Genomic DNA, 57,671 nt, shown 5'->3' with positions numbered 1-57,671 from the left:
AAACGATGCCGACATCATAATAGACGGCGGTATAGGAGGTATTGATCCTTCAACAGTAGTAAACTGTATTGAAGACGAAGCGGAAATAATACGTCAGGGAAAAGGAATATTAGACGAATAACTTTTAAACAATTATAAAAATTATGCTACTTACATTACTAAACGTTGCGTCAAGCGTTACATCAAGAGTAAACATCGAAGCTGTACTTGACAAACTGGTCAGCTGGGGTATCGAAACCGGTAAAAACATAATCGGAGCTATTCTGATATATGTAATCGGACGTTTCCTTATCAAACAAATAGGCAAACTTCTTACAAAATTCCTAGAAAGACGCAAACTTGAAGTCAGTGTCAAGACATTCCTGAAAAGTCTTTTAAGCATTACACTTAACCTGATACTTGCATTTGCAGTAATAGCCCGTCTTGGTGTTGAAACCACAAGTTTCGCTGCAATACTTGCTTCTGCCGGTGTTGCTATCGGTATGGCACTTTCAGGCAATCTCTCAAATTTTGCAGGCGGACTCATCATCCTTGTATTCAAACCATTCAAGGTAGGTGACTTCATAGACGGTCCAGGTGCAAGCGGTACAGTAAAGGAAATACAGATTTTCCACACAATTCTTGCAACCGTTGACAACAAGATAATTTATGTTCCAAACGGCTCTATGAGCAGTAATGTTGTTGTAAATTACAGCAAACAGGACACAAGACGTGCCGAATGGGTAATCGGAGTTGAATACGGTGAAGATTTCGAAAAGGTAAAAGCAGTAATTGAACGTCTTATAAACGAAGACGAAAGAATACTTAAAGACCCTGCACCATTTATAGGCCTTGGATCACTGTCTGCAAGCAGTGTTGACATAAAAGTACGCGCATGGGCATCTACAGCCAACTATTGGGATGTTTATTTCGACTTCAACAAAAAGGTTTATGAAACATTCAATAAAGAAGGTATCGGATTCCCATTCCCACAACTTACGGTTCATCAGGCCAAAGATTAAAAAAACATATTATTCTTCTATCAGCCCAGGTCTATGTATTTATTACATATTCTTGGGCTGTTTTTTCAACTCATAGAAAAGCATTTAAAATATACAAGACTCAAAACAGCATTTAAAAACATTTTATCGCTAAATATTCAAGACTTCTTATTATATTTGTCCTATTAACAACATAAACCCATAAAACCATGTTTACAATTCAAGCTAATCCTTCAGGTACAAGAAGCCTGAACATTTCGGAAGAAAATCTCAAAACAATCGAAAAATATTCTCTGTTCCAGCAACTTATTGACAGCAACGGTATAGTTGACGAAAGCGTGTTGGAAAAACTTAAACTAAACATCCGTTCACTTATAGGCTCGTCTGAGAACGACTGTAAGGACTTGCTGGACCTCTGCCTGAATGTTATTTATCATGACAATATGAAAGCTTTCGGCCTGCATCAGCTCATCATGCTATACATAAACTGGGAGAGAGAAAAAGGTAATATCGAAGAAACAGAAGAATAAATCTTGAAAGAACATAATCTAACGGACTGGTTGCCTACAACCAAGAAAGAAGTAGAGCTTAGAGGATGGGATGAACTCGATGTCATTCTGTTCAGTGGTGACGCATATGTTGACCATCCGTCATTCGGAGCTGCCGTGATAGGAAGAATGCTTGAAGCTCAAGGACTTAAAGTTGCCATCGTACCACAGCCAAACTGGCGTGACGACCTTCGCGACTTCAAGAAACTGGGAAAGCCAAGACTCTTCTTCGGAATATCTGCCGGATGTATGGACAGTATGGTGAACAAATATACTGCCAACAAGCGTTTGCGAAGCGAAGACGCATATACTCCTGACGGACGACATGACATGCGCCCGGAATATCCTACTATAGTATATTCACAAATATTGAAGAAACTCTATCCCGATGTACCAGTCATCATAGGCGGAATAGAGGCCTCACTGCGCCGTCTTACCCACTACGATTACTGGCAGGACAAGGTCAGACAGTCCATTCTGATTGACTCCGGAGCAGACCTTCTGATTTACGGTATGGGAGAAAAGCCAATCACTGACTTGTGCAAACACATGTCTGAAAATCCAACCATACCGACAGATATTCTTCAGACTGCGTATGTATGCAAAAAGGAAGAATTCAAGCCTGAAGAAAATGACTTAAGGCTTTACTCTCATGAGGAATGCCTGAAAGACAAGAAGAAACAAGCTGAAAACTTCAGACATATAGAAGAGGAATCGAACAAATATGCAGCGCAGAGGATTATCCAGGAGTCGGGCAAGAAAGTAGTAGTGGTAAATCCGCCTTATCCGCCAATGACTCAGGGCGAGCTTGATATGTCGTTCGACCTTCCATATACACGCCTTCCGCATCCGAAATACAAGAACAAGCGTATTCCGGCATACGATATGATAAAATTCTCCGTCAATCTCCACAGAGGATGTTTCGGAGGATGCGCATTCTGCACCATATCAGCCCACCAGGGAAAATTCATCGTAAGCCGAAGCAAGGAAAGTATCTTGAAGGAGGTGAAAGCTATAACAGAAATGCCTGATTTCAAGGGTTATCTGAGCGACCTTGGAGGCCCGTCTGCCAACATGTATGCCATGAGGGGAAAAGACGAAAGTATGTGCCGCCGGTGCAAACGTCCTTCGTGCATCCATCCCAAAGTATGTCCTAATCTGAATACAGACCACAGACCACTATTGGACATATATCATGCCGTTGATGCACTTCCAGGAATCAAAAAGAGCTTTATTGGCAGCGGTGTGCGATATGACCTGCTTCTGCACGAAAGCAAAGACCAGGCTGTAAACAAATGCACTCAGGAATACACCCGCGAACTGATAATGAAACACGTGAGCGGACGACTGAAGGTAGCACCAGAGCATACAAGCGACAAAGTGCTTTACGTCATGCGGAAACCTCCGTTTGAGCAGTTTGAAAGGTTCAAGAAGATATTCGACCGCATAAATACGGAACATAACCTGCGCCAACAGATTATACCATACTTCATAAGCAGTCACCCAGGATGTACAGCCGAGGATATGGCAGAACTGGCAGTTATAACCAAAAGGCTTGACTTCCATCTGGAACAGGTTCAGGACTTCACTCCTACTCCTATGACTGTCGCTACAGAAGCCTGGTACACAGGTTATCATCCTTATACCCTTGAACCAATTTTCTCTGCAAAAACTCAGAAAGAGAAACTTGCGCAACGCATGTTCTTCTTCTGGTACAAGCCTGAGGAAAGAAAAAATATTATCAATGAACTGAGGCGTATGGGAAGGAATGACCTTATAGACAAACTTTACAAGAAGAGATAAAAAAAGACGAGTGAAACAAACGATACTTATTTTTGTTTCACTCGTTTTATATTATTCAGCTTTCAAATCCACAACTTCACGTACAAGGTACGTTCCATCATATTCAGCGGCAAAGCCATCGTCCCACTTTCCGTTATATTCAAGTCTTAATGTAACTTTTACGGGCTTGCCGTTTTTCTGACCTTTAGTTATCTTATCATACTTTTCAAGCAACTGGCCGGTCTTGTCAACAATCCAGAACTCTCTGTCGCTGCCGGAAGGAATAAATGCTCTCACTTCATGCCCTATTCTCAATTCGCCTTCCATGGTATAAAGCAAGTCCATAGAGGTTGAGTCCGTTTCAGTTTCACACAACTCGATACTGTTTTCATCAAACAGCGGTGCATCCTGACCTATTTCCATAAAGACAGCCTTGTCCGGAGCATTATCGAATATTTCAAAATATCTCATTCCGCTATTACCCGTTCCCCAACCATTGCATGTACTCGGAACAGGTTCCTGCTTCTTCAAACTGTCTATCATCTCAGCATAATCACCGTCAGGGAGCATTACATACCTGTGTACTCCACTTCTGCCGGACGCAGTTTCTTCAAATCTGCATGTCTGACTTTTATCCCAGTCAGCGGAACTTGAGAGTATATCTTTAACGTCATCTATACTTTTATTCTTCAACTGGAATATCCTGATTAAAGCGTGAGGAGCAACATCACCGTTTCTCACCATTACCACACCTGGAAGCAACGGATCGATCAACAGCCTTATATCGTCATTTCTTTGAGCCATCAGTTTCAAACCGGCTCCGGAAATTTCTTTCCATTCAAATCCTTCATATGCTTGTCTTGAAGGATTTTTCTTCATTACATCTCCATTGCAGCGTGCGTAAGTAGTAATTCTGCCTTTATCTTTCAATACCAAAGTATCATTTTTCAAACTTATAATATCGAATGTATCGGCAAATAATATTGTCTGCCCGTTACCAATACTTTCACCATTCAGAATAAGTTTGTTACCATGCTCCTCCCATCCATGATATTTCAAGGTTTCCATTCCTATAGACTCTGCTATACCATTATCTTTAATACAAACGCCTTGCACATAAGGCATATCCGGAGGTAAAACTTCAATCCAGTTTCCTTTTAAATCACGTTCGCCTGTTGTACAGGAACAAATTACCAATGGTAATAACAAAACAAACTGTTTCATATTTAAATTTATCTGGTTAATACAATAGCAAATATAGACAAAGATATCATGAAACCAATATTATAACTCATATTTTGAAATAATGACTTTCAGAAAAAATATATAGAAATTACAATATCACATACGCTAATACAAAAATCAAAATAGCATTTTGACATTTTGATTTCTACAATGCCCATAATTCTAATTCTACACAAGCATATACATTCTATTTCTAAAAATTTAAAGCACAGAGGCTGCCAACATATCACAAAGTCAACATATACAACCACAACATTTACAAATGTAAAGATAAAAATACATTACCACACACAGATGTGCATATATTGCCATTTCATTTACATATTATCATTTATAAGAATTGCATTCAGAAGTCATTTCCAGAAGAAAAAACACTTTATTTGATGACAAAAACAAAACGTCTCCATGTTTTGACTGAAGTTTCAAGGCATTTTCAGTAAAACATGGAGACGTTTTTATATTTATTGGAGAAGAAAAAAAATTTTATGACGATGATAATATGTTAACAAACTGAGTAAAATTCACAATATAACCATTATTAATTTACATTTTAGACACTAGCATATTATGTATAAGAAAACATATTTAACTAATCATTTCTATTTCAACAAATTTCATAATTTTATTTTTCATAACAATTCTCCAAAAAGTTTCTTTTTAATAGCAAAATCCCCTTTTTACTATCAAAAAGAAAATACTATTTCTTCTTCTCAAGTTCCTGAAGACTTTCCATCTTCTTTGTCTCAAGGAACTCGTATATACCGCACAGATGTTCTTTAACCTTCTTATTACCGAACTCATAAACTTTGGTAACAAGTCCATCAAGGAAATCACGGTCATGGGATACCACAATCAGAGTTCCGTCAAAATCCATGAGAGCCTGTTTCAATATATCCTTGGTCTTCATATCAAGATGGTTGGTAGGCTCGTCGAGGATAAGCAAATTCACAGGTTCAAGCAGAAGTTTAATCATAGCCAGACGGGTACGTTCACCACCTGACAAGACCTTGACTTTCTTCATTGATTCTTCCGGACCACCGAACATAAATGCTCCAAGCAGGTCTCTTATTTTGTTCCTGATTTCTCCTTTAGCCACATCGTCTATAGTCTGGAACACTGTAAGATTCTCGTCAAGAAGCGAAGCCTGGTTCTGCGCGAAATAACCTATCTGTACGTTATGTCCGAGTGTAAGTGTACCTTCATGGTCTATCTCATTCATGATACATTTCACGAGAGTTGACTTACCCTCACCATTCTTACCTACAAAAGCCACTTTATCGCCACGTTCTATCGTCAGAGTAGCATTACGGAACACCACATGATCGCCATATGTCTTTCCTACTCCATCCATTATTACAGGATAGCTTCCACTGCGTGGTGAAGGCGGGAATTTAAGCCTCAACGCCGAAGTATCTTCTTCGTCAACCTCAATCAGCTCTAGTTTCTCAAGCATCTTCACACGGCTCTGCACCTGAAGAGTCTTGCTGTATGTACCTTTGAAACGTTCTATAAAGTCTTTCGTCTCCTGAATCATCTTCTGCTGTTCCTCGTACTGCTTCATCTGCTGTTCGCGACGTTCTTTACGAAGGACGAGATATTGAGAATAATTCACCTTATAGTCGTATATGCGTCCCATTGTGACTTCTATGGTACGTGTAGTGATATTGTCAACAAACTTACGGTCGTGGCTTATAACGATTACAGCCTTTGCACTGTTGATCAGGAACTCTTCAAGCCACTGTATAGACTCGATGTCAAGATGGTTTGTAGGCTCGTCGAGCAACAATACATCCGGATTCTGAAGAAGAAGCTTTGCCAACTCTATACGCATACGCCATCCGCCGCTGAAATCACTCGTAGGACGGTTGAAATCTTCTCTCATAAACCCAAGACCAAGGAGAGCCTTCTCTACATCTTCTTCGAAGTGAGTCATGTCTATGGCATAGAACTTTTCGCTCATGGCAGCCACTTTCTCTATAAGAGCCATATATGAATCGCTTTCATAGTCTGTTCTTGTGGCCAGCTCATTGTTCATTGCCTCTATCTCCTTTTCCATCTCCTGAAGATGTGCAAAAGCCTGCGACGCTTCTTCGAAAACGGTTCTGCCATCTTCGGTCATCAGATGCTGTGGTAAATATGCAATGACACAGTCCTTAGGTGCTGTAACTTTTCCACGGGTAGGTTGCCTTACCCCAGCCAAAATCTTTAACAAGGTTGACTTTCCGGCTCCGTTCTTTCCCATAAGGGCTATACGGTCTTTCTCATTGATCTGAAAACTAATGTCACTAAACAAGGTGGTACCGCCAAATTCAACGGTCAATCCATCTACTGAAATCATATAATTAAAAGTTTTTAGTTTGTGAGTTTATAAGTTTTTGAGTTGAACTGCAATTACAAAATAAATTGGCAAGCAGACGGGGATATTGTCCTTATCCACTTGCCAACCACAGGTCATTTCATATAAAATCATGCCATCAGCAGTATCAATAACTGCGCCGTAAGAATACGCAAGAACATGCTCAACGGATAAACCGTGGAATAACCTACGGCAGGAGCATCATTGCTTGATACCTGATTTGCATATGCCAATGCAGGCGGGTCAGTATTACTACCTGCAATAAGTCCAATCAATGTGTAATAATTCAACTTGTGTCTCCATCTGGCTACAATTCCCATAATAATCAAAGGAATTATTGTGATAAGGAAGCCTATACCGACATATAATAAACCGTCGCCTTCTACTACCGTATGAACAAAATTCTCACCGGCCTTGATACCAACACTCGCCAGGAACAAAGCCAAACCCACCTCACGCAACATAAGGTTCGCACTCATCGTTGTATATGTAACAAGTTTAACCTTATATCCGAAACGGCCTATAAGTATGGAAATGATAAGCGGACCACCCGCAAGACCTAGTTTTATAGGAGTAGGAATACCCGGAATGGCAAACGGAAGACTTCCAAACAATATACCACAGAGAATACCAATAAATATGGTTACTATATTAGGATGGTCAAGGCGTTTCAACTGATTACCCAACAAACCGGCTACACGCTCAACCGCATCTTGCGGACCTACGACCATTACACGGTCACCCACTTGAAGAGTAAGCTGGCGAGAAGCGAACAAGTCCATACCGGAACGGTTCACACGGGTTACGTTTACGCCATACATACTGTTGAAATGAAGCTCTCCCAACGTCTTGCCATTAATATTAGACTGCGTGACGAGAATACGGCGCGAAACCATCGGTTTCTCAGTTTTACCGGCAGTTTCCCAATTTATATCTTTCACTTCCGGACCGATAAATGTTATAATCGCCTCAGAATCATCCTCCGCACACACAATGAACATTTTGTCGTTAAGTTCCAAAACAGTGTTTGCAGTAGGAATATATACGCAACCGTCGCTTTTCATTATTCGGGAACAAACGAAATCACGTGCCAAAAAGTTACGTACCTGCAAAACTGTTTTACCCTGCAACGCTTCGTTATGAACCTCCAGATTAAGAAAGAAAGGCTTCAGATGAGGATTCGCCTCTTCACCACGTTTGATTTCCTCTTCTTCTTTATTTAAATCTATCCTGCAGATTATACGTATGAGAATCATGGAAAGAATTATACCCATAACGCCCAACGGATAAGCACAAGCATATCCCATGGCAATCTGGGGACCGTTATAGTTTATCTGAGTCAAAGCTTCATTTGCGGCACCGAGGCCGGGAGTGTTGGTTACGGCACCACACAAGATACCGACCATCATCGGGATGTCCACCCTGCCTTGAAGCGCGAAATACAGAATCAAAGCCACAGCAATGTTCAGCGCCACTATGCCTACAGCAACCATATTCATGGCTACACCGCCTTTCTTGAATGAAGAGAAGAAAGAAGGGCCGACCTGAAGACCAATACAGAACACAAATAAAATTAACCCAAAGTCTTGAACGAAATTCAGAATCGATGTATTACCGGTAAATCCGAAATGACCAACCAGAATACCCACGAACAAGACAAAAGTAACCCCCAGCGATATGCCGAAGATTTTAATTTTTCCCAATAACACACCCGCTGCTATAACAAAGGCATAAAGAGCAACTATGTGGGCAATGGAATTAGGATTGAATAACAAATCACTTAACCAATTCATAATTTATTAAATAACACATAAATAATTTCCGACAAAAGTAGTTAAAAAATAATAAGGTATCAAATTAAACAGATTAAAAGTAACAAATCCTAAACTTTTTTTGCCACATAGAGTTTACAATAGTCTAAAAATATCTTCTGCATTATAAAATAAATGTTTATACATAGTGCATTTCCCGACAGAAAATGGTTGAGATTGGAAGAAATTTGTATCTTTGCCTAAGATGGTACTAAAATAATCAAGTACAAATTTAAAATATAACCTATTTATATAAACCTAATCAACTATGGCAGATAGTAAAGAAAAACTCTTTTCCGATTTCCCTTCCGTAAGCACACAGGAATGGTTGGATAAGATTACAGTTGACCTTAAAGGCGCTGATTTTGAAAAGAAGTTGGTATGGAAAACCAACGAAGGATTTAAAGTTAAACCTTTTTACCGCAAAGAAGATCTTGAAGGACTGAAAACAACAGAAGGACTTCCCGGAGAATTCCCATACGTAAGAGGAATAAAAAAAGACGACAATACTTGGTTCATACGTCAGGATATAAAAGTCATTGATCCGACTGAAGCAAATGCCAAGGCTCTGGACTTGCTAAACAAAGGCGTTGATTCACTTGGATTTAAAGTAAAGGCATCTGATTTAAGTTCCGAATATATAGCTACACTGCTGAAAGACATCTGCTGTGACTGCGTAGAACTGAACTTCTCTACATGTCAGGGACATACAGTAGAACTGGCAGAATTACTTGTAGCTTATTTCAAGGAAAAAGGATACGATCCTAAGAGTTTGCAGGGTTCTGTCAACTTCGACCCTATCAGCAAGATGTTAGGCAAAGGCAAAGACAGAAGCGGACTTATTGCCAACGCAAAGAAACTTGTTGAGGTTTTGGCAGAATATCCAAAATTCCGTTGTATTACCGTAAACTGTGTTGACCTTAATAATGCCGGAGCATACATCTATCAGGAGTTGGGATATGCACTCTCTTGGGGTAATGAATATCTCAATCAGATGGTAGAAGCAGGCGTTCCAGCAGCTCTAGCCGCAAAGAAAATAAAATTCAACTTCGGTATCAGCTCAAACTATTTCATGGAAATCGCCAAATTCCGTGCCGCACGCATGCTTTGGGCTAACATCGTAAAAGAATATAATCCTCAATGTCCTCGTAAAGACTGTTCTAACACTGGTGCAGACGGTACTTGCTACTGCGCTTGCAAGATGGTTGCACATGCTGAAACATCCAAATTCAACCTTACACTTTTCGATGCTCATGTAAATCTGCTCCGTACTCAGACTGAAGCCATGAGTGCTGCTCTGGCAGGTGTAAACTCTATCACAGTGACTCCTTTCGACAGTGTTTACGAAACTCCTAACGAATTCTCAGAACGTCTGGCACGCAACCAGCAGTTATTGCTCAAGGAAGAATCTCACCTCAACCGTATAGTTGACCCTGCTGCCGGTTCATATTATATCGAGAACCTGACTGCTTCTATTGCTCAGCAGGCATGGAACCTGTTCCTGGCTACAGAAGACGAAGGCGGTTTCCTTGCAGCTGTAAAGGCTAACAAAGTACAGGAAGCTGTAAACGGAAGCAACAAGGCTCGTCATGAGGCTGTTTCAAAACGCAAGGAGATACTCCTCGGTACAAACCAGTATCCTAACTTCTCTGAAATGGCAGGCGAAAAGACTCCTGAAGAATGCAAATGCAACTGCGGATGCAGCCACGGAACAGAAGAAGCTGCTCCTTACTTGGCTCTTGACAAGTCACGCGCTGCAAGCGAATTCGAAGCTCTCCGTCTGCAGACAGAACACTCAGGCAAACGTCCTAAAGCATTCATGCTCACTATCGGTAATCTTGCTATGCGTCAGGCACGCGCACAGTTCTCTTGCAACTTCCTTGCATGTGCCGGATATGAGGTTATTGACAACCTCGGCTTTGCTACAGTAGAAGAAGGCGTGGAAGCTGCAATGAAGGCCAACGCTGACATCGTAGTGATGTGTTCAAGCGATGACGAATATGCAGAATACGCAATCCCTGCATTCAAGGCACTCGACGGACGCGCTATGTATATCGTGGCAGGTGCTCCGGCATGCATGGACGACCTTAAGGCAGCAGGTATCGAGAACTTCATCCACGTTCGCTGCAACGTATTGGAAACTTTAAAAGAGTATAACAAAAAGTTAGGAATTAAATAACTATGAAACCGAATTTCAAAAATATCGATATATATGCCGGATTCCAGCCTAAAGACGGTATGGAATGGCAGAAAGCCAATGGCATAGAAGCCAATTGGAGAACACCGGAACAGATTCAGGTAAAACCGGTCTATACTAAAGAAGACCTTGAAGGAATGGAACATCTGGACTATGTGGCAGGTATCCCTCCTTATCTTCGTGGTCCTTACTCAATGATGTACACTTTCCGTCCTTGGACTATCCGCCAGTATGCAGGATTCTCTACAGCAGAAGAATCAAACGCATTCTATCGCCGTAACCTTGCATCAGGACAGAAAGGTCTTTCTGTAGCATTCGACCTTCCTACTCACCGCGGTTACGACCCAGACCATCCACGCGTAGTGGGCGATGTAGGTAAAGCCGGAGTATCAATCTGTTCGCTCGAAAACATGAAGGTTCTGTTCGACGGTATTCCATTGAACAAAATGTCCGTATCAATGACCATGAACGGTGCGGTACTTCCTGTAATGGCTTTCTATATCAATGCCGGACTTGAACAGGGTGCGAAACTTGAAGAAATGGCAGGTACAATCCAGAACGATATCCTTAAGGAGTTCATGGTGCGTAACACATACATCTACCCACCAGCATTCTCAATGAAGATTATCTCTGACATCTTCGAATATACTTCACAGAAGATGCCTAAGTTCAACTCTATCTCTATCTCTGGTTACCACATGCAGGAAGCAGGTGCTACAGCAGATATCGAGTTGGCTTACACACTTGCCGACGGTCTTGAATATCTCCGTGCCGGTGTAGCAGCAGGTATCGACATTGATGCCTTCGCTCCTCGCCTCTCGTTCTTCTGGGCTATCGGTATGAACCATTTCATGGAAATTGCGAAGATGCGTGCCGCTCGTATGCTTTGGGCCAAGATTGTAAAACAGTTCAATCCTAAGAATCCTAAGTCATTGGCATTGCGTACTCACTCACAGACTTCAGGATGGTCGCTCACAGAACAGGACCCGTTCAACAACGTAGGCCGTACTTGTATAGAAGCTATGGCTGCTGCGCTTGGTCACACTCAGTCACTACATACAAATGCGCTTGACGAAGCCATTGCACTTCCAACAGACTTCTCTGCACGTATCGCACGTAACACTCAGATTTATATCCAGGAAGAAACTCAGATATGCAAGAACGTTGACCCATGGGGCGGTTCTTACTATGTTGAGGCTCTTACAAACGAACTTGCTCACAAGGCTTGGGAACACATTCAGGAAATCGAACGTCTGGGCGGTATGGCGAAGGCTATCGAAACTGGTATTCCTAAGATGCGTATCGAAGAAGCTGCAGCCCGCACTCAGGCACGTATCGACTCAGGCGAACAGACTATCGTGGGTACAAACAAATACCGTCTTGAAAAAGAAGACCCAATTGATATCCTCGAAGTGGATAACACTGCCGTTCGTCAGGAACAGATTGAAAACCTCCGCCGCTTGAAAGAAGGCCGTAACCAGACTGAAGTTGACAAGGCTCTTGCAGCAATCACCGAATGCGTGAAGACAGGCAAGGGCAACTTGCTTGAACTTGCAGTAGAGGCAGCACGGGTTCGCGCTACATTGGGAGAAATCTCAGATGCTTGCGAAGTGGTAGTAGGACGTTATAAAGCAATAATCAGAACAATATCAGGCGTGTATTCATCAGAAAGTAAGAAAGATGCAGATTTCGCAAGAGCTTGCGAACTGACAGAAGAATTTGCGAAGAAAGAAGGTCGCCGCCCACGTGTAATGATTGCCAAGATGGGTCAGGACGGACACGACCGTGGTGCAAAAGTTGTAGCAACAGGTTTCGCCGACTGTGGTTTCGACGTTGATATGGGACCATTGTTCCAGACTCCGGAAGAAGCAGCACGCGATGCAGTGGAAAACGATGTTCATGCAGTAGGTGTTTCTTCACTTGCAGCTGGTCATAAAACTCTTATCCCACAAATTATCGCCGAACTGAAGAAACTTGGCCGCGAAGATATCCTTGTATTTGCAGGTGGTGTAATCCCTGCTCAGGACTATGACTTCCTCTACAAGGCAGGCGTTATGGCTATCTTCGGTCCTGGTACATCAGTAGCAAAATCTGCTTGCCAGGTTATGGAACTGTTGATGGAAACTGAAGAATAATATTCTATAATATAACAGAAAGACAACGAGGGTGCATTTCCCAAATGCATCCTCGTTGTCTTTTTTTTGAACTACAGCAACACATTTACACAATCTTAAAGTTGAATATTCTTCCAATATATTGTATATATTAAACTAAAACGTTACTTTTGCGAAAACATTATTCGCTTATGGCTACAAAAGAAGAAGTAGAATCATTTCTGTCCCGGTTCAATCAAAAAGTAAAAGTCTTCGGACTTATCTTTCGTGATGACAGAGGTAAGAATATGCAAACACTCATAGATTTGGAAATAACCCCTAAATACAGAGAGGATATAATAACGCATCTTGACAGTAACGATTATGTAGATGGTCCTATAGAAGACACCTTGTATAAGAAAGGAGAAATGTGGGTGTTTGGTAAAGACATAAAAGGTAAAGATGTATATATAAAAATATCAATGGGAGTAGGCAATTCAAGCGCCATCTGCATTTCATTCCATATAGCCGAGCGAAAGATTAAATATAAATTCAAATAATTATGATTAGTCCATTTACAGGAGGCGAAACTGTTCTCCTTACAGAGACCAGAAAGACCGTTTTTCGTAAAGAAGAATACGAGTACACACATATTTGTTACAAATGTGTAGATACTGGAGAAACATTCACTACCACACAGATGGATGTTGTAAATATAGCCCAGATATACAATGGCTACCGCAGCAGACATGGCATACCGTTCCCTGACGAAATAAAAGACATAAGAAACAGGTATGAACTGTCAGCATCAAAGATGTCTAAAATTTTAGGATTTGGAGACAACCAATATCGTTTATATGAAAACGGAGAAATGCCAAGTCTGGCAAACGGAAGAGTATTAAGAGCAATCCAATCTCCAAAAACATTTGAAACTTTTGTTGACGCCGCAAAAGAAACATTGTCAGACGAAGAATACATTAAAATCAAAAAGCGTTTAGAAGAATACAGCGACAAAGCTTTCATGAACGACCTCTACTGCAATCTGATTTATGGAGACGGCGGCAGAAACAAATACAATGGTTACGCAATGCAGTCTATAAGCAAACTGAAAAATGTAATATTGTATTTTATTGAAAAATTCAACGGAGTTTTTGTCACTCAAATGAATAAATTACTGTTCTATACAGATTTCTTGTCATACAGAGAAAATGGGCAAGCCATGACAGGACTGGCATTTAAAGCCATACAGTACGGTCCTGTACCTGACAGATGGGATAAGGTATATGCTCTTTTAGATGACATTCATCAGGTTGAAGCAGAAAGTAAAAGCGGATATATCGGCAATAAACTCATATCGGACATATCATGCGATTTATCGAGTTTCACAAATGAGCAAATGGAAATATTAGAAAAAGTCTATACTACATTCAAGAATGATAATTCTAATTCTATTTCCAAGAAAAGCCATGACGAATTGGCATGGATAGACAATAATGAGTTACACTCATTCATAGACTTTAAATATGCATTTTACTTGAAAAATATCTGATATTGTTATGGCGGTAACTTTTGGTTACCGCCATTTTTATGCTCATTGGGAAGTATGGTAAATTTATTTTATTTTCTTTGCTTCTAATGTCATTTCAAGTCCACCTCCTGAAACTAAAAATTTCATTGTGGGACCAGTAAACTCTTTAATAATTGCAGTAGCTGAATATCCGTGATAACTATTATAATTAATTTTATTTCCGTCAATAGTAAACTCACAATTTTCATAAACGCCAAAGGGATTACCGTCATTTTCATCAATTAGATAATGTAATCTCATCGTATAATTTCCATTTATTTCAATTGTAATAGGACCATAAATTGGAGGTCTTTCAAAATATTCAGTTTCCCATGTTCCAGCTAAATCACCAATTGATAAATTTATATTATTTTCTTTGTTGCATGAAGAGAGGTAAGTACATGCCGCAAATGTTGTTGCTACTAAAATTGATTTATACATAAGAATAATAATTTATAAAGATAAAGACAAATAAGTCTATCTCTTCCAATAATACTAGTCCCCAATTAATTCATTAAAAGAAGATAGACTTATTTTAATTTCATAGCCAATATCGTTAGTTTTATGTTAATTCTGTTCCACCTCCGTCACTGCCTCCGGTACCGCTACCGCCACCGTCATCACTTCCACCAGAAGTAATACCTTTGGCTTTTTTATAGTCTGCAAGGCTGGCATAGCTGATGCCTTCGTCCAATACTCCGGCATTTTGGAATTGAATACCCTGGAGTACACTTTCACGGAATTCCTTGCTTGGAGTGAATATGATACGTGGATTCTTTATCATTGCTCCGGCATTGAAATCGGTAATGTTTTCTACACCGTCACTTTTAAACGAAACACGTATAGTACCTAAATCACCTACTCTTACTGTGTGTCCCTGCTGCAATTGCTGACGTGCGTGTCTTCCAAGTAATTCAAGAGCGGCTTCCATTTCTATGGGAGCGGTTGTTGTGTTTTCCGTAGCTGCACGTGTCATGGCTTTTACAGTCTGTGGAACTTCGCTGATAGGAATTGCATACCATTTCTTAGGTGCTGCCTTATCCTGCGGATTGATTTTCTTTACGAGCTTGTACTTGTACATACTGACCTCCTTTTTTATTAGTGGGGACTGTAATGGCAAAGTTACAATTTTATTTAAAACAACAAAGTTTTCTTGCATATTATTACATACGTTAGTCACAGATAATTACTAACGTATACAACGATTGATTACTAACGTATGCAATTACAGACTACATACGTTAGCAATTGTACCAATAATAAGTATATGCTTTTGTGATTATAGGAGACATCAGAAGTTTATACTCACGGAAGATAAATTATTTAGGTAAATCACACAAATCAATTTACTTATTTTAGTATCTTTGGAGCATTGAAAACAATCGGATGCTTTGGAAGCAAAAATTCCTACGGGTTGTGATTTGCTTACTTTTTAGTATCTTTGGAGCATTGAAAACAATGCGAAGCCGAAGCCGATGAAGTTTTCGACGGTTGTGATTTGCTTACTTTTTAGTATCTTTGGAGCATTGAAAACAATATAAATTCCAAGCAGTGTAACGACTGTTAGTTGTGATTTGCTTACTTTTTAGTATCTTTGGAGCATTGAAAACAATAGAATTAGTATTATCTATTGTAAATCAGCAGCTTGTATTAAAGTATAGGAATTACAAATGAAGTTGTTTTCAATAGAAAATCCCGCCATACAGCGGGATTTTTCTTTTATAATAATAGAACATTCAATTCCTTTTATTAAAGAAAATAATCTTCCCTTCAAGAGTTATCTTAAAATCAATGTCTTCAAGAAGATAGTTTAATTCATTAATACTTTGTCTAATCTTTTCCGGAAGAACATTATCAAATGACTTTAAAATAATAGCTTTACCTCTACCTGTTTCATTTAAGGGTTTGGAACAGATATGTTTCTTTAAATTAACAATATTAGCACTTTCAAATCTTTCAATAACATATAGTCTTTCAGATAGCAACTTAATGTCTATTTGTTTTCTCAAAAGATTATCAAGGTCTTTATTATCTTTATAAAGAATTACTTGCTTTCCTGAACGCAAAATGGCATCCAAGTAATATCCATTATCAATAACTTCAGATATACCATAACTACCCTCACCATTCTTTATGAGGTCGGATAACTTTAAGACCTCATATTTCACTTTGTTATCGGAATTGCGGTATCTACACATTGCATATAAATCACCTGTTTTTACATGATAAGTCTGTTTATAATCTTTTTTAGATAAATAAGTTTGTTGCTTTATATGCAAAGGATTCTTCACATCATAGGCATAGCATCTGATATGCCTGATTGGATACTTACATTTTGGCATACAAATGCCTTTATTACAAGCTTTCCCAAACTTTTCTTTTTCACATTTCTGCTTTATTATTTTGTATAGATTCTCATCTACTATTACTCTGTGTAGGTCATTTAAACTTTTGAAATCTTTAAGCTTTCTACGGATAACATACGAAATTTCATCGTATGATGTTTTATAACTTATATCATTTTTCTGTCCTTTTTTCTTTTTACCTTTCTTCTCAATTGCCTTTTTAGATTGCTTGATAGCACCATAAAATGAGGCTTGATGTAATTTTCCTCTGATACAATCGCCTGTAAGCTTATATTGAGGAATTTTCTTTCCGTCTGTGTCTATAAGTATTGCTCCTTTTTCATTTCTTTTCCAAACAATCTTTCCGCCTACCCTCTTGTTTCGTATGGCAGGAGTAAGGGCTCTGTCCTTTGAGATGTGTTTAACCAATATATTGTTTTCTATATGTTCGGCAATACCGACAGTTTTCCCTATCCTGCAAGATTTTATCAGCCATTCCAGTTGTTTTTCTTTTTCTTTGGTGACTATATTCAGTTTCTTATCCTCCTGTATTTCATAAAATAGCCTTAACATTTCATCCCGCTTGGATGCCACGGGTATCAATGTGAGAATAGTGGCATCTATAGCATGATGCGAATGGTTATCACGTGTTTTTACCGGGAAACCAAATATCTTACGGAATTCAGACGTTATTATTCCTTTCTGCACATCTACTTTACCGAATACAGACTTCAAATAATGATATGCGTATTTGGTTATCAGTCTTGTGTCATTCAGTTGCTTGCGTCTGAATCCCTCAGACACTTCTGTCATGGTGAAACGGGACAGTTTGTCTTTCCAATAATCCAGTTCCATTTGCCATAAATGTTTCTGTCGGATAGCTTTGTCTTTTTTCTCTTTCGTCAGGGATTGTTTAGACTTCCTCTGCCAAAACCTGACCCTGTATTCCAAATGTTCCACTCTTTCTTCCCAAGGCAACAGACGCTTCTTGATTTCCTCATAATCTTCCAGTTCTGTCGGCATCCTGTTTTTCTTTACTTCACGGTTATAATAGGCAAAACAGACCGTCTTGTTTGCCATTGAGTTATCAAATGAGCGGCTTCGTGGAATTGTATGTTCTATATCTGTTTCGTTTTCCACAAACAGGCTGGTTAGGCTAATAGGCTTATCTGTGTAAATACATTTAATGCCTTTTTCCAACCATGAACTATAATCTGCTTCCTTTTCACTATCTTTTTCTTTATTACTTTTATTTACTGCAGCATCTTCTTTTTTCTTTATATAAGACAGATAGTCAGGACTTTGTTCTAACAGCAGGCGTGCTTTTTCAAGAACTGTATCACTGACTTCATTATCATCTTTTCTTATTTTCTTGATAGCTTCGATTATAATATTGTTTTCTTCCTCCCTCTTACGGACATATTCCTCAATAGCCCACCTCATATTTGCATCATTCAGTTCACGGGCTGTTTCTACAACAATTCGCGTGTCTTCGTCAATCAGTCCTTTTTGGATAAGCCCATTGACCAAACGGCGCAACTGATGCAGCACTTTCATTGCCATTGGATTTTTGAAAGAACCGGTTACAGGGCTTCCAAGAAGCTTCTTGCCGTTGCAGACAACAGGTCTGTAAAACTCCACCATTGACGGATGATACAACTGGTTCAGCTTTTTACAGGCATGACAATTGCACTGAGAATCCGCATCTTCGTTACAGCAGCGCAGTTCGGGGAATTTATTTGATAAATACAGTTTTATCCTGTCACCAAGTTTTGGCAAGTTGTAATAATCCCGTTTGGAGGAAGAGAAAAAATTCTGATATAATTCTTCAACCTTTCCAAGTATTTCTTCTCTTTCATCTTCCGGTTTCTTTTCCCACACACTTTTGCCGAAGAAACTCACTGTATGCATTTCAACATCTTTCCTGTCGGAATCATCCAACTTATAACTTCTGTCATTAACGGCGAAATGTTCTCTGTAGTCCAAATCTCTATAGTCCAAAGCCTTGTAATCTGAAATAAGATTGTTTACAATCTTCAAGATACAGTTTTCATCCCTGACGTCATTCATCAATCCGTTTAAGGAACGCAATATATCGCTTTCGGACTCCTGCCACTGCTTTTCGCCCAATATATCAGGAATTTTGGCAAACAAGGTTGCTTCAGTGTAGATATAGCCTTTATATGACGGATTATTTTCTTTTGCCACTAAAAACCTGTTTATGTTGCGTATTGCTTTCAGACTCAACATGGCATATCCTTGCGGAATGTTCATCCATAGGTTCAGAAACTTCTTCTCCTGTGCGGCATCAAGCCCGATTGACTTGGCAAATCCCGACACCGCATCTTCGTCATCATACGAAAAGCAAACGTGCCATATATCCTCTATGGTGTAGGTAACAGTATGCTCTTTACCTTCTTTATCTTTTCTTGTTTTGGCTGTCTGATAAACATAATCCTCCCAATTATCGCCAAAAACAGACTTTAACCTTCCTGAAACAGGACATACAGAAACATTTGTCCTGTCATCATAATTAATGGTTCCATGCTCTTTTGAAAGACTTATGTCTTTGGGCAAACCTATCTCTTTCTCTAACCACTTGCGGATAACAGCAAACTCAAAGTCATTTACCAAAAGAAATTTATCTTTGTAAAGCTTTATCTTCTGGCTGGCTGTGAGTGTCTGCCAATCCTCGTCAATGCATTTGCGGTATTTGATGTTGTTGATGAAAGAAAATGCACGATACTTCTCGTATTCCGGATGACTGATAGGACAACGTGGTTTTGCAGGTTCCAACGTACACTTGCCTACCTGTCCTTTCTGTGAACGTATAGGATTCTGGTAAAAGATTGTACCGTCATTACCTGTGCTGTATATCCGTCTGAAAAACTCTCCGTTGGCATCCAAGCCTTTCTGAAAATTGAAAATATATTCTATTTCATCTCTATACTGAGAACGTACTGCCTGATATTCACTGGCACGCACTCTTCCTTTATTTTTATCCTTGATAAGTTTGGCAAATGCTTTCCCCACCGTAGGCAGTGAATGTTCTTCCATGTATGCGACTAATTTCTTTGACTTTTTTTCTTCGGATTTCTTCAGTAAATCAGAGTCTATTCTTATTTCTTCTGCCGGATTCTCATTTATATCTTTCTCCTGCTCTTTTAAGGTTTCCCCTTTACTGCTCCTGAATCCGCGACGCTGTGCTATATGATATAATGCTCGTCCCAACATGAAACGATTTTCTTCTTTTGTAAAATCCAATTGATCGGTGGCAAGTTTTTCTCGCAGTTCGTATGGATTCATTCTTATCCATTTTTCAAACTCCACAGCATCAACCGGATATTGGCGTGTGGGTCTCTTGTTCTTGTCATAAGTCCTCCATTTATCCAAATCTTCTTTTGACAACGGACAACAACCAAACTCAATAAGTGTGGAGAGGGTTTCCCAGATGCGGTATCTTCGTACCCTATACAAGTGTCTTGAAGAACGGTGGCTTGTTCGTTCTGCCGCATTAGAAACACCGTTATCTGCCATTCCCGGACTAAATATTACACTTCCATATAGAACTAACTGGTCTATAATGTTTTCTCCATTGTTGTCTGTATCTCGAAGACTGTATCCTATAGAAGACGAACCCAAATCAAAAGCCAAAATCTTAGTCATATCATTTTTTTGTTTTTTATTTTGTCATTATTGCATTCTTAGTTATCTTTGCCGCAAAGATACTAAGAAGTGAAGACTTTTCACAACAAGGCTATAAGCCGAAGTGTTTCGCTTCAGTTATCTGAAGTTGAAAATTATCTCAGCTCTGCGTACTCCGTGGAGCTAAGATAATTTTCAAAGTTTCACAAAGATAAAAAGTTTTTCAGTAACTTATATTATATAATAAGCCTGTTTCCTTTTCAGTCATAAAATCCTCATTTATTGACTTGAAAAGGAAACTGGCTTATTATTTAGTGATAAAATATCATGGCAAAGACACCATCTTTGCCGATATCAGCAATATTTCAATCAAGTAAAATCAAGCTATTATCCACCTGTCTATAGTCCTTGTTTCAGAACTGAAATTCACCCCAACCTTAACCACCTTCCGTCCGTCAGCAGCAAATGCAGAGGCATACCCTTTCGTGTCTATCTGAGCCATGGCTTCCTCGGCTGTTCCGTCAAGTTTGAATTCCATCACATAGATATAGTCAGAGGTTTTAAGCACGAGGTCAACACGTCCGCGCGAAGTATGATATTCCACTTCTGCATGGAATCCCATGAGCTTGAACACTATGTAGAGAATGTTCTGATAGTGCACTTCACGGTCGCGTGGAGCAAGTTCGTATGGTATATCATCAAAGAAAGTCTGCAGGCGGCTTAGGAAAGAATCCACATCACCCTTGCGGACTTCCTCTACAAAACGCTGAATCTCATATGGAGATTTTGTTACGCTGACAGATGCGTAATTGGGAAGAAGGAAACGGAAAAAGCCCTGCTCCACCTCACGGTTAGGAAAGCCGAGGGTGTAATTCTCGAACTCTTCATTATATCCCTTTATTGTAAGATAGCCGCTCTGATAGATTACAGGAACCGGGTCAGTGGATGCCGCATCTATGGAATCAAGAACAGGACCGCTGGTAACTATATCTTCTATCTCTTCAACATTGTAGTTATGCTGCTTCATCAGTTCTACAAGATATGTAGGCGTACCAGTAGCAAACCAGTAATTATCGATCTGCATATTGGCAAAGGTATTCAGAAGGCTGAAAGGATTATACATTCCAGGTGACTTAAAGCTGAAATGATAGCCGTCATAATTCAGTTTCAGGCGTGCGCAGGTCTCCTCATAACCTGTTCCAAGTTTCTCGGCCAGAGTGTGAATATCATCGTCGAAATATCTGTGCAATTCCTCTTCGGTTATTCCGCATATTTCGGAGAAACGGTTTATCATGGAAATATCCATCAGATTGTTCAAATCGCTGAACACACTTACTTTTCCAAATTTTGTCACACCAGTAAGCATAGCAAACTGTATATATCCGTCGCACGACTTCAAGGCTCCATAGAAAGCTTTCAAGGTGTTGCGATATTCGGTCTGGAGTTCTGGATTACCTATGGCCTGAAGCATAGGCTTGTCGTATTCATCTATGAGAATAACTACTTTTCTTCCGGTCACTTCGTATGCTCGTTTTATCATATACATAAAACGTTCTTCCGATACCCGATCTTTTTTTTCGTCACCATAGAGTTTTTCCCACTCCTCAAGATTTTGATTTAGTATTCCGATCAAAGACTCCCTACAGTGATAGTTTCTAGTATTCAAGTCCATATGCAATACAGGATACTCTATCCACTCCTTCTCCAGCTTCTCCATCTCCAGCCCGGCAAAAAGTTCACGCTTACCGGAGAAATACGCTTCGAGAGTAGATATAAGAAGACTCTTTCCGAAACGGCGAGGACGGCTAAGGAAATAATACTTTCCAGTACTTATCAGCTGGTATATCAATGCTGTTTTATCAACATAAATATAATCTTTCTTTCGTAAATCCTCAAAATTCTGTATGCCTATAGGATAAAGTTTACTCATGACTGACTGTTTTTTATCATATAGATACAAAGATATTACAAACAAGATAAAGAGCAAAATAAAGACACAGTTTTCAAACTCTTTTCAAGATCAAATCTATCTTTATATGAAAAAGACGATATAAGAAAAAACAGTGTTAAACCATATTACAAATCAGAAGCAGAAACATTGTTGCGTAAATAATCAGTAGGCAAGACACCTATATATTTTTTAAAACATCTTAAGGCTGTCTCGCGAGACCGAAAACCCACACTGAAGAAAGCATCTTGAACATTATCTATCTTTCCTGTTTTTGCCATTTCAACAAATTCAGAGATTCGTCTGCGATTAATCATGTCAGAATAGTTTTTATAACCTGCTTCCTGAATGGCCTTGGATAAATAGCTCCTATTCGTATTAAGCATAGACGCCAATTCTATCAAATTCAAATCAGGATCTCTCCAAATCTGTTGTTCATCCATTAATTTATAAATCTGCTTTACAAGTGAACTATCTGTATCATCCTGAGTAATTAAATTATCAATAGATGGACTTATTGTTTCAACTTTTATCTGTTCTCTAATTTCTTTCGAAACATTAAAGCGAACAAACAACTCATGGTATGTAACAGAAGTACATAAATATATATTTACCAATAAATGAATTTCACTGATAATCGAATTTCCTGTAAGCATAAACATAATATACAGTGCACCGATCAATTGAATTTTTATAGAATAGGACAATATCCACCTGTGATAGGCACCGCTTCTTGTATAATTATATGGTATATAAAACAGCATCACAGTAAAAGGCAAGATTCCTAATAGGAGTATGACCAACCTTAAAATAACATCAAATTCACCAATATGAAGCAAAAAATCTTCAAAAGACTTCAATTCACGACAATAAGGATGTATAATGGAAAGTATAACGATTAATGATAAACCAGGTATTAAAATAAAATTCCTATATTTATTTCTAAACCAATCGCTGTTTATAACTCTGACTGGATACAAATAAAGCATTATAATCGCCAAAATACCACCCATAAGATTATTTACAGGAAGAACAAGATAACCTGATGAACACGGGAAAAGTTCGTCGGAAAGCAAACGTAGAAAAAATAATACCCCGGCAAGAATCCAAGTAAAAGACAAGTAACGACGTGAAAAATCACCTTCATACCTACGCAACCACAAATATATTCCACATAAGAAATAAGCACAAATTGCCCAATTTAATAATATATTTAAAATATCCATAATTCTTCTTTTTATACTTATAAAAAACATTCGTTCATAACCTAACTCAATAATCTTTTCGTTACTACTATTTTTATTTACATAAATGGGTGTATTCTTTCTTGGTCGTATTCAATGCTGTTTCCTATTTATGGATTTGAATGCCGAAAATAGTAATACAAAGTTCAGAAAATAAGCAAAAAAATAATTTACCATTCGTTAATTTTAATTTGCAAATAGTAAATAACAAATAGGCAAATTATAAAAAAGGAAATAAACAATTTATAAAAGAAGTCTTATAAGTCTGTAAAATAAAAGATTAAGAAAAAAAATGGACGTGATTATCATCTCTCTATCTGTTTGCGATATCGGTTGGGGGGTAGGCCATCATGGCTTTGTACGAATGTACGGTTAAATACTGAAGGAGACGAAAATCCACAAAGTTCACCAACTTGCCCAACAGGAATATCTTTGCGATTTAAAAGCATCCATTCTGCTTCTCGAATTCGATAATTGCGAACTACGTCACTAAAACTACTTCCGAATCCTTCATTGAAAACACGTGAAAGATAAGTACGATTCAATGGTAATATATCCGTTACATCCATAAGTTTAAAGTTTGGATTCAGATATGGCTTTTTCTTTATCATCCATTGCTCTATTTCTTCACGATAGAAAGGTAATTTGTTGAGAAATGTACATTCATTTGTATATACGTCAATAAAACAAGTATGGTCCTGAAACAGTTGTTCTTCTTTAAGTTCAGCTGTTTTGCAAGCTTCAACCTCATCCATAGTATTACTGAAAAAATCATTACTATAAGGATTATCCTGAAAAAGTCCATTATAAAGTGTATAGCAGAAGAAACATTGAACTGTAATATTATGTATAAAAAAGGTGTATGTGCTTCCATTAAAAAGTACAAAAAAATATGCTATACCAATCAAAACAACCTCTATACCGTATTGGCGTAACCACGAAATATTTAAATTCTCATCATTGGAATAATTATTACGGCACCACTGTTGATATAATTTCTTATAATGCCAAGTTAAGCGAAAAAGAAATGCAAGATAAACGACTATGGAAAGACACATGAAAAGACGATACCAAACATTAAACTCTCCTATATGCATTATTAGTTGTTCCATTGTATGTAGTACGAGAGGTCTTTCATTTAAGAAGAACAACACAATATAATAAAACAGAGTTACAAACACATAAGGAAGTAATAAAAGAAAAGCACGTTTCAAGTTAAGCCATCCTGGACGTATAACTTCAACAGGATATAGTAATAACACTATCAGATAAAAATTGCCAGTTATCAAAACCATTACATTCGCCACATCAATTTGGGTAAAGTTCAAGCTCGGGTTCTGCATAAGTATTCCTATAAGACGAACTGCATAGAAAAGTCCCCATGTCATCATTATGCCTGCAAGTAAACGACGTGAACGGTTATCACGTGAACGTAAAAAGAGAAGTGATGAACCGCCAATGCATATAACGGATATCATAGTAATCAATATTGGCAATATTTGAGTAGAATCAGGCATGATATGTAACATTTTATAATTAACCGAACAAAGTTAATAAAAACCTTATAAAATAAAACGTTAAAATTTTTCTAATTGTAAACTTATTTACTATATCAAAAAAGGCGATGGAAACCCCACCGCCTTTTTATTTATATACAAAGTAAGTAAACTCTATACAAAGAACTTCAATACGAATATTGCAGCCAGTATATACATACCGATTGTAAGTTTCTTATACTTGCCAGTAAGCAGATTGATAAGAACATAGCTTATCATACCGAGTACGATACCGTCTGAAATGCTGTAAGCAAGAGGCATGAAGATGATACAGATAAATGCAGGGATAGCTTCAGAATAATCAGCAAAATTGACTTTAAGTACTGAAGACATCATCATCAGACCTACAAGTATCAATACAGGCGCTGTAGCAGCTCCCGGAACAGAAAGGAAGAAAGGAGCGAAGAACAATGAAAGCAGGAAGCAGACAGCTGTTACAAATGAAGTAAGACCGCTTCTACCGCCCTCGCCTACTCCAGATGCACTTTCTACGAATGTAGTGATGGTACTTGTTCCAAGCATTGCACCGGCAGTAGTACCTATGGCATCTACCATGAAAGCTTGTTTCAGATGAGGAATCTTACCGTTCTTATCCATCATTCCGGCCTTTGTAGTTACACCTACCAATGTTCCGATAGTATCAAACATATCCACAAACAGGAATGTGAATACCACTACAATCATTTCCTTTGTGAATATATTGTGCCATTCAAACTGCCAGAAGATAGGTTCTATTGATGGAGGTGTACTGAATATACCATCAAACTTTGTGATACCCATAGGGATACCGATAAGTGTTGTAATAAGGATACCGAAAAGCAAAGCACCTCTTACTCCCTTAACCAAAAGAAGTGAAGTAACCACCAGACCTATCATTCCAAGCAAAGCAGTACCTGAAGTGATATTTCCCATGCTGATAAGAGTAGCATCGTTGTTTACGATGATTCCTGCATTCTGCAGTCCGATGAAAGATATGAACAGACCTATACCGGCACCGATAGCATTCTTCAGTGTGACAGGTATAGCATCAACAATCTTATCACGCAAGTTTGTTACAGTCAACAATATGAAGATAAGACCTTCAATCAATACCGCAGTAAGGGCAAACTGCCATGTATATCCCATAGTGAGACACACTGTATAGGCAAAGAAAGCGTTAAGTCCCATACCAGGAGCAAGCCCGAAAGGCAACTTGGCATAAAAAGCCATCAACAGTGTGGCAAATGCAGAAGCTATTACTGTTGTTGTAAACAAAGCTCCCTTATCCATACCTGTGGCACTAAGGATATTTGGGTTTACGGCAAGGATATATGCCATTGTAAGGAATGTAGTGATACCTGCCAATACCTCAGTACGTACACGGGTAACATTCCTGTCGAATCCGAAAAGTTTTTCTAACATGATATTTCCTTATTTTTAAGAATTACAAAATTAGAATGACCATTTCATTGCCAAAGTAGGCATCCATTTCCAACCGTTCATAATACCGAAGTTTGAAGAGATTTCCCACTCAGTACCAACGCTTAAATTGAAATCATCTGCTACCTTATCAAACTTATTCAAATTTACCCAGAACTGTGGTTCTGTTATGAAAGTAAAGTTATGTTCCTCGCCTTTTTCAAGATCATTATGTTTTTCTTTCCAGAAATCGGCAAATCCTGAGAATGTGCATTTACCCTTACAGAAATGCAGATACCATGTAGCTGTCAACTGGAAATTGTGTGGTTTTGGATTTTTCTGAATGATTTTATAAGTAGGAGTAAAAGTAAATCCTTTTGTAAAATCAGCATTGTTCCATGTATAAGTAGCACCCAAGAGGTAAGCATTCTTTATTCCATTAACTCCACCGTTATATTCCACGTGTGCAGAGAATGGTCCACCCCAGAAATTCAATTCACGGGCTATTTCCCAGTATGCACCGGTTACACCCTTGTTTGTGTAATCCATATCCACAAAGAAGAATGTACTACCCCATCTGTCAGGCTTGAACATTTCAACTGTAGTAGTAACCTTAGCTCTTGTACTCTGAGAGTCATAAATTGAGCTACCGAAGTCATAATGCAACTGAACATTCTGTGCACCCACAATCACTGTTATCATACAAATGATGATTGATAAAAACAGTTTTTTCATTGTCTTTTTTAGTTTTTAATGATAGTTATAAAATCAAGGTGCAAAAATACATAAAAGTTAGCATATCACAAAAGAAGTAATTATCTTTGCTCATCATTATATCATTATAAATTATGAAGATACGCATCTTATCCATATTCTCTCTACTGTTAATATACATAAACTGTGTTTCCGCACAGGTTTCGGAAAGTGCTTCAAAAGTCTGGCAAGACAACAAGATTGCAATGAAAATTAATTTCCTTGTGCCAAAAGGCACCAAAGGATATGGAGCCAGAATAGATTTCAATTATGCCAAGTTCAATGCAGATTCCATAGTGGCATTCGCTGCAAAATCAGGAATACGCACCATCATATCTCCAGCCAAAATCGGAAATATGTATTTATTCAATACGTCAACAGACAATAACTCATGCTATCATAAATATAACCACAGGGATATTATAAAGGAACTTAGCATGGCATGCAGCAAAAGAAAAATACAATTCGGAATTTATTTTCCTATTTCAGAAAAGCATGATAATAACGGATATCCTACATCAGAAAAACTGAACGGACACATAAAAAAACAAATAACAGAGTTACTTACCAAGTATGGGAAAATATCGGAAATCAACTTCGATATGGGAACCAGGTCCCCGGAAGAGAGTAAAGAGCTATACTCTCTGATACACAAGTTGCAACCGGACTGTATGGTAAGCAATGATGCCGGAAATGGATATTATGACTTTTGCAATATCCTTAAATATCATTTTCAAAAAGATTTTTTAGAATGCAACTGGAGATACGACTCTTCCCTATCTTTTCATACATCATATTTCGAAACTGACAACGCACAGTCTGACGCCAAAAGAATAATACAGAAAATGGCAGAGGCAGTATCATATGGAGGTGGATTCATGCTAAACATGCATCTGGACAAGAATTGCCAGATATATGCTTATGATAAAGTAATAATCAATAATATAGGAATTTGGCTGAAAAAAAACAGCTTTGCGATATACGGCACCTCACGTACGCCCTTTATTGATGAATTCGACTGGGGAACTGTTACAAGGAAAGACAATATGCTGTATTTCATTTTATCCGGCAAATATCCTAAGGACGGAAAAATAAAAATGTATATGCCTGAATACGAACTGGAAAGAGCCGACGGCAAACTGGCCACTTGTATTCAGAAAAACGATCTTATAGATATTGCAATACCTGCATCGGCATACAAAGGAAAGACTATAAATGTGCTCACTCTAAAATTCAAACAGGATATACTTGACCAACAACCTGAAGCGATAAGGACAATAACCCTGAAACAGCATAATGCCATACCTCTTTACAGCATTTCCGGATTTGATTTCGGCAGTACGTATAGAAGCACTGTAAAATATTCATGGTACTTCGAACAGCTGATGCTAAAACAGCTTGAGTTATTATATACCGAACAGGAAAAAGGAAAGAAAATAGAAATAGTGCTTGACGGAAAGACTTATAATGTCACACTGAACAATGGTAAACCGTCTTCTCTCACTGCTACCGACGGAATAGTCTGGGGCAAACAATACATCTGTGGTCCTGACGAAAAAATGTTCCATACACCCCACACCATAATGACAGACATTAAAAATCCGCCTGTCGAAAACTCTGCATGGAAGGAAATCACTATAGGCAAACATACATTTGACGCTAAGCCTAAAGATACATATTATGTGATGCAAAACATCGAATCGCCTAGGGAACAGAATATAATAATAGATGCAGGAGCCGGAAACGGTATAGAGATTTATCTGAACGGAAAATCTATAATGAAACATCTGAACCCTTACGGATGCAAGTTCAGAACAGAAAAAGTACTTCTGCCACTAAAAAAAGGGAATAACCAAATAGTAATGAGAATATACAACAGGTTCGAAAAGAACATAAGCTACATTCTCTGTCCGTCTAAAGAGCAGACTATTTACAAACAGGATTTTACACTGCAGGAAACAAGCAAAAAGAAAAACCACAAACTGACCGTACGCCAAACAGGACTCACTTCGGAGAATGACGATACGGAACTTTCAAACCTGCGCATAAGACTCAGAAGAATTGCATTATAAAAAACAAATACATATTGTCAAAACATTATGAACACAGAGCTGACACTAATAAGAATAACAGGCATCGACCGTCCGGGACTTACAGCTTCAGTAACGGAAATATTATCAAAATATGATGTAACAATACTGGATATAGGTCAGGCAGACATACACCAGACACTATCGTTGGGGATACTGTTCAAAAGCAAGGAGACTGAATCGGGAAACATAATGAAGGAACTCCTGTTCAAAGCATCGGAACTGGGTGTAAACATACGATTCTATCCAGTATCTGTAGAAGAATACGAAAACTGGGTTTCAATGCAGGGAAAAAACAGATACATAATCACAATACTGGGCAGACGACTGACAGCGAAACAGATTTCTGCCGCAACAAAAATCATAGCTGAACAGGGACTGAACATCGACTCAATAAAACGTCTCACAGGACGTGTGCCACTTGATGAAGAAAAGGCAAGCGTAAGATCTTGTATAGAATTCTCTGTGAGAGGAAATCCGAAGAACAGAGTGGAAATGCAGCGCAGCCTGATGAAACTGAGCAGCGAGATGGGAATGGACTTCTCATTGCAGCTTGACAATATGTATCGCCGTATGCGAAGACTTATCTGCTTCGATATGGACTCTACACTGATACAGACCGAATGTATAGACGAATTGGCAGAACGTGCCGGTGTAGGCGAACAGGTAAAAGCCATAACCGAACGTGCTATGCGTGGTGAAATAGATTTCAAGGAAAGTTTTACAGAGAGGGTGGCACTGCTTAAAGGGCTTGACGAAAGTGTGATGAAAGAAATAGCAGAAAACCTGCCTATCACAGAAGGTGTGGAAAGGCTTATGTTCGTACTGAAACATTACGGCTACAAGATAGCCATACTTTCCGGAGGATTTACCTACTTCGGTGAATACCTGAAACGTAAATTCGGAATAGACTATGTATATGCCAACGAGCTTGAAATAGAGAACGGAAAACTCACCGGAAGGTATCTAGGCGAAATAGTTGACGGAAAACGAAAAGCCGAACTGCTCAGACTGCTGGCACAGGTAGAAAAAGTTGACATTGCGCAGACAATAGCAGTGGGCGACGGAGCAAATGACCTGCCTATGCTTTCTACTGCCGGACTTGGCATAGCATTCCACGCCAAACCTAAGGTTGTGGAAAATGCCGAACAGTCCATCAACACAATAGGACTGGACGGAGTGTTATATTTCCTGGGATTCAAGGATTCTTATCTTGACGAGAAAGGAAAACTATAAAGAGAAATACCTGCATATATCAAGTTTCCCACCTCATGTATAAATCAGTTTTAACGGAATTCATGTATGAGGGGAGCTCATTTTAAGTCATATTCTGCAATTGACGATTTTTTTGGTGCCGACTTTAGTCGGCAATGCTGCTGACCATAGTAAGCAGTGCTGCCGACGATAGTGGACACTGCTGCCGACCATGGTCAGCAGCTCACAAAAGATGAATAAAAAAATCCCGGAACAAGCACAAGTGTCTGTTCCGGGATTTCTAAATTATAAGAGTAATATCAATTATTTATCACAATATATCCGTTCAGATAAGTGGCAATTACGAGCCATATTATATAAGGTATAAACATATATTGTGCAAGCTTGTCTTTCTTCCTTACGGTCATCATGAACCAGATAACGGAAGCATCAAGAAGCAGTATGTCAATCATTCCTAAAACCGGCATACGCATAGTGAAGAACAATATGCTCCAAAGGAAATTAAACACAAGCTGAACCATCCAGATTACAGTACTTTTCTTACCTCCTTTGTTCAATACTCTTCCTAATGAAAGCCCCATCAGCAGGTATATAACCGACCATGCAATAGGAAATGCTATATTTGGCGGAGTCAGAGCTGACTTATTCAGATGAGGGTACCACTCCATCATGGACTCAGACTGGAGCCTGCTTGCAGCAAAGCCAATGCCGAAACATAAGAGGACAGGCCATATATAATTGATGATACGCTTCATGACATTCTGTTTTTATCTTATAAACAACAACTCTCTATACTTAGGAAGTGTCCACATACGGTCATCTACCATAAGTTCAAGTTGGTCAATATGGTAACGTATTTCTTCCAGCATCGGAGCTATCTTGTCATGATAAGCGATTGCTCTTTCGCGGATAGACTCTATTCTGTTTGCTACCCTTCTGGCTTCAACCATAGCATCTACATTTTCCTTGATATAGGCAGTATGCTCAGCTATTTCTCTAATGATAGTTATATTTTCGGCAGACAACTTCTTTGTTTCTTCTTCACCGAATACTGACTTGGTCTTATATACATTATCCAACAACTTAGTCTGATATTCAGTAGCTACAGGAACTACATGGTTCATAACCAAATCGCCGAGCACACGGGCTTCAATCTGGATTTTCTTTACATACATTTCCCATTTAACCTCGTTACGTGCCTCAAGCTCCTTACGGTTCATTACACCTGTTGACTCGAACATCTTGATTGTTTCAGGTTTCATGTAGTTGTCGAAAATCAACGGACAACTTGTCTCGCAATCCAGACCACGACGTTTTGCCTCTTCTTTCCATTCGTCGCTATATCCGTTACCGTCGAAACGTATAGGCTTGCATATAGTTATGTACTTGCGGATGGTCTGAAGTATAGCTGACATCTTAGGTTCACCCTTTTCGATAAGCTCGTCAACTTCCTTCTTGAATATCATCAACTGTTCTGCCACAGCAGTGTTCAATGCTATCATTGCACTTGCACAGTTAGATTCAGAACCCGGAGCACGGAATTCAAATCTGTTTCCTGTAAATGCGAATGGCGAAGTACGGTTACGGTCTGTATTATCTATCAGCAGTTCAGGAATCTGAGGAATGTCAAGCTTCAATCCCAACTTGTCGCTCAATGACATGAACTCGTCCGCCTTGCTTTCTTCTATATGGTCGAGCACCTTACTCAACTGAGAACCGAGGAATGAAGAAATGATTGCAGGAGGAGCTTCGTGTGCTCCAAGACGATGAGAGTTTGTTGCACTCATGATAGATGCCTTGAGCAAGCCGTTGTGGTGATAAACAGCCATCAATGTATTGACAACGAATGTGATGAAACGCAGATTTTCTTCCGAAGTCTTACCCGGAGCCATCAGCAGTACACCAGTATCAGTACCAAGCGACCAGTTGTTATGCTTACCAGAACCGTTCACACCCTTGAAAGGTTTTTCATGAAGCAACACCCTGAAACCATGGTTACGTGCAATCTTACGCATGAGCGACATAACAAGCATGTTGTGGTCAACAGCCAAGTTACATTCCTCATAGATAGGTGCAAGCTCAAACTGGTTTGGTGCAACCTCATTATGACGAGTCTTTACAGGGATACCAAGTTCAAGTGACTGGATTTCCAAATCCTTCATAAATGCAGCCACACGTGTAGGGATAGCACCGAAATAGTGGTCTTCAAGCTGCTGGTTCTTGGAAGCCTCATGTCCCATCAGCGTACGTCCTGTAAGCAACAGGTCAGGACGTGCAGCATACAAGCCTTCGTCAACAAGGAAATACTCCTGTTCCCATCCCAGATATGAATATACTTTCTTTACAGAAGGGTCAAAATAGTGTATTACGTCAAGTGCAGATTTTGTCACTGCATGTATAGATTTCAAAAGAGGTGCCTTATAGTCAAGCGACTCTCCTGTATATGCAATGAAGATTGTAGGAATACACAATGTATCATCAACTACGAACACTGGTGATGAAGGATCCCAAGCACTGTATCCGCGGGCTTCGAAAGTATTACGGATACCACCGTTAGGGAACGACGAACCATCCGATTCCTGCTGTACAAGAAGTTTTCCAGAAAAGTCTTCAAGCATGCCTCCTTTACCGTCATGTTCCACAAAAGCATCATGCTTTTCAGCTGTACCTTCTGTCAAAGGCTGGAACCAGTGAGTATAATGTGTAGCTCCAAGTTCTACAGCCCATTTCTTCATTCCGGCTGCAACTTCATTTGCTATACTGCGATCCAAAGTGGCACCATTATCTATCACATCAATAAGTTTCGTATAAACCTTGCTTGGAAGATACTTGAACATCTTCTCACGATTGAATACATATTTGGCAAAATATTCACTAGGACGCTGTGATGGCGATGGCACATTTACAGGTTTCTTGTGAAAAGCCTCTTCTACTACTTTAAATCTTAATTGTGACATAATACCTAAGTTTGTATATTATAATATTGATTGTTTATTCAAATGTAAATCTATATGTTTTGACAAATTCTTTGTATTCCTTCCTTACACCTGTCCCTGTCGCCGAAAGCTGTAAGACGGATATAACCCTCTCCGCTCGGTCCGAAACCTATTCCAGGCGTACTTACCACCTGAGCCTCGTAAAGAAGTTTATCGAAAAAGCCCCACGATGTCATACCCTTAGGAGCTTTAACCCATAAATAAGGAGCATTCTCTCCGCCGTATGCCCTAAGTCCGATACTGGTAAGCCCTTTTTTCATTATTGAGGCATTCTCCATATAATAATCAATCATGGCTTTGACCTGTTCTTTACCTTCCGGACTATATACTGCTTCGGCACCTCTTTGTGCAATGTACGACGCACCGTTGAATTTGGTTGTCTGCCTTTTAAGCCATAATTTATTAAGCGAGATCCTTTCTCCCATAAGAGTTGATGCAGTAACTTCCTTGGGAACAACTGTATATCCGCATCTTATTCCCGTAAATCCGGCTGTTTTTGAATAGCTTCTGAATTCTATGGCAACTTTCTTCGCACCTTTTATCTCATATATAGAATGAGGAATATCAGGTTGTCTTATATACGCCTCGTAAGCTGCATCAAACAGTATAAGCGTGTCATTCTCTATAGCATAGTTCACCCATTTTTTCAGTTCAGCCTTAGTCAAGACAGTACCGGTAGGATTATTTGGGAAACATAAATACACGATATCAACACGTTGCTCCGGAATAGGTGGTATGAAATTGTTCTCCGGACTGCACGGCATATAAATCACATTACTCCACCTGTATCCTTCACCCAAAGTACCTGCACGTCCGCACGATACATTAGAATCTATGTATGCAGGATATATCGGATCGGTTACTCCAATGCTGTTGTCATGCCTTAAAATATCCCCGAAATTGCCGGAATCCGTTTTCGCTCCGTCATTAATAAATATCTCGCTATGCTCAAGACTGATTCCCCTTGATGCATAATCATGCTTCAATATGGCATCTATAAGAAAGCTGTACCCCTGTTCAGGTCCATAGCCATGGAATGTTTCTGCTTTTGCCTGGTCCTCAAGTGCCTTATGCATAGCATTCAAACACGCTTGCGGTATCGGACGGGTAACGTCACCTATTCCCAAATTAATGACATCCGCCTTAGGATGAGTAACCTTAAAAGTATTTACCTTTTTCGCCAAGTCAGTAAATAAATAATTGTCGGGCAGTTTTAACAAATGTTCGTTGACTAATGCCATATATCATATTTTTAGTCTATTCGGCTGCAAAAATATGAAAAAAATGTCATTAATGAAATATAAAACGGCGCTTTTGTATATCAAGTTACGTCTTTACTAAACTTTTTTTACATTCTGATATTAATCCGCATTTTTCACAATTGATTTATATCAATAATTATTTTTTTTAGTAACTTTGCTGCGGTTAAAAAATATAATTGTTTTACTAATAAAAATAGATGAAAGATGAGTTCTATTTTTCAGAATTTGAATAGACAGCAATTACTTAGAGAAACTAAAGACTATCTATTGATTGCATTAGGGATGATTATGTACGCCATAGGATGGACAGTATTTTTATTACCGAACAATTTGCCTTCCGGTGCTGTTCCTGGCATTGCCTCTGTAGTATATTGGGCAACCGGTTTTCCAGTACAATATACTTATCTGATTATCAATTTCAGCCTTCTTCTTCTGGCATTAAAGATTTTGGGATTAAAATTCTGCCTGAAAACCATATTTGCTGTAGGTGTACTTACATTCGCCACACCAATATTCCAGCATTTCATCAAAGGATCGCTTATTAACGACCAGCCCTTCATGGCATGCGTGCTTGGAGCATCTTTCTGCGGCGGAGGTATAGGTGTAGCATTTTCCGCAAACGGCAGCACAGGAGGTACTGATATTATTGCAGCAATCATCAATAAATACCGCGACATCACGCTGGGAAGAGTAATTCTGATATGTGACATTATAATTATATCATCCAGCTATTTTGTACTGCATGATTGGGAGAAAGTGGTTTACGGATATGTAGTATTGTTCATATCAAGCTTTGTACTGGACCAAGTAGTAAACAGCGCACGCCAGTCTGTACAATTCTTCATCATATCCCGTAAATACGAAGAAATAGGTAAAAGGATAAACAAAGATCTGCACCGTGGGGTTACATTTATAGACGGAGTGGGATGTTACACGAACAATAATGTGAAAATGATGTTCGTCCTTGCAAAAAAACGTGAGTCAAACATGATTTTCCGTCTGATTAAAGACATTGACCCTAACGCTTTTGTATCACAAAGTGCAGTAATCGGTGTATTTGGTGAAGGTTTCGATAAAATCAAAGTTAAGTAATAAATAATAATCCAATGAATATGAACTCAAATTTAGATATTGCCAAAAGGATATCCTTTACATTGGATTGTCCGCTAAGTAAAGAAGTATTAAAGGCATTCGCTGAAATACTTACAGTTGAAAAATACAAGAAAGGTGAGAAAATACTGGACGAGGGCCAAGTGTGCAAGTCACTATATTTCATAGACAAAGGCATGACACGCCAGTTCTACTTCAAATACGATAAAGACCTTACAGAACATATCGGATACGAAGATGCGATAATAGTATGTCTGGAAAGTTACTTTAACGAAGAACCTACAAAATTAATGATTGAAACCCTGGAGCCAACCATAGCATGGAAAATCGACAAACATGACATAGAGCGTCTGGCATCGCTAAACAGCGAAATAGGAACATTATACCGAAGGATATTCGAGAAATCATTAATCACGTCACAGCAGAAGGCCGATACGTTAAGGTTTGAACCTGCAAACGAAAGATACAACAAGCTCATGCAGAGACATCCGGAAATACTGAAGCGGGCTCCACTTATATATATAGCATCATTATTGCAGATGACTCCGGAGACTCTAAGCCGTGTACGTTCGGCCAGTCTTAACTCATAAAAAAAAGATTTCAAACAATAAGAATAAAGGCAGGAAGTTCCAACATATGTTTCAAACTTCCTGCCTTTAATATTTATATTTATCAGAAGATTACACCGACACGGAAACCGGCATTATTCTGACCATTTATTTCGCTGGTTAAGGTATATGTCTTATTTGTTCCATAACTATAATATCCGGCCACATGGAATCCCCAGTTCTTGTTCTTGCACGGATAAATATTAAATCCTATTTCAGGAGAAACATATCCTCCCCATGCTTTATCATACAAACCTTTTACTCCATAATATGTAGTGTTTCTTGCAAACATCGTACCTGCCTTTAATCCAACATAAGGGACAAAATGCTTTCCATCCCACAATTTATAGTTTGCCACTACACCAAAAGGCACCTGGAATGCCGAACGTTGCTGGTCTGTTGTCAGACTTTCAGTAGGCGAAAGCTGCAATGTCTGTCTTTCCACATATTGATGGTTTGAATGAAATGAAGCAAAAACTCCCAGATCCCAACGAGGATTAACTTCATACTTCAATTCGTAATTCATTCCCCAGCCGCTGATTTTATCTGCATATCCGGTAGAGAACGGAGCATTGACCTGCCAGTCTATCACAAGATTAAGATTTCTGACATCCCATTGTGCATTTGCTGAGAGAACTAACGCTGAAAGAAAACAGCAAAACACCATTAACCTTTTATATATACTATTATAAGTTTTCATTTTTACCTCCGTTTTTATTTATTACATTGAATATATTCCGACTGTTTGAATGCCTGTTGCACTGAATTTACAAGCAATTGCAAATTATACATACCGCTATATTGTGCTCCGGAAGCATTGGCATACCATAACACCGGAATATTCTTTCCGTCAGTATCACCTGTCAAATCCACCATTTCCATAACCAGAGTGTTGGTGCTATAAGTATAAGTCACCGGATAAGGATAATACCATCCTCCCCACCATGGGCCCCAATAACCGTAATCCCACCATCCGCCAAAATATCCTCCGGATACGACCTGATACGACTCATCAACATAAGACAGCTGAATACCCAAATCTGCATTATCCTTATCTTCCGGATCTGTCAAACGGGTATAGCCACGTTCATTCATCTGACTTTCTACAGCTTTTATTATCTTCATCGCATTTTCATCCTTCCAGTAAGTAGCTTTATGTCCTCCAGCTTCCAATATACTGTCCGGTAGAAAATATGTTTTGTAACTTCCAAAATCAGCACTACTGTCATAATCAGTATATACCGTCAAATCTGTGTCAAGTTCTGACATGTCAGGATCTTTTTCGCACGAAGCTAACGCAAACGTCAAACAAGCAAAAAATAATAGTTTTTTCATATTCACAAGTTTTAAAATGATTATCAAATAGAATTTCCTTTAAACACGCGGCTCTTATAATAAGGAACAATATATCCGCTCAGAGTAATACGGTTTGAGTTGAAATTTGGTGATATAGTCACAGACGCTTTATTGGAGCCTGCATACTTAACGATATTGACTACAGCAGAAATTCCAGCCCCCATAACATTCATCGAGATACTGATATTACCCTTTTTATCTTGCTTCTGTTTATAATTCGATATGTTACCATCAAGTGTTATACCGCCAATGCCGTTAGGTCCGGACACAGGGACATTAAATGAGACCTGCACCACTGACTTGTCATCGGCAACAGAAACGAAGTTTGTATTAGAATTCACAAACACGGTTTCTCCACGTTTGAACTCCACCTTATCTGCCTCCAATACAAAATGTTTGTCTGTAATAGCTTTCTCTGCTTCGAACGATTTCAGACTGTCAATCCTCTCCTCTAACAGTTTTTCAGAATCAATGTTTTTCTCACACTCCTGCGAATAAACATTACATGCCATAAAAGGCATCATCATAATAATGAAGGTTACAACTATTTTCATACTAATTCTCCTTTCTTTTTTAATTCAAAGCAAAATTAGAATGATAAATTTACCTTTAAAATAGAAATTTCCTATATTATCATAGGGATTTGTATATTTCGAATAGGTGATTTTCCCCATTAATTACCTGGATTTCCAAAATGATATTATCAGCCCTGCAGGAGTCATTGCAAAGGCTGTTCGCTATACTCACCAGCCAACGTGATATAGTTTTTTACCAGATAATTATTCTTGAACACTTCAGGAGCCTCATCTACAATATCCTTCATCAAAGGAGTCATAAACGGATAAGGCAAAGAATTGCCTATCATTATAAATACTCCAGGACCTAAAACATTTTCATAATTTGTTTGAATAAATGTCTTTACCAAATTATCCATCTGTTTTCCTACAGATGCCCTCTGTTTGTCTATCTCAGCCTGCACAGTATTTATATCTATGCCATCCATGATCATACGGCTTTCTTCCCTCTCCACTTCATATGCCTTATCATCAATGGCAGTCTTTTCTTCGATAAATTTATTAAAGCTGTCGTTAAGAGGAGTTCCCTTTATGGAAATGCCTACATTATCTATTTCAATATTAATATTTCCCTCTTCCAGAACAAGCGGCATAATACATTCATCGTCCATATAAAGCGATGCAAGCACTACAGAATCCACCTTACCATTCATACTGAAATATCCATGAATAACTTCTGCAGAATCTATGCTGACAAGCTGGTCTCCTGAAACAACCTTTATGAACAGCATCTTGCCATCAAGTCTGGAAACGGAAGTTACGCCATCTACCTTATACTTTTTTCCGCAAGACACCAATGTAGTTATGAATAATAAGACAAAACAAAACCTATACATATAAATAAAAAGAAATTATTCTGCTGCAAAGGTAACTCCTTTATGATTTCATAAGAAAATTTTTATCACAAATTATACTAAATACTTGACGATTATACATTTAAAAAAGATGAAAACATGATGTAAGAGATTATATTTCGTTACATTATGAATATTTTTATATCATAAAAACAAACTTATTTTGTCCTTAAATGTTATCTTTGTATCCTATTTAGTGTTCATTGATAAAGGTATATATGTATTTTACTTTCCAATTGGTCACTTTTGAACTTTTTTAAACAATAACAATTCAAAAACTATAGTCAAATGAAGAAAATCAAAGTTTTGGCACTGGCACTTCTGTGCTCAGTATTCACGCCATCGAAGGCGGACGAAGGAATGTGGCTTCTGCAGCTGATGAAAGAGCAGAATCTGGCTGACAAAATGAAGGCACAAGGTTTGAAAATGAACATCTCAGACATCTACAATCCTGAACAGATTACACTGAAAGATGCAGTAGGTATTTTCGGAAGAGGATGTACAGGTGAAATCATCTCTCCTAATGGACTTATCCTAACGAACCACCACTGCGGTTATGATGCAATCCAGCAGCACAGTTCAGTGGAACACGACTATCTGACAGACGGTTTCTGGGCTAAGAGTATGGAAGAAGAACTCCCTACTCCGGGATTGACATTCAAGTTTGTTGAACGTATAGTTGACGTCACTGACAGAGTAAATAATGACATCAAAAAAGGCAAAATTGAAGAAGCCGAATCATTCGGAAGCGAATATCTGAAAAAAATTGCTGCCGACGACCTGAAAAAAAGCGACCTGAAGAAAGCTCCTGGCATCACAACTATGGCATTACCTTTCTACGAAGGTAACAGATTCTACGTATTCTATATCAAGACTTATACAGACGTACGTATGGTAGCTGCTCCACCTTCATCAATCGGTAAGTTCGGCGGTGAAACAGACAACTGGATGTGGCCTCGTCACACAGGCGACTTCTCTATGTTCCGTATCTATACAGACAAGAACGGAAATCCAGCCGACTACAGCAAGGACAACATCCCATTGAAGGCAAAGAAACACCTTACTATCTCTTTGAGAGGTCTTCAGGAAGGCGACTATGCCATGATTATGGGATTCCCTGGAAGCACAAGCCGCTATCTTACTGAAAGCGAAGTGAAACTGAGAATGACAGGTACAAACACTCCAAGAATTGAAGTCCGCGAAGCAAGACAGAATGTGTTGAGAGCAGAAATGGCTGCAAGCGATAAGGTTCGTATCCAGTATGCAAGCAAATTTGCAAGCTCAAGCAACTACTGGAAGAACTCTATCGGTATGAATAAAGCCATCATCGACAACAAAGTGCTTGAAACAAAAGCTGAACAGGAAGCTCGTTTCGCTAAATTTGCAATGGCTAAAAAGAATGCCGACTATCAGGGAGTAGTTGAAAAAATCGATGAATACGTAAAGACTGTTGAACCTATCCGCACTCAGTCAACTTATTTCAGCGAAGTATTCAGAACAGGTATAGAATTCGAATCTTCTTACACTCTCTTCAACAACCTGAAGAAAGCTCTTGAAAAGAACAAGAAGAAAGATATCGAAAAAGCTGTAGAAGCACTTAAAGAAGAATTTGCAGATGTACACAACAAGGACTACGACCACGAAGTTGACCGCAAGGTAGCAAAAGCCCTGATTCCTCTTTACGCTTCCAAAGTTCCTGCAGATGCTCTTCCTGAGTTCTACGAAACTATCAAGGCTAAATTCAACGGCGACTACAACGCATATATTGACGCTTGCTACAACAACTCTATTTTCGCTAACGAAGAAAACTTCAACAAGTTCATCAGCAACCCTACAATAGAGGCTATCGAAAACGACCTTATGGTACAGTACTCTGAAGCAAAAGCTGAAATGAGCAAGAAACTTTCTGAAAAGCTTAAAGCTGCAAGCGAAGGTATCAATCTGCTGCACAAGACATACGTGAGAGGACTTTGCGAAATGTATGCACCGGAACCAAAAGCACCTGATGCAAACTTCACTATCCGTCTGACTTACGGAAATGTCAAGCCATACGATCCTAAAGACGGTGTACACTACAAATACTACACTACTCTGAAAGGTGTAATGGAAAAAGAAGACCCACAGAACCCTGAATTCGTGGTTCCTGCAAAACTTAAAGAACTATACTCTACAAAGAACTTCGGACGTTATGCTATGGCAAACGGTGAAATGCCTACATGCTTCCTTACTACAAACGACATCACTGGCGGTAACTCTGGTTCACCTGTAATGAACGGCAACGGAGAGCTTATCGGTTGTGCATTCGACGGTAACTGGGAATCACTGAGCGGAGACATCAACTTCGACAACAACCTTCAGCGTTGTATTGCAGTGGATATCCGTTACGTTCTCTTCATTGTAGAAAAACTCGGAGGATGCAAGAATCTTATTGACGAAATGACAATCGTAGAATAATGAAAAAAACGATATTACTATCACTACTCACCACATTCACCCTCGCCGGACATGCCGACGAGGGAATGTGGATGCTGACCGACCTGAAAAAACAGAATGCGGCAGTAATGTACGATTTGGGGCTTGACATCAGCATAGACGATGTTTATTCGCCCGACAACATATCGCTGAAAGATGCTGTGGTTCACTTCGGTGGCGGATGCACAGGCGAGGTAATCTCAGCCGAAGGTCTTGTTCTTACCAACCATCATTGCGGATACGGCTACATACAGCAGCACAGTTCTGTAGAGCACGACTATCTGACAGACGGCTTCTGGGCAATGACACGCGAACAGGAATTACCTTGCGAAGGACTTACAATCACTTTCATCGACAAGATACTTGATGTCACAACTTACGTCAAGGAACAACTTAAGAAAGATGAAGACCCGGAAGGGCTGAACTACCTGTCACCGTCATATCTTTCGAAAGTGGCTGCAAGATTTGCCAAGAAAGAGAAAATCAAGACAGACGAATTCACAGTTCTGGAGCTCAAGCCTTTCTATGGAGCCAACAAATACTATCTTTTCGTAAAGACAGTATATAAGGATATCCGTATGGTGGGCGCGCCTCCTTCATCAATAGGAAAGTTCGGAGCCGATACAGACAACTGGATGTGGCCTCGCCACTGCGGCGACTTCTCAATGTTCCGCATCTATGCCGACAAGAACGGAAAGCCAGCCAACTACAGTGCAACCAACGTTCCTCTGAAAGTGAAGAAACATATCGCAATCAACCTGAAAGGAGTGAAAGAAGGTGACTTTACATTCGTTATGGGATTTCCGGGAAGAAACTGGAGATACATGATAAGCGACGAAGTGGAAGAACGCATGCAGACCACAAACTTCATGCGCGACACTATCCGCGGCGTACGCCTCAGAGTGCTTGGCGAAGAAATGGCAAAAGATGCAAAGACACGCATACAGTATGCAGCCAAATACGCATCGTCTGCCAACTACTGGAAGAACGCAATAGGAATGAACGAAGGGTTGATCAAACTGAAAGTTCTCGACAAGAAGAAAGAACAGCAGGAACACCTTCTGGAATATGGCCGTGAAATAGGTAACAACAGTTACAAGGAAGCTTTCGATGCTATCCGCTCAATAGTGGCAAAACGCAGAAATGCCGTTTATCATCAGCAGGCTATCTACGAAGCGCTAATGCTGGGAACAGAGTTCTACAAGGTTCCTGACACAGACGCACTCCGTAACGCTATAGAAGCTAACGACAAGAAAGCCATAAAGGAAGAGACAGAAAACCTGAAAGAAGCTTACAAGAAGTTCTACAACAAGGACTACAATCCGGAAGTTGACCGCAAAGTTTCAAAACAGCTTATTGCTCTTTATGCAAAATTAATTCCGGCAGAACAGCGCATAAGCATCTTCAAGCAGATAAACGAGAACTTCGGCGGAAATACAGATGCTTTTGTTGACGCATGTTTCGACAAATCTATCTTCAGAAGTCAGGCTGCACTTGATGCTTTCCTTCAGAATCCTGACACCAAGACTCTTCGTGAAGACCTGATGGTACAATATTCCAAGTCTGTAAAGGACGGATACAACGCTACATCAAATGCAATGAAAGCCGAAACAGACGCATATAATCTTGCACACAAGACATGGGTAGCCGGAATGCTTGAACTGAAAGCCAAGAACGGCACACCGGTTTATCCTGATGCCAACTCTACACTGAGACTTACTTACGGCAAAATTGGTTCTTACGAACCGGCAGACGGAATGGAGTATCTGTACTACACAACACTGAAAGGTGTTATGGAGAAAGAAGATCCTAACAACCCTGAATTCGTTGTTCCTGCAAAACTTAAGGAACTGTATGAAAAGAAAGATTTCGGCCCATACGCAATGCCTGACGGACGCATGCCTATATGCTTTGCCACAGGAACAGACAACACAGGAGGTAACTCCGGTTCTCCTGTATTCAACAGCAAAGGTGAGCTGATAGGAACAGGTTTCGATCGTAACTACGAAGGACTTACAGGCGACATTGCCTACAACCCACAGTTGCAGCGTGCCGCATGTGTTGACATCAGATACACACTGTTTATCATCGACAAGTTTGCAGGTGCAGGACATCTGATTGATGAAATGACAATCATCAAATAAGCCTATTTCCAAACAACAGTGAATAAATAAAAATCGCGCTTTGACTCCCCTGTCCTACAGGAAACGTCAAAGCGCGATTTTATTTGTTATGATCTAAACGGAATTTAAATGCCGCTTAAATCTTATCATCATTGGAAGAATAAGTCATCAAGACGACTTGTATTCTCTTCTTCCAGTTCAGAAACCTTATCCTTACATGGATCGAACTCATCAGGAATATCGAATTTCTCTTCCTGCGAATATCCCAAAGTCTTGTCGGCATAAACCTTATTCATATATATACCCCAAATAGGAAGAGCCATTGAAGCACCCTGTCCGTCAGCCATACGGTCGAAGTGAATGTCACGTTCCTCGCCTCCTACCCAACATCCGGACACCAGACTTGGAGTGAAGCCCATAAACCAACCGTCGGAGTTATTATTCGTAGTACCTGTCTTACCGCCCATATCAGCAGTGATGTGATACAGTCGTCTTACACGTCCACCGGTACCTTCATTGATTACCGCACGAAGCATTACAAGCATCTTGTAGGCACTGCTTTCGCTTATCACCTCGTTGACCTGTGGAGAGAATGTTGCCAAAACGTTACCATCGTTGTCCTCTATACGTGTGACGAACAACGGTGCCGTACGTATTCCCTTGTTCACGAAAGCCGTGTATGCGCTTACCATTTCGCCAACCGAAATTTCGCAAGGTCCGAGGCACAATGATATCGTAGGCTGTATCTCCTTATTAAGAACACCGAACGAATGAATCAATCTAACTAACTCATAAGGATTAAGCTTGCTCATCAGATAAGCCGAAATCCAGTTGTTTGAATTTGCAAGACCCCATTTCAGGGTAACAATCTCGCCATAATGCTTCTTCGAACTGTTTCTCGGAGTCCATGCAATACCATTCTCATCGAAATAAGTTCCCTCAACGTTTCTTGTCTCGTCGCATGGAGAGAAACCGTTTTCCATTGCAAGCGAATACAGGTACGGTTTGATGGTAGATCCAACCTGACGGCGTCCCACCATAGCCATATCATACTTGAAGTTGTCATAGTTAGGTCCGCCCACATATGCTTTCACATATCCTGTAATTGGGTCCATCGACATAAATCCGGCACGAAGGAAATGCTTGTAGTATTTAATAGAGTCAAGAGGAGTCATGATAGTGTCCTTCTCACCCTGATATGTAAACACTGTCATCTCACGCGGAGTATTGAAAGCCTTCATGATTTCATCATCCGAATACCCTGCAGCCTTCATCACACGGCGACGCTCACTCTGCCTTATAGAACGGTTCAAGATAGCCTCAACCTCCTCATTAGAGAGCTGATTTGTATATGGAGCTGTCTTTCTGCCTTTCTTTTCCTTGAAGAAACGAGGCTGCAGGTATTCAGCCACATGCTCCTGTACCGCCTCTTCGGCATACTGCTGCATACGCGAATTTATAGTGGTATAAATCTTCAGACCGTCTGTATAAAGATTATAGTTTGAACCATCCTTTTTCTTGTTCTTGGCACACCATCCGTACAGAGGATTTGTTTCCCATGCAAGGGAATCTTCGTAGAACTTCTGCATCTGCCAGCCACGGTAATTCTTCTTCACCGGTTTCTTGGCATTCAGCACACCTCGGAGATATTCCCTGAAGTATGTAGCCAGACCGTCATTATGGTCAACCGGTCTGTATCTCAATACCAATGGCAATGCCTGAAGTGAGTCACGTTCAGCCTCAGTCAGATAACCAGCCTTACGCATCTGGTCGAGCACTACATTTCGACGTCCACGAGTACGTTCGTTGAAACGGCGCGGATTATACAGCGAAGGATTCTTACACATACCGATAAGTGTGGCAGCCTCTTCAATGCTCAGATCCTTAGGCTCTTTTGAGAAATAAGTGCCTGCAGCTGTCTTTATACCAACGGCATTGTTTAAGAAGTCGAACTTATTGAGATACATCGTAAGGATTTCCTCTTTGGTGTAATAACGTTCCAGCTTAACGGCAATCACCCATTCGATAGGTTTCTGCAGCAGACGTTCCATCACATTGTCGGCTGTAGGCGAATAGAACTGCTTTGCCAACTGCTGGGTAATAGTACTACCACCACCGGCATTCTTCTGCATGAACACACCACGCTTGATAAGGGCACGCATGAATGCTCGCGCATCTATACCGGAATGTTCGCTGAAACGCACATCTTCTGTAGCCACAAGAGCATGCACCAGATTTGGCGACAAGTCCTCGTAACCTACATACAGACGGTTTTCCTTGCTGAGCGACCACGTTCCCAATACCTTTCCGTCGTCAGAAATAACCTGTGTGGCAAACTTTAGATTAGGATTTTCCAGTTCCTCGATAGGTGGCACATATCCTATCTTGCCATCCGAGATAGCAGAAAATATTATATACGTTGCCAGTATTCCTATCAGCAGCAACGCCCAAAGTACGATGATAAAAGTTTTTCTCATTGAAATAGCTTATTTGTTACATATCAGTTCCCTAATTCTCCAAAAAGGAAACAAATCGGCACAAAATTAGCAAAAGGTGAGCGCAAAAACAAATGAAAACTGAAGTTTTCAAATTTAGTCATGACAGAATCGTATTTCAAACTGTGATTTATATAAACACAACTTATATTTATAGATTATAAAAGCATAAAATAAACTTTACTAACGGGAGAAAAAACTTTTATACTAACCTAATAAAATTTTACGGACTATGGCAAAATACGTAATGCAGGAAATGAGAAATCTCCATAAAGAAGGAGAAACGCTACTCTACCCTAGAATGGTGATTGAGTGTTGCTGCGATAAAGATATATTTCTTTTAAAGGCTCACTCATATTATTATCTTACAATTCTGTAATCTCCAGCACCATATTCTTTTGCCACTTCCTCACCAGGAAGAGTTACCGATGCGGTACAACCTTCAGGAACAGTAAACTCCCAAATCCATGTATCGCCCTCGTATTTCCACGAACTCTTTATACGCCCTGATGCAGAATCATATACAGCATCTACAAATCCTATCCTCTTGTCAGGCACCGGTTTCATTATTATATGCCTGAAACCGGGACATCAGGATCGGATGCAATACCGGCAACGCTCTCCCAAATCCATTCACACACCACTCCGTAAGCATAGTGATTGAAACTGTTCATGCCTTTGGGTCCCATACCGGACTCTATCATGTAGCTGTTCCATCTTTCCCATATTGTGGTTGCACCATTGTCGATGGAATATAACCAACTCGGATTTTTTCTTTGGAGAAGCAATTCCCATGCAATGTCCGACATTCCATTTTCTGTCAGTACAGGCATTAGTATCGAAGTTCCCAAGAAACCGGTCTGCAGACAATTGCCGTGTTCCGCAAAATTATTCCTCAAACGTGAAATTAAAGAAGTTTTTGCTTCACCTTCCACCAATCCGTTTTTAAGTGCAAAAAGCGCAGGAGTCTGCATAGTATTAAGAACATCAGTCTTGAATTTTCCGTCGGCTGTCAAGAATTTACCCTTGACATATGCTTTTGCCTCAGCAACCATATTCTCATAACGTGAAGCATCCCTACCGGTAGCCAAAGCCATATCACGCATCATGCCGGCATCAATTATCCAATATGATGCACTCAGATAATTCCAGTAATCAACGGCATCCGGAAGAGGGCCCGGATTTCCTTTTCTGTTTTTACCGAAAGCTCCACCGCCACAACTTTCAAGCGGCTCATAACTAAGCCAGTCGGCCCACTGGTAATTCATGTTTTCTTCCTTCAATACATTATGGTCATATTTTGTATCGTTTACGTGATTGATATATTTCTCCATAGACTCCCAGCACTGTTCTATTATACCGGCATCTCCATACTGTTTCCACATTGTCCATGGAACAATTATTCCTGCATCTGCCCATCCCACTCTCATCATCTCACCACCATATTGTGCCAAAGGAGCTACACCGGGGAAGCCGCCTGTTTCGCTTTGTGTATCCATCATATCTCTCATCCATTTATGAAAGAATGACAATGTATTTGCAAAGAATGTACCGGTTTCGGCAAAGACCTGAGTATCAGCAGTCCAACCAAGCCTTTCATTACGCTGCGGACAATCTGTAGGTACCGACAGATAATTCGAGCGCATGCCCCACACTGTATTTGATATAAGTTTATTCACCATTTCATTGCCGGTTGTAATTTTTCCGGTTTCCATTTCCTTTTTTATAGAAGTGACAGGAACGGATCTTATGCTTTTGATACTGACATCACCTGAAGTACGTATTGTAACAAAACGATAGCCGAAAAACGTATTACGAGGACAGAACTCCACATACGACTCACATGACGGGAATATATATTTAAGCCTCATACCGTCATCAGGTATTCTCAGATTCAGACGGTGTACACTTCCTTCCGGTCCGTCCATACCACGGCTTTTAGCGCCATTGCCGTCATTAAGAAGTTCTGACGGGAAACACTCCAATACAGTACCTTCCTCGGCCTGAAAAACGAATGAAGGTACAGCAGCACAGTTCTGACCGATATCAACAACAAGATTTTCACCAGATGAAACTGTAATGGTTTCTTCAGGACTGTATTTCCTGAGAATATTGACCTTACCATACTCATCATCACTTTCTCCGGTTACACCTTTCCAAATATATACCTCTGCAGGTGGCAGGGCGAGATCTTTGCGGAAATACACATCAGCTCCAACAGACGGAATTATTTCACCTTTAAATTCGGTATTCAATTCAGGCTTGGAAAGTTTTTCCGGAGTTTCATATCCCGGTAATATACGCGCATCATAGTCTTCCCCATCAAAGATAGCGGCATGTGTAACAGGTCCGGCAATACCGGCTTTCCACTTTTCGGTATCAGTACCGACATATTCCTTGGTTCCATCGGTATATGTCAATTCAAGGACAGAGCGGAATGCACATTTCTTACCTATCATACCTGCATTATTATAAGGTGTTATTATTTTATCTGCCCACCATCCGGGAGTTACCTGTGCCGACAAAATGTTTTCTTCTCCTTTGTCTGAATTATATACATTAGTTATATCATAAGTAAAAGACAGTCTGGTTTTCTGATAATGGGTAAAACCTGGTTTCAATATTTCATCACCAGCCAATGTGCCGTTTACATATATATCATATACCCCCAGACCTGTTGTCATCCATAGGGCCTGCCTGACGTCCTTACTGTTAGTAACAGTAGTAACAAACCAGCTGGCACCATCAGCCGAACGTGTTCCGTCGATGACCTTTCCGGTCACCACCGGCGCATCCGAGACAGATATCCATGATGAACACTTCCATATAGAATCATTTAACGCAGCAACGCGGCAAACATCATTTTCCTGCTTTACCGTACATGACACTGAGAATGCAATAAACCCCGTAATAATTGCACTCGAAAAGACATTTTTCAATAGTTTCGTTTTCATAAAAAGGAATGTATAGATCTTAAAGTTATAAAGCAAAATTACGGAAAATCTTTGTAATAGCAATCTATTTCCAGAAACTTCTCATAAATATCCATTATTGGGCGGAACTTTGAAATATTTTATGTACCTTTGGGCTTCGGTATTAAAAAATAAACATAAAACTGCTAATATGGAAAATAGAAGTTTAGTTACTATTGCCGGACATTCCAAGGAGAAAATACTTTATCTGTTGGAAATGGCAAGAGAATTTGAGAAGAAGCCGAACCGTAGCCTTCTGGCAGGAAGAATTGTGGCAACATTGTTTTTTGAGCCATCAACTCGTACTCGCCTTAGTTTTGAAACAGCTGCTAACCGTCTGGGTGCAAAAGTAATAGGTTTTACAGACCCTAAGGTAACAAGCTCATCAAAAGGCGAAACTCTGAAGGATACCATTATGATGGTGAGCAACTATGCTGACATTATCGTAATGAGACACTATCTGGAAGGAGCCGCAAGATATGCCAGTGAAGTGACAAAGGTGCCTATCGTAAATGCCGGCGACGGTGCAAACCAACACCCTTCACAAACTATGCTGGACTTGTATTCCATATACAAAACACAGGGAACTCTGGAAAACCTGAACATCTACATGGTGGGCGACCTGAAATACGGACGTACAGTACACTCTCTATTGATGGCTATGCGCCATTTCAATCCTACATTCCACTTCATTGCACCGGACGAACTCAAAATGCCGGAAGAATACAAAATCTACTGCAAGGAACATAATATTAAATATGTGGAACACACTGAATTCAACGAAGATATAATTGCTGATGCAGATATTCTTTACATGACACGTGTACAGAGAGAACGCTTCACCGACTTGATGGAATATGAGAGAGTAAAAGATGTATATATTCTGAACAACAAAATGCTGGAGAAAACACGCCCTAACCTGCGTATCCTGCATCCACTGCCTAGAGTCAACGAAATTGCTTACGATGTAGATGACAATCCAAAAGCATACTACTTCCAGCAGGCTCAAAACGGACTGTATGCCCGTCAGGCTATTCTTTGTGACGTATTGGGTATTACTCTTGACGAAGTAAAAGCCGATACAGAAAAATAATAACAGGATATAAATACATTTTGACCATGAACGAAAAAAAAGAACTGCAGGTAGCCGCTCTTGAAAACGGCACTGTAATAGACCATATACCGTCAGACAAACTTTTCACTGTAGTTTCACTGCTGAACCTCAAGGACATGGACAGCAATATCACTATAGGATATAACCTTGAAAGCAAGAAACTAGGCAAAAAGGGTATTATAAAAATAGCTGACAAATTTTTCACAGACGAAGAAATCAACCGTATTTCTGTAGTTGCATCAAACATCAAACTGAATGTAATCAGAAATTATGCGGTTGTGGAAAAGAAAGAAGCAATCATGCCTGACGAACTGAAAGGTATAGTGAAATGCAACAATCCTAAATGTATCACAAACAACGAACCTATGCAGACTTGGTTCCACGTGACTGACAAGGAAAAAGGACTGTTGAAATGTCATTACTGCGAAAAAGAACAGCAGAAGGACAATATTAAACTTATCTGATAATGAAGCAGGACTGGAAACCCGGAACAATGGTTTATCCGCTTCCTGCCGTAATGGTGAGTTGCGGCAGTTGTGAAGAAGAATATAATATAATTACTGTAGCGTGGGTAGGTACTATATGTACCAACCCACCTATGTGTTACATATCGGTAAGACCGGAAAGGCACTCCTATCCTATTCTGAAAAAGAATATGGAATTTGTGATAAACCTTACCACTAAAGATATGGCATATGCCACAGACTGGTGCGGAGTGAGATCGGGCAAGAACTTCAACAAGTTCAGCGAAATGAAACTAACACCGGGAAAAGCATCTGTGGTCAATGCTCCCATTATAGAAGAATCACCACTCTGTATAGAATGCAGGGTAAAAGAAGTGATATCACTGGGATCGCACGATATGTTCATAGCCGATGTGGTAAACGTTAAAGCCGACGAGAAATACCTAAATTCGGAAACAGGAAAATTCGAACTTGCACAATCCAACTTATTGGTGTATGTGCATGGCGGATATTACTCATTGGGAGAAAAAATAGGTAAATTCGGATGGTCGGTCGAAAAGAAGAAATAAGCCGACAATGAGACATATACTTATATATATATTTTCTGTTGTAATGATTGCATGCAGTTCACAGCTGTATGCACAAGATATCATGCGACATGAGAAAAAGCAGAGAGTAAGTATAGGTATTAAAGGGGGATTTAACTCTACTATGACATTTACAGACGAAATATCATATGGAGACCAAGACATTACAGACATACAGAACAACTACAAGGTGGGATATATTGCCACTCTTTTCACACGAATAAATCTGATAAAAAAGCACTTCATACAACCGGAAATTTCGTATGCCGTTTCACATGGAAGTATAAGCATGAGCAATCTGCGCGAAAATGCAACCATACTTGAAGACAATGCCCTGATTAAAACAAAAATATCGTCATTGGAGGTTCCAATTCTGTACGGATATAAATTTATTGATTCATATCCATACGGAATGTCGTTCTTTCTTGGGCCTAAAATAGCATGGACAATAAAAAAACAAAGTTACAGCGAGTACTCTGGTTTCTACCAGAAAAATATCGTTGAACATATAAAACCTATAAACTACAGCGCAGTACTTGGCATAGGAGTCAATATATCAAATATATTCTTTGACTTCAGATATGAAATAGGATGCAACAATATCACCAAGTCTGTTTCATATGATCACGCATCTACTCCGGAACCATATAACGAAAAGGAAATTACGCTTAAAAGACGTAAAAACATTCTGAGTTTCTCTGTAGGTGCAATATTTTAATACGGGAAAAACCATTTACAAACAAATAAATTATTCACAACTATGAAAAGAGATGATTTAATTTTCGGAATTATAGAAAAAGAACACCAGCGTCAGCTTAAAGGTATAGAACTGATTGCATCGGAAAATTTCGTCAGCGACCAGGTAATGGAAGCTATGGGATCATGCCTTACTAACAAATATGCTGAAGGATATCCAGGAAAAAGATATTACGGAGGTTGTGAAGTAGTTGACCAAAGTGAACAGATAGCTATCGACAGACTAAAACAGATTTTCGGAGCTGAATGGGCTAACGTACAGCCACACTCAGGAGCACAGGCTAATGCTGCAGTATTCCTGGCAGTATTGAACCCTGGAGACAAGTTTATGGGACTTAACCTGGCGCACGGAGGACATCTGTCACATGGTTCAGCTGTAAATACATCAGGAATACTTTATACTCCATGCGAATATAACCTGAATAAGGAAACTGGAAGAGTTGATTACGACCAGATGGAAGAAATCGCTCTAAGAGAAAGACCGAAACTCATCGTAGGTGGAGGCTCTGCATATTCAAGAGAATGGGACTATAAGAGAATGAGAGACATTGCCGACAAAGTAGGCGCATTGCTTATGATTGACATGGCTCATCCTGCAGGACTTATTGCTGCCGGCTTGCTTGATAACCCAGTGAAATATGCTCATATCGTGACTTCTACTACTCACAAGACATTGCGTGGCCCTCGTGGTGGTGTCATCATGATGGGTAAGGACTTCCCTAACCCATGGGGAAAGAAAACTCCAAAGGGTGAAATCAAGATGATGTCACAATTATTGGATTCAGCTGTATTCCCAGGTATTCAGGGTGGTCCGCTGGAACATGTAATAGCAGCAAAAGCTGTTGCATTCGGCGAATGTCTGCAGCCTGAGTATAAGGAATATCAAATGCAGGTTAAGAAGAATGCTGCTGCATTGGCACAAGCTCTTATGGACAGAGGATTCACTATCGTATCAGGTGGTACTGACAACCACTCAATGCTTGTCGATCTGAGAACAAAATACCCAGACCTTACAGGTAAAGTAGCTGAAAAGGCTTTGGTATCGGCTGATATCACAGTTAACAAGAATATGGTCCCATTTGATACACGTTCTGCTTTCCAGACTTCAGGAATCCGTCTTGGTACACCAGCAATCACTACACGCGGTGCAAAGGAAGATTTGATGTACGAAATAGCCGAAATGATAGAAACAGTTCTTTCAAATGTTGACAACGAAGAAGTGATAGCATCTGTAAGAGCAAGAGTAAACGAAAAGATGAAAAACTACCCTATTTTCGCTTATTAAAAGAAATCAATAAAAAAATCAATGTCCGATGTAAACAAATTATATCGGACATTTGTATATATGGATATAACTAAACAATCAATTTAAATTACAATGACAAATTACAAACATGTAGCTTTAATTCTATCTGCCGGAATTTTGATGGGCAGCTGCGGTATGAGCAATACTGCTAAAGGTGGTATGATTGGCGGTGGCAGTGGAGCCGCTTTAGGAGCCTTAATCGGCGGATTGGCAGGAAATGGAAAAGGTGCAGCAATCGGCGCTGCTGTAGGTGCTGCCGTTGGTACAGGAGCCGGAGTACTTATTGGAAAGAAGATGGACAAGGCGGCTGAAGAAGCTGCCAAAATAGAAAATGCACAAGTGGAACAGGTGACAGACAACAATGGTCTGCAAGCAGTAAAAGTAACTTTTGCTTCCGGAATATTATTCAGTACCAGCAGCTCAACTTTAAGTGCATCAGCAAAAAGTTCCTTAACTGATTTTGCAAACAATGTACTCAAACAGAACCCTAACATGGACGTGGTAATCTATGGGTACACGGACAACACAGGATGGAAAAACTCAACAGCTGCAGAGAGCGTACAGAAAAACATTGAACTATCAAAGCAACGTGCGGCAAGCGTTTCGGGTTATCTTCTGGCTTGTGGCGTATCAGGAAACCAAATAAAAGCAGTAGAAGGACTTGGTGAAGAAAATCCTGTTGCCAGCAATAATACAGAAGCCGGACGTCAAGAAAACAGACGTGTTGAAATTTACATGTATGCCAGTGAAGAAATGATCAAACAAGCCGAAAACGGTACACTACAATAATAAAAAAGATGTTCAGGTTATTCCTGAACATCTTTTTTATTTTACTCTTATCACCCTTATTCCCGTATGTTTTTTTCTATCTTTCAGATACTCATAAAGCGACATAGGGTCAAGAACTACTCTACCATATAAAGACGAGGCATGAAGAAGATGAATATTACCGTCAACCCAAACTGCAAATCCCAAATGCAATACGTCAAGCCCGTCTATGTTTGTAGTCAGAGCTAGTATATCACCATTACAGATATCTATATTATTATGATGTTCCTTCAGTAATTCCTTTGGAATGTAAGACATATCATAATTTTTCCATTTTTCCTCTACACAAAGCATTTCATTTACTGATAAAGAATCTTCTTTCAAGCGACGGTACAATCCGGAATGCTTTGTCATATAATTTATAGAAAAATGCCTTTGCGAGTGATTACTACGCGATGTAACCTCATACAAAATTCCCTTCTTTTCATTATCAGCCACCCAGTCCGAAAAATAATGCAGTCTGGAAGAATACCCTTTTATCACTCCGTCACGATATCTGATTCGAGTGAGCGCTTCTTTAAAATCACTATACTCATCATCCTCTGCCTTTGAAGCCAAATACATAGCCAATATGGTTTCTACATATGTGGTGCAATCTACCGAATCCGTACGCACCACCAGACTTTCGTTTTCATTAACATCCAATGTTCCTCCACAATAAGGTATCCCAATCATACTCTTTGCAAAGAACATTATTCTATCTGCATCCGACTTGAAATCAGCCTTTGCACTGTTCTCTATTATACTGTCAACAAACAATGAATCGTGATTTATAGAGAAAGCCGGATTGGCTAGCAATGATATTACAATGAAAATAAAAAACTGCTTATTTATCATCTACAGGTTCCCCTTTCAAAATAGGTAATGTGATTTTATACTTGACTGCTATTATACGAACAATAAAGACTGTAGCTCCGCAAGCTATTTGCGAAATATAGCTTTCAAAACCTACAATATAACATAACCATAAAACGATTCCACCTACCACGCATGCCATGGCATATATTTCCTTTCGGAATATAAGCGGAATTTCATTGATGAAAACATCACGAATGACTCCACCGGCAGCACCTGTAATGCTTCCCATGATTATCGCTACCCAAAACGAATATCCTAAATCAAGACTTTTTGTAGCACCTACCACTGTAAACAATGCCAAACCTATACTGTCGAATATAAAAAATGTATTATTAAGATGTATAAGATATTGACGAAACAGTATGACAAAAAACATTGCCAGAGCCGTACAGATAAGATACATAGGATCTATCATCCAGGCAGGAGTTACATCAAGAAGCAAGTCACGTAAGGTACCACCGCCAATAGCCGTTGCAAGACCAACCACATAAGCGCCAAACCAGTCAAAACTTTTTGCAGAAGCCAATCTGATGCCACTTATTGCAAAAGCAAAAGTTCCTATAAAATCAAGTATCTCAACAAAAGATGGAATTTCAAACATATATAATTACAAATTATAAAAATCACCATGTATAATTCAAACCAAAACTAAACAGTTCCTGCAGCTGGAAATAACTTTGATCAGGCTCTTTGGTTACTCCATCGTCATATCTTGCGTGAACAAACAGTTTTGTAGATAAGTACTTATTTACTACAAATGTGAAAGTATTTTCCCATTCACTGAACACCTTCTCGTAATTGGTTGTATAAGAGAATTTTGATTCCCACAATAAAGACGGGATAATTTTCCATGTCAAAGTGGCATTAATACGCGAACCTAATACATTTTCACGCTTATGACCTTCTTCGATATTAAACTTCGTAGGATCTACCTTATCACTCCTTACACTATACAAAGTGTAGTTTATAGGGTTAAGCAGTACAGACAAATCTACTTTTCCATCTTTTACAAACTTATAGTCCATACCGAGACCGACGTTAAGAGTAGCCGGTGAAAGTAAAGCAGATACCAAATCGTCCGAATTAGTAGCGTAGTTTGAGAAGAACTGTGTCTGGAATTCACCAGAGAGTGTATAATACCAATTCTGTATCGCCTTATATCCTAACTTAGATGTAAGACGCAACAAGTCGTTGTTGGCTTTATATGTATGTACCGTATCGGATGGCGCTGTTATAAATCCGAGCTTCCATTCCAATTTTGTTTCAAACTGTGTTTTCTGCTTATCATCGTATTTTACCTGCCATGTAAATCCGGAAACAAGTGATTTAGTACTTTCACCACCTTTATACCAGTTTTCAGAAATATAGTTTTGTGAGAACTGAAGATATCCGTTTCCTCCATATGACCAGAAATTAGGCTTCAACACCAATAATTCAGAATCAGACATTTGATCAAAACCGGCATTGTTCTGTATCAGACTTATGATATTATCTTCACGATGCGCTGAAGTCATGTCTTCGGAAGACATAAAATCAAGTCCTCTCAAGCTAGTTTCGTTCTTTTTTACCAGTTGCGGATATTGCACATAAAAATCTAGCAACTGTCTATTTATACGCCTATCTACCTCGGATGATATCTGCATATGAGGCATACCGATTTCCAACATTGACGCCTTACGCAAAGAGTCATTCACAAGTATATCTCGTGGGAACCACGAATCAATGCTTGAAGCCTCATCAAAAGACTTGGAATAATATGTAAGAGGTACTACGAATTTATAATAATCAGACTTCATATCTATCTCCGACAAAGAGAGATAAATATCATCCCATCTTTCTTGTGCCCATTCCGAATATTTTCTGTAGTCAGAATATATTTTATTGAGTTCTATAACCGACTTTGGAATAACCACAACAGGCTTTTGCGGAACAACTTTCTTAACCATAGTATCTGATTTATTAACCAGAACCGTGTCAACATTTGACTTCAACAAAGAATCAGCCTTTATTGAATCAATCGCCAATGTATCATTGTTTATACTATCTTTTACTTCCTTAAAGATGGTTGTATCATTCAACAATAAATCAATATCAATTACAGAATCAGGAGAAAGAGTAATAATTGAATCCTGCACCATAGAATATCCTTTTAAATCTGAAGC

42 protein-coding genes and 1 pseudogene (1 of these 43 running past the window's edge) are annotated in these 57,671 nt (G+C 39.5%); 20 read left to right on the top strand and 23 right to left on the bottom strand.

The window, feature by feature from the left end; genetic code table 11:
• The 4 genes from H6A61_RS06820 to H6A61_RS06805 form a co-directional block, all read left to right on the top strand.
• Positions 1 to 121 carry the end of an L-threonylcarbamoyladenylate synthase gene (locus H6A61_RS06820; protein WP_204392303.1) on the top strand. Its footprint begins 497 nt before the window's first position, so only the last 121 of its 618 coding nucleotides appear in the window; its start codon lies beyond the left edge, outside the window; its stop codon occupies positions 119 to 121.
• A 22-nt stretch (positions 122 to 143) separates the two neighbouring features.
• Positions 144 to 1,001 carry a mechanosensitive ion channel family protein gene (locus H6A61_RS06815; RefSeq protein ID WP_204392301.1) on the top strand — a complete coding sequence of 286 codons (858 nt, stop codon included), beginning with the start codon at positions 144 to 146 and terminating at the stop codon, positions 999 to 1,001.
• A 188-nt stretch (positions 1,002 to 1,189) separates the two neighbouring features.
• Positions 1,190 to 1,510 carry a hypothetical protein gene (locus H6A61_RS06810; RefSeq protein WP_204392299.1) on the top strand — a complete coding sequence of 107 codons (321 nt, stop codon included), beginning with the start codon at positions 1,190 to 1,192 and terminating at the stop codon, positions 1,508 to 1,510.
• A gap of 3 nt (positions 1,511 to 1,513) precedes the next feature.
• Positions 1,514 to 3,331: a YgiQ family radical SAM protein gene (locus tag H6A61_RS06805; RefSeq protein ID WP_204392298.1), complete on the top strand. Its 1,818-nt coding sequence runs from the start codon at positions 1,514 to 1,516 to the stop codon at positions 3,329 to 3,331.
• A gap of 51 nt (positions 3,332 to 3,382) precedes the next feature.
• Here H6A61_RS06805 and H6A61_RS06800 read toward each other — a convergent pair whose 3' ends face one another.
• The 3 genes from H6A61_RS06800 to H6A61_RS06790 form a co-directional block, all read right to left on the bottom strand.
• Positions 3,383 to 4,534, bottom strand: coding sequence for a lipocalin family protein (locus H6A61_RS06800; RefSeq protein WP_204392296.1), 1,152 nt, complete (start codon positions 4,532 to 4,534; stop codon positions 3,383 to 3,385).
• Between the two features lie 718 nt (positions 4,535 to 5,252).
• Positions 5,253 to 6,893, bottom strand: coding sequence for an ABC-F family ATP-binding cassette domain-containing protein (locus tag H6A61_RS06795; protein ID WP_154043645.1), 1,641 nt, complete (start codon positions 6,891 to 6,893; stop codon positions 5,253 to 5,255).
• A 128-nt stretch (positions 6,894 to 7,021) separates the two neighbouring features.
• Positions 7,022 to 8,704 carry a putative transporter gene (locus tag H6A61_RS06790; protein ID WP_204392294.1) on the bottom strand — a complete coding sequence of 561 codons (1,683 nt, stop codon included), beginning with the start codon at positions 8,702 to 8,704 and terminating at the stop codon, positions 7,022 to 7,024.
• Positions 8,705 to 8,990: 286 nt separating this feature from the next.
• Here H6A61_RS06790 and mutA point away from each other — a divergent pair, with 286 nt between their 5' ends.
• From mutA to H6A61_RS06770, 4 genes are all read left to right on the top strand, one after another.
• The gene (gene mutA, locus H6A61_RS06785; RefSeq protein ID WP_204392292.1) at positions 8,991 to 10,901 is read left to right on the top strand and encodes a methylmalonyl-CoA mutase small subunit; all 1,911 of its coding nucleotides are present in this window, start codon (positions 8,991 to 8,993) and stop codon (positions 10,899 to 10,901) included.
• A gap of 2 nt (positions 10,902 to 10,903) precedes the next feature.
• On the top strand, positions 10,904 to 13,054 hold the full coding sequence (scpA, locus tag H6A61_RS06780) for a methylmalonyl-CoA mutase (protein ID WP_204392290.1): 2,151 nt from the start codon (positions 10,904 to 10,906) through the stop codon (positions 13,052 to 13,054).
• A 170-nt stretch (positions 13,055 to 13,224) separates the two neighbouring features.
• On the top strand, positions 13,225 to 13,572 hold the full coding sequence (locus H6A61_RS06775; RefSeq protein ID WP_204392288.1) for a toxin: 348 nt from the start codon (positions 13,225 to 13,227) through the stop codon (positions 13,570 to 13,572).
• A 2-nt stretch (positions 13,573 to 13,574) separates the two neighbouring features.
• The gene (locus tag H6A61_RS06770; RefSeq protein ID WP_204392286.1) at positions 13,575 to 14,561 is read left to right on the top strand and encodes a type II toxin-antitoxin system antitoxin SocA domain-containing protein; all 987 of its coding nucleotides are present in this window, start codon (positions 13,575 to 13,577) and stop codon (positions 14,559 to 14,561) included.
• 63 nt (positions 14,562 to 14,624) lie between these two features.
• Here H6A61_RS06770 and H6A61_RS06765 read toward each other — a convergent pair whose 3' ends face one another.
• The 8 genes from H6A61_RS06765 to H6A61_RS06730 all read right to left on the bottom strand — a co-directional run bounded on the left by H6A61_RS06765 (position 14,625) and on the right by H6A61_RS06730 (position 27,450).
• Complete coding sequence (locus H6A61_RS06765) at positions 14,625 to 15,020, bottom strand: hypothetical protein (protein ID WP_204392284.1); 396 nt, start codon at positions 15,018 to 15,020, stop codon at positions 14,625 to 14,627.
• Between the two features lie 121 nt (positions 15,021 to 15,141).
• Positions 15,142 to 15,660 carry a hypothetical protein gene (locus H6A61_RS06760; protein ID WP_204392282.1) on the bottom strand — a complete coding sequence of 173 codons (519 nt, stop codon included), beginning with the start codon at positions 15,658 to 15,660 and terminating at the stop codon, positions 15,142 to 15,144.
• Positions 15,661 to 16,315: 655 nt separating this feature from the next.
• Positions 16,316 to 20,590 carry a type II CRISPR RNA-guided endonuclease Cas9 gene (cas9, locus tag H6A61_RS06755; RefSeq protein WP_204392280.1) on the bottom strand — a complete coding sequence of 1,425 codons (4,275 nt, stop codon included), beginning with the start codon at positions 20,588 to 20,590 and terminating at the stop codon, positions 16,316 to 16,318.
• Positions 20,591 to 20,948: 358 nt separating this feature from the next.
• Positions 20,949 to 22,499: an ATP-binding protein gene (locus H6A61_RS06750; protein WP_204392278.1), complete on the bottom strand. Its 1,551-nt coding sequence runs from the start codon at positions 22,497 to 22,499 to the stop codon at positions 20,949 to 20,951.
• A gap of 146 nt (positions 22,500 to 22,645) precedes the next feature.
• Complete coding sequence (locus H6A61_RS06745) at positions 22,646 to 23,743, bottom strand: helix-turn-helix domain-containing protein (protein ID WP_204392277.1); 1,098 nt, start codon at positions 23,741 to 23,743, stop codon at positions 22,646 to 22,648.
• A gap of 323 nt (positions 23,744 to 24,066) precedes the next feature.
• Positions 24,067 to 25,278, bottom strand: a complete 1,212-nt coding sequence (locus tag H6A61_RS06740; RefSeq protein ID WP_239469132.1) for a helix-turn-helix domain-containing protein — start codon at positions 25,276 to 25,278, stop codon at positions 24,067 to 24,069.
• A 153-nt stretch (positions 25,279 to 25,431) separates the two neighbouring features.
• A complete protein-coding gene (locus H6A61_RS06735; RefSeq protein ID WP_204392273.1) occupies positions 25,432 to 26,718 on the bottom strand; it encodes an NCS2 family permease in 1,287 nt (428 codons plus the stop codon).
• A 30-nt stretch (positions 26,719 to 26,748) separates the two neighbouring features.
• The gene (locus H6A61_RS06730; protein WP_204392271.1) at positions 26,749 to 27,450 is read right to left on the bottom strand and encodes a DUF5020 family protein; all 702 of its coding nucleotides are present in this window, start codon (positions 27,448 to 27,450) and stop codon (positions 26,749 to 26,751) included.
• 113 nt (positions 27,451 to 27,563) lie between these two features.
• Between H6A61_RS06730 and H6A61_RS06725 the strand changes: the two genes are divergently transcribed.
• Positions 27,564 to 29,540 (top strand): alpha-L-fucosidase, encoded by a 1,977-nt coding sequence (locus H6A61_RS06725; RefSeq protein WP_204392269.1) that lies wholly within the window; start codon positions 27,564 to 27,566, stop codon positions 29,538 to 29,540.
• A 27-nt stretch (positions 29,541 to 29,567) separates the two neighbouring features.
• Entirely contained in the window at positions 29,568 to 30,794 is a 1,227-nt protein-coding gene (gene serB, locus H6A61_RS06720; protein WP_154043653.1) for a phosphoserine phosphatase SerB, read from the top strand.
• A 278-nt stretch (positions 30,795 to 31,072) separates the two neighbouring features.
• On the opposite strand, the gene H6A61_RS06715 is transcribed toward serB, so the two are convergent.
• From H6A61_RS06715 to H6A61_RS06705, 3 genes are read right to left on the bottom strand one after another with little or no spacing between them, the layout of a single operon-like run.
• Positions 31,073 to 31,528, bottom strand: a complete 456-nt coding sequence (locus H6A61_RS06715) for a TspO/MBR family protein (RefSeq protein ID WP_204392267.1) — start codon at positions 31,526 to 31,528, stop codon at positions 31,073 to 31,075.
• Positions 31,529 to 31,540: 12 nt separating this feature from the next.
• The gene (locus H6A61_RS06710) at positions 31,541 to 33,730 is read right to left on the bottom strand and encodes a glutamine synthetase III (protein ID WP_204392265.1); all 2,190 of its coding nucleotides are present in this window, start codon (positions 33,728 to 33,730) and stop codon (positions 31,541 to 31,543) included.
• A 50-nt stretch (positions 33,731 to 33,780) separates the two neighbouring features.
• A complete protein-coding gene (locus H6A61_RS06705) occupies positions 33,781 to 35,010 on the bottom strand; it encodes an LL-diaminopimelate aminotransferase (protein WP_204392263.1) in 1,230 nt (409 codons plus the stop codon).
• Positions 35,011 to 35,235: 225 nt separating this feature from the next.
• Between H6A61_RS06705 and H6A61_RS06700 the strand changes: the two genes are divergently transcribed.
• Together H6A61_RS06700 and H6A61_RS06695 are read left to right on the top strand one after the other, a co-directional pair.
• The gene (locus H6A61_RS06700) at positions 35,236 to 36,123 is read left to right on the top strand and encodes a YitT family protein (protein WP_204392261.1); all 888 of its coding nucleotides are present in this window, start codon (positions 35,236 to 35,238) and stop codon (positions 36,121 to 36,123) included.
• Between the two features lie 20 nt (positions 36,124 to 36,143).
• Complete coding sequence (locus tag H6A61_RS06695) at positions 36,144 to 36,731, top strand: Crp/Fnr family transcriptional regulator (protein ID WP_204392259.1); 588 nt, start codon at positions 36,144 to 36,146, stop codon at positions 36,729 to 36,731.
• An 82-nt stretch (positions 36,732 to 36,813) separates the two neighbouring features.
• On the opposite strand, the gene H6A61_RS06690 is transcribed toward H6A61_RS06695, so the two are convergent.
• From H6A61_RS06690 to H6A61_RS06675, 4 genes are all read right to left on the bottom strand, one after another.
• Complete coding sequence (locus H6A61_RS06690; protein WP_204392257.1) at positions 36,814 to 37,449, bottom strand: outer membrane beta-barrel protein; 636 nt, start codon at positions 37,447 to 37,449, stop codon at positions 36,814 to 36,816.
• Between the two features lie 14 nt (positions 37,450 to 37,463).
• Positions 37,464 to 38,084 carry a DUF4136 domain-containing protein gene (locus tag H6A61_RS06685; protein WP_204392256.1) on the bottom strand — a complete coding sequence of 207 codons (621 nt, stop codon included), beginning with the start codon at positions 38,082 to 38,084 and terminating at the stop codon, positions 37,464 to 37,466.
• Between the two features lie 23 nt (positions 38,085 to 38,107).
• Complete coding sequence (locus tag H6A61_RS06680; RefSeq protein WP_154043661.1) at positions 38,108 to 38,659, bottom strand: DUF4251 domain-containing protein; 552 nt, start codon at positions 38,657 to 38,659, stop codon at positions 38,108 to 38,110.
• 164 nt (positions 38,660 to 38,823) lie between these two features.
• Positions 38,824 to 39,516, bottom strand: coding sequence for a DUF4369 domain-containing protein (locus H6A61_RS06675; protein ID WP_204392254.1), 693 nt, complete (start codon positions 39,514 to 39,516; stop codon positions 38,824 to 38,826).
• Positions 39,517 to 39,822: 306 nt separating this feature from the next.
• On the opposite strand from H6A61_RS06675, the gene H6A61_RS06670 reads away from it, so the two are divergent.
• Together H6A61_RS06670 and H6A61_RS06665 are read left to right on the top strand one after the other, a co-directional pair.
• Positions 39,823 to 41,988, top strand: a complete 2,166-nt coding sequence (locus tag H6A61_RS06670; RefSeq protein WP_204392252.1) for a S46 family peptidase — start codon at positions 39,823 to 39,825, stop codon at positions 41,986 to 41,988.
• Positions 41,988 to 44,150: a S46 family peptidase gene (locus H6A61_RS06665; RefSeq protein ID WP_204392250.1), complete on the top strand. Its 2,163-nt coding sequence runs from the start codon at positions 41,988 to 41,990 to the stop codon at positions 44,148 to 44,150. Before H6A61_RS06670 ends, H6A61_RS06665 begins: the two co-directional genes overlap by 1 nt.
• Before the next feature lie 128 nt (positions 44,151 to 44,278).
• On the opposite strand, the gene H6A61_RS06660 is transcribed toward H6A61_RS06665, so the two are convergent.
• Both H6A61_RS06660 and H6A61_RS06655 read right to left on the bottom strand, forming a co-directional pair.
• Positions 44,279 to 46,606, bottom strand: a complete 2,328-nt coding sequence (locus H6A61_RS06660) for a transglycosylase domain-containing protein (protein ID WP_204392248.1) — start codon at positions 46,604 to 46,606, stop codon at positions 44,279 to 44,281.
• Between the two features lie 378 nt (positions 46,607 to 46,984).
• A pseudogene (locus H6A61_RS06655) lies at positions 46,985 to 49,578 on the bottom strand (family 78 glycoside hydrolase catalytic domain).
• A 169-nt stretch (positions 49,579 to 49,747) separates the two neighbouring features.
• On the opposite strand from H6A61_RS06655, the gene pyrB reads away from it, so the two are divergent.
• The 6 genes from pyrB to H6A61_RS06625 all read left to right on the top strand — a co-directional run bounded on the left by pyrB (position 49,748) and on the right by H6A61_RS06625 (position 54,612).
• Positions 49,748 to 50,689 carry an aspartate carbamoyltransferase gene (gene pyrB / locus H6A61_RS06650; protein ID WP_204392246.1) on the top strand — a complete coding sequence of 314 codons (942 nt, stop codon included), beginning with the start codon at positions 49,748 to 49,750 and terminating at the stop codon, positions 50,687 to 50,689.
• Positions 50,690 to 50,715: 26 nt separating this feature from the next.
• A complete protein-coding gene (gene pyrI, locus H6A61_RS06645; RefSeq protein ID WP_204400978.1) occupies positions 50,716 to 51,174 on the top strand; it encodes an aspartate carbamoyltransferase regulatory subunit in 459 nt (152 codons plus the stop codon).
• A 2-nt stretch (positions 51,175 to 51,176) separates the two neighbouring features.
• Positions 51,177 to 51,743: a flavin reductase family protein gene (locus tag H6A61_RS06640; RefSeq protein ID WP_154044233.1), complete on the top strand. Its 567-nt coding sequence runs from the start codon at positions 51,177 to 51,179 to the stop codon at positions 51,741 to 51,743.
• Between the two features lie 7 nt (positions 51,744 to 51,750).
• On the top strand, positions 51,751 to 52,479 hold the full coding sequence (locus H6A61_RS06635) for a porin family protein (protein ID WP_235340824.1): 729 nt from the start codon (positions 51,751 to 51,753) through the stop codon (positions 52,477 to 52,479).
• A 42-nt stretch (positions 52,480 to 52,521) separates the two neighbouring features.
• A complete protein-coding gene (glyA, locus tag H6A61_RS06630; protein WP_204392242.1) occupies positions 52,522 to 53,802 on the top strand; it encodes a serine hydroxymethyltransferase in 1,281 nt (426 codons plus the stop codon).
• Between the two features lie 93 nt (positions 53,803 to 53,895).
• Complete coding sequence (locus H6A61_RS06625) at positions 53,896 to 54,612, top strand: OmpA family protein (protein WP_154044231.1); 717 nt, start codon at positions 53,896 to 53,898, stop codon at positions 54,610 to 54,612.
• Between the two features lie 36 nt (positions 54,613 to 54,648).
• Here H6A61_RS06625 and H6A61_RS06620 read toward each other — a convergent pair whose 3' ends face one another.
• The 3 genes from H6A61_RS06620 to H6A61_RS06610 form a co-directional block, all read right to left on the bottom strand.
• Complete coding sequence (locus H6A61_RS06620) at positions 54,649 to 55,488, bottom strand: N-acetylmuramoyl-L-alanine amidase-like domain-containing protein (RefSeq protein ID WP_204392240.1); 840 nt, start codon at positions 55,486 to 55,488, stop codon at positions 54,649 to 54,651.
• The gene (locus H6A61_RS06615; protein ID WP_239469129.1) at positions 55,478 to 56,110 is read right to left on the bottom strand and encodes a trimeric intracellular cation channel family protein; all 633 of its coding nucleotides are present in this window, start codon (positions 56,108 to 56,110) and stop codon (positions 55,478 to 55,480) included. The genes H6A61_RS06620 and H6A61_RS06615 overlap by 11 nt, the downstream gene beginning before the upstream one ends.
• Positions 56,111 to 56,132: 22 nt before the next feature.
• Positions 56,133 to 57,671, bottom strand: a 1,539-nt coding sequence (locus H6A61_RS06610) for a DUF3078 domain-containing protein (protein ID WP_430746789.1), incomplete at its 5' end; no start/stop codon positions are given.

Source organism: Bacteroides caecigallinarum (assembly GCF_016901995.1).
GTDB lineage: Bacteria > Bacteroidota > Bacteroidia > Bacteroidales > Bacteroidaceae > Phocaeicola > Phocaeicola cellulolyticus.
The sequence above is the reverse complement of the archived record's forward strand: the minus strand, read 5'-3'. Positions and strand labels throughout refer to the sequence as shown.

Bases quoted from the DNA above. Each gene is read 5' to 3' on its own strand.
- H6A61_RS06640 (WP_154044233.1), top strand. From the start codon at position 51,177: ATGAAGCAGGACTGGAAACCCGGAACAATGGTTTATCCGCTTCCTGCC.
- H6A61_RS06660 (WP_204392248.1), bottom strand. From the start codon at position 46,606: ATGAGAAAAACTTTTATCATCGTACTTTGGGCGTTGCTGCTGATAGGA.
- H6A61_RS06705 (WP_204392263.1), bottom strand. From the start codon at position 35,010: ATGGCATTAGTCAACGAACATTTGTTAAAACTGCCCGACAATTATTTA.
- H6A61_RS06750 (WP_204392278.1), bottom strand. From the start codon at position 22,499: ATGAGTAAACTTTATCCTATAGGCATACAGAATTTTGAGGATTTACGA.
- H6A61_RS06770 (WP_204392286.1), top strand. From the start codon at position 13,575: ATGATTAGTCCATTTACAGGAGGCGAAACTGTTCTCCTTACAGAGACC.
- H6A61_RS06635 (WP_235340824.1), top strand. From the start codon at position 51,751: ATGAGACATATACTTATATATATATTTTCTGTTGTAATGATTGCATGC.
- H6A61_RS06665 (WP_204392250.1), top strand. From the start codon at position 41,988: ATGAAAAAAACGATATTACTATCACTACTCACCACATTCACCCTCGCC.
- serB (WP_154043653.1), top strand. From the start codon at position 29,568: ATGAACACAGAGCTGACACTAATAAGAATAACAGGCATCGACCGTCCG.
- scpA (WP_204392290.1), top strand. From the start codon at position 10,904: ATGAAACCGAATTTCAAAAATATCGATATATATGCCGGATTCCAGCCT.
- H6A61_RS06625 (WP_154044231.1), top strand. From the start codon at position 53,896: ATGACAAATTACAAACATGTAGCTTTAATTCTATCTGCCGGAATTTTG.
- H6A61_RS06670 (WP_204392252.1), top strand. From the start codon at position 39,823: ATGAAGAAAATCAAAGTTTTGGCACTGGCACTTCTGTGCTCAGTATTC.
- H6A61_RS06815 (WP_204392301.1), top strand. From the start codon at position 144: ATGCTACTTACATTACTAAACGTTGCGTCAAGCGTTACATCAAGAGTA.
- H6A61_RS06775 (WP_204392288.1), top strand. From the start codon at position 13,225: ATGGCTACAAAAGAAGAAGTAGAATCATTTCTGTCCCGGTTCAATCAA.
- mutA (WP_204392292.1), top strand. From the start codon at position 8,991: ATGGCAGATAGTAAAGAAAAACTCTTTTCCGATTTCCCTTCCGTAAGC.
- H6A61_RS06710 (WP_204392265.1), bottom strand. From the start codon at position 33,730: ATGTCACAATTAAGATTTAAAGTAGTAGAAGAGGCTTTTCACAAGAAA.
- H6A61_RS06740 (WP_239469132.1), bottom strand. From the start codon at position 25,278: ATGCCTGATTCTACTCAAATATTGCCAATATTGATTACTATGATATCC.
- H6A61_RS06795 (WP_154043645.1), bottom strand. From the start codon at position 6,893: ATGATTTCAGTAGATGGATTGACCGTTGAATTTGGCGGTACCACCTTG.
- H6A61_RS06680 (WP_154043661.1), bottom strand. From the start codon at position 38,659: ATGAAAATAGTTGTAACCTTCATTATTATGATGATGCCTTTTATGGCA.
- H6A61_RS06765 (WP_204392284.1), bottom strand. From the start codon at position 15,020: ATGTATAAATCAATTTTAGTAGCAACAACATTTGCGGCATGTACTTAC.
- H6A61_RS06700 (WP_204392261.1), top strand. From the start codon at position 35,236: ATGAGTTCTATTTTTCAGAATTTGAATAGACAGCAATTACTTAGAGAA.
- glyA (WP_204392242.1), top strand. From the start codon at position 52,522: ATGAAAAGAGATGATTTAATTTTCGGAATTATAGAAAAAGAACACCAG.
- H6A61_RS06725 (WP_204392269.1), top strand. From the start codon at position 27,564: ATGAAGATACGCATCTTATCCATATTCTCTCTACTGTTAATATACATA.
- H6A61_RS06800 (WP_204392296.1), bottom strand. From the start codon at position 4,534: ATGAAACAGTTTGTTTTGTTATTACCATTGGTAATTTGTTCCTGTACA.
- cas9 (WP_204392280.1), bottom strand. From the start codon at position 20,590: ATGACTAAGATTTTGGCTTTTGATTTGGGTTCGTCTTCTATAGGATAC.
- H6A61_RS06745 (WP_204392277.1), bottom strand. From the start codon at position 23,743: ATGGATATTTTAAATATATTATTAAATTGGGCAATTTGTGCTTATTTC.
- H6A61_RS06735 (WP_204392273.1), bottom strand. From the start codon at position 26,718: ATGTTAGAAAAACTTTTCGGATTCGACAGGAATGTTACCCGTGTACGT.
- pyrI (WP_204400978.1), top strand. From the start codon at position 50,716: ATGAACGAAAAAAAAGAACTGCAGGTAGCCGCTCTTGAAAACGGCACT.
- H6A61_RS06675 (WP_204392254.1), bottom strand. From the start codon at position 39,516: ATGTATAGGTTTTGTTTTGTCTTATTATTCATAACTACATTGGTGTCT.
- H6A61_RS06730 (WP_204392271.1), bottom strand. From the start codon at position 27,450: ATGAAAAAACTGTTTTTATCAATCATCATTTGTATGATAACAGTGATT.
- H6A61_RS06715 (WP_204392267.1), bottom strand. From the start codon at position 31,528: ATGAAGCGTATCATCAATTATATATGGCCTGTCCTCTTATGTTTCGGC.
- pyrB (WP_204392246.1), top strand. From the start codon at position 49,748: ATGGAAAATAGAAGTTTAGTTACTATTGCCGGACATTCCAAGGAGAAA.
- H6A61_RS06695 (WP_204392259.1), top strand. From the start codon at position 36,144: ATGAACTCAAATTTAGATATTGCCAAAAGGATATCCTTTACATTGGAT.
- H6A61_RS06690 (WP_204392257.1), bottom strand. From the start codon at position 37,449: ATGAAAACTTATAATAGTATATATAAAAGGTTAATGGTGTTTTGCTGT.
- H6A61_RS06615 (WP_239469129.1), bottom strand. From the start codon at position 56,110: ATGTTTGAAATTCCATCTTTTGTTGAGATACTTGATTTTATAGGAACT.
- H6A61_RS06685 (WP_204392256.1), bottom strand. From the start codon at position 38,084: ATGAAAAAACTATTATTTTTTGCTTGTTTGACGTTTGCGTTAGCTTCG.
- H6A61_RS06810 (WP_204392299.1), top strand. From the start codon at position 1,190: ATGTTTACAATTCAAGCTAATCCTTCAGGTACAAGAAGCCTGAACATT.
- H6A61_RS06760 (WP_204392282.1), bottom strand. From the start codon at position 15,660: ATGTACAAGTACAAGCTCGTAAAGAAAATCAATCCGCAGGATAAGGCA.
- H6A61_RS06620 (WP_204392240.1), bottom strand. From the start codon at position 55,488: ATGATAAATAAGCAGTTTTTTATTTTCATTGTAATATCATTGCTAGCC.
- H6A61_RS06790 (WP_204392294.1), bottom strand. From the start codon at position 8,704: ATGAATTGGTTAAGTGATTTGTTATTCAATCCTAATTCCATTGCCCAC.